Raw genomic sequence first — 57671 nt, 5'->3', positions numbered from 1 at the left:
GTGAGCAACAAATTCTTAAAATCATTCTTAAAGGTGATGTTCAAGGTTCTGTAGAAGCTATTAGAGAGTCTCTAAACAAACTTTCAACAGAGGAAGTTAAGGTTGATATTATCGCTAGTGGTATCGGTGCGATTACATCATCAGATGTTACTTTAGCTGTTGCATCAACAGCTGTTATCGTTGGTTTTAACGTTCGTGCTGATGGTGCGGCTAAGAAACTAGCTGAAAGTGATGGTGTTGAGCTTCGTTACTATAATATTATCTATGATTTAATAGATGATGTTAAAAAAGCGATGACAGGTCTATTATCTCCAGAGATGAAAGAGCAGATTATTGGTATTGCTGAGGTTAGAGAAGTTTATAGATCATCTAAGTTTGGCTCAATTGCTGGTTGTATGGTAGTTGAGGGAACTGTTAAGAGAACTAACCCAATACGTGTACTAAGAGATAACGTTGTTATTTACGAGGGAAGCCTTGAGTCACTGAAAAGATTCAAAGATGATGCTGCAGAAGTCAAAAAAGGTATGGAATGTGGTATCGGTGTGAAAAACTATAATGATGTTCGCGCAGGTGACCAAATAGAAGTATTTGAGGTTATCGAGGTAGCTAAGGAGTTATAGTATTATGGCTGCAGAAGGTAGAGTGCAAAGAGTAGCGAGTGAATTACAGAAAGTAATATCTTTATTGCTACGCACTAAAATAAAGGACCCTAAGCTCGCTACGGCAACTATTACGGAGGTGGATCTTTCTAGAGATTTATCTTATGCAAAAGTTTACTATACATGCATTGTAGCAGAGGATGGGGCATATATTGCAAAGGCTTTTGAGAAATCAAAAGGTTTCTTCAGATCATCAATTGCAAAATCATTAAACTTAAGAATAGTACCAAATCTTAAATTTATCTATGATAAGTCATTAGATTACGGTATGGAAATGGAAGATAAAATACAAAAAGCTTTAGACGCAGATTCTAAAATAATCAAGCAAGATGATAAATCTCTTGAGGATAATTATAAGGATAGCAATAAAGAAGATAAAGCTGAAAAATTGAGGTAGATTTTCTATGAGCAAGATTACTGCCATTAGAGGGTTTAATGATATATTGCCCGAACAAAGCCATAAATGGCAATTTCTAGAGTCCAAAATAAAATCCATTCTTAATCGTTATAACTATGATGAAGTTAGATTGCCAATCTTAGAAAAGAGTGAGCTATTTCATAGAAGTGTTGGCGAGACATCTGATATTGTTTCAAAAGAAACTTATGATTTTAGTGATAGAAATGGTGATAGCTTAACATTACGACCAGAAGGAACAGCTGGTTGTGTGAGAATGGTTATAGAAAATAGCCTAGCTAATAGAGGACAAACTCAGAAGTTATGGTATTGCGGACCAATGTTTCGCTATGAGCGGCCACAAAAAGGGCGTTATCGTCAGTTTTACCAGCTTGGTGTAGAGGCTTATGGATTTGATTCTATTGCTGTTGATTTAGAAATTCTATCTGTAGCATGGAGCTTATTTAAAGAGTTAGGAATTTCAGAGCATGTTACATTAGAGCTAAATAGTTTAGGTTCAAGTGTTAATAGACAAGACTATGTTAAAGCATTGTTAGAATATTTAGAACCTTATCACAGTGAGCTAGATGAAGACTCTATTAAGAGATTAGATAAAAATCCTTTAAGAATACTAGATTCGAAAATAGTAAAAACACAAGAAATTCTTGAAAATGCGCCAAAGCTGATAGATTTTATTGACGACGAATTTAAACAGAGATTACAACAAACTTGTGAATATCTTGATGCTATAGGTGTAAAGTATATTGTTAATAATAATCTGGTAAGAGGCTTAGATTATTATAGTGGTTTAGTTTTTGAATGGACAACTGATAAGCTTGGTACTCAAAGTGCAATTTGTGCTGGTGGTAGATATGATAGTTTGATGGAGAATCTTGGTGGGCAAAAAACAGGATCTATAGGCTTTGGTATCGGTATGGAGCGTTTGCTACTGCTTATGGAAGATCTTGGTAAACTGTCTAACAAAAATTCTGATTGTGATGTTTTCTTTGTTTTAGAAAAAGATCAGCTACATAAGGCTTTCACAATAGTTGAGAGTGTTAGGGTGGCACTTCCTGATTTGAGAGTGGATATGGATCTTAAAGCTGGAGGCTTTAAGTCGCAGTTTAAAAAGGCAGATAAGTCAGGGGCAAAGATTGCTGTAATAATCGGTCATGATGAGCTACAGAATAAAGTTGCAAGCATTAAATATCTTCAGCAAGAACGTGCTCAAGAGCAAGTTTCGTTGAGTGAGTTAGCAAACTTTTTAGAAAGATAAAAATATGAAACTACATAATATAAAAGGCTATGCTTGGATTGTTGTAGGTCTAAGCTCGTTCTTATTAATCGACAAATATATAATGAACGTTTCTCCTAGCCTTATTGCTAATGATCTGATGAGTAGCTTTTCTATAAACGCTACTGAGATGAGTGCAATGGTTTCACTATTTTTATGGTCAGTGGTTTTTTGTCAGTTTTTTGTTGCGGGGCCAGTTGTTGATAGACTAGGTTTTAGGAAAGTTAGCTTTTTTTCTTTGATTTTATCTGCCGTTGGTCTTTTACTGTTTGTTTTGTCAGCCGATCTACATAGTTTTGCTTTAGGATGTGTTTCAAGACTAATGATAGGGATTGGAGCATCTTTTGCAACTGTAGGTTATATAAAAGCAGCTGCAGTATGGTTTAGTCCAAGAAAGTTTGCATTTGTATGTAGTTTTCTTATGACAGCTGCAATGACAGGAGCATTGTTAGGGCAGGTGCCTTTAGCGTACTTAATAGAGCTAACTGGATCATGGCATAGGGCGTTAGTAAGCTATGCTTGTTTTAGTGTTATTATGGCACTACTTTATTTGGCATTAGTTAGAGACTATAATCCTCATGCATCACATGTTAATGAGAAAACTGCTGAGTCAGGAACTCTTGCAGGGATAAAAAAGGTTCTTTTAAATAAAAATAACTGGTATCTTACTATATATACAGGTTTGACCTTTACAACGATAGATGTTTTTGGTGGAATTTGGGGGAATAATTATTTTAGAGAGTTGTATGGAATAACCTCAAAAGATGCATCATTTATTGTATCGATGATGTTTTTAGGTCTTGCAATTGGATCTCCAGTTATAGGAAAGCTTTCTGAGAAGTTTGATAATAGAATTGGGATAATGGTGGTGTTTCACATTATTGCAACTATTTCATTAGCAGCAGTTTTACAGTTTAAGCTAACACCAGCTTTCTCTGGAGCTTTGTTATTTACATTTGGTTTTTGTTTAGGTGTTTATATGCTTGCGTTTGCTATAGGAAATAGAATTAACCCTATAGTTGTCGCAGCAACAGTTGCAGCTTTAATTAATACAGGGGAACCTTTGCTTGGAGCATTGTTTGATCCTCTTATTGGGCATATGCTAGATATGACATGGACAGGTCAGTATATAGATGTTCATAATAACATCACTAATGTTGTATCTGATGGTGCACATAGATACTTTGGTATAAAGGCCTACCATAATGCCTTTCTAATATTGGTTTTAAGTATGATTGTGTCATTCTTCTTATTAATTTTGGTTAAAGATAAAGAAGTTAAGTAAAAAATGAACCTTAAAGAAATATATTTTGAAAAAGTAAAAAAGCTTAATCTAAAAGCAGACTCTTTACAAATAGAGGCTGTAGAAAGTTTACAAAAAATCGTTGATCAGCTTCTTTCGAAAAAGGTTTCAAAAGCGAGATTCTTTTCTAAATCTATCTATCCATCTATAAATGGTTTGTACATGTGGGGTGGTGTTGGTAGAGGTAAAACATTTATTATGGATATCTTTTATAATAATTTGCCTATAGATAAGAAAAGACGTCAACACTTTTCACATTTTATGAAAAATATTCATGCACAGTTAAGAAAATATCAAGGTAAGAAGAATCCTATTTCAAGAGTAGCTTATGATATGGCTAAAGAAATGCAAATAATATGCTTTGATGAATTTTTTGTTGAAGATATTGCTGATGCAATGATTCTAGGAAGTGTTTTTACAGAGTTATTTAAGTTAGGGGTGGTTCTTGTTGCAACATCTAATATAGAGCCAGAAAAGCTATATCGTAATGGCTTACAAAGAGAGCTGTTTTTACCTGCAATTGATGTTTTACTCAAGCATGTTGATGTTTTGAATTTAGATTCAGGTATAGATTATCGTTTTCGTTTACCAACGGACTACATGAATTATTTCTATCCATATAACGAGCAAAATAGAAAGAATTTCTTTGATCGTTTTTTTATAAGAAATCATCACTTTGAGAAAGATATTCAAATAGAGATTTTAGGGAGAGAGATTCCAACTATGCTATTAAGTGATAGTGATGTTTGCTTTGATTTTAAGGTGATTTGTGGAAATGGTAGAAGTTCACAAGATTACATAGAGCTTTGTGAGAGATTTGAGCAGGTTTTTATATATAATCTGGTCGGGTTTGATGAGTATAATGAAGATATGGCAAGGCGTTTTATCGCTATTATAGATGAGCTTTATGATCAAAATAAAAAAGTTGTAATTTTAGCTAACTATGATTTTAAAGAAATGTATAAAGGTGAGCGATTAAAGTTTGAGTTCCAAAGAACAATAAGTCGACTTAACGATATGCAAAATCCAAAATTTGGGGCTTTAGATGAATAAAGTTCAGTTTCTTGAGGTTTCTGATGATGTTGATAATCAACGTATAGATAACTTTTTAATAGGACAATTCTCAAAGCTGCCTAAGTCTTTGATTTATCGCTGGATTCGCAAAGGTGAATTGAGAGTAAATAAAAAGAGAGTGAAGCAAACTTCGCGAGTTTGTGCGGGTGATATTGTGCGTGTGCCTCCTTTTAGTCTTGAAGATGATCAAAAGCAAATTAAAGTATCTCAATCACACCTTGAGTTTCTTGAGCAAAGAATACTCTATGAAAATGATGACTATATCGTTGTAGATAAACCATCAGGAATGGCGGTGCATGGAGGTTCTGGAGTCAACTCAGGGCTAGTAGAGCGATTAAGGCAATTACGTCCAAAAGCTAGGCGTTTAGATCTAGTGCATAGGTTAGATAAAGAAACTTCAGGTTGTGTTCTTTTAGCTAAAAAACATAGTTCGTTAGTGTATTTTTTTGATCTATTTAAGCAGAGAAATGTTAATAAGATATATTATGCTATAGTACATGGCAAATGGGATAAAAATATTAAAGAAATAGATTTACCCTTAAAAAGAACTGAAACTAAAGATGGTCAAAGACTAGTTAAGGTTGACAAGAAAGAAGGTAAAAGAGCTCTTACTAAGATTATATCTGTCAAACATTTAGGTGATTATAGTTTACTTGAGATTAAACTAGAAACGGGTAGAACTCACCAGATTAGGGTACATACAAAAGCAATGGGTAACCCTATAGTTGCAGATAAGAAGTACGGTTTTGCGGATAAGGATGTTAGATTAAGCGCAAAGGGGGTTGATAAATTACTACTTCATGCGGGTAAGTTAGAGTTCTTTGATGAAAAACAACACCAGAAAATATCAATAACAGCTGAATTAGATGATAGATTTAATAAATTCTTATCAGTTTAATCTTTAGTGTCTTTAATCATAAATAATATTATCAATGATGCAATCATACTAACAACAAGTGTTGTGAAGGCAAAGTGATAAGAGCTTAGATCGAAGTATTTGATATCAGCTGAGCTTGTGTGTTGAGATACTATCTCGCCAGCTTTGTTGATATATTTTCCAGTCCAAGATAAATCTAGAAAATATCCTATCAATGGATCAAAAATAGCTCCTAGAATTGGTTCTCCAGTATTAATAAAAGCAGCAACAGTGGCAGTGATTATAATAGGATTAATGCGATTGCCTATGGCAAATGAAAGCATGTATATCCCTAAGCATAAGCCAAAAATAAATAGTAGAATGGCTGATATTGTGGCACTAGTTTTTGCTAATAAAACAAAGCTAATAGCTACAGTGCCTATTATGTGGAAAATTATCATTACACCTTTTCTACTATTAAGAGCTTCAGATAGTTTACCGATAATTGGAGAGCCTATTGCCATCCCTATAAATATCATTGAGATTATACTAGCTGCTTCTTCTCTAGAAACATGATAAGCCTCACGAAAATAGGCGTTACCCCAAAATCCTGCAAATGCATCTACAGCAGTGAAGCTTAACCCAACATAAAATGTCAAAAGCCAGTTATTTTTATTTTTAACAACCTCTTTTAAGGCATCTATAGTTTTTAACTGATTGCTAGGTGAGCTAGCTTCAGGTTGCTTAGGATTAAAATCGCGGACTACAATATAGTAAACAACACCCATTAATAAGCTAGCTACTGAGAAAAGTAGCATGGCCATTTTCCAGTCACCACATAGGCTAATTAAATATGCTAGTGGTGCTTGAGCACAAAGTGCACCAATCATCGCGGCTGTAGCTAGAAAGCTAGCTGCAAAAGCAAATTTGCGTGGTTCAAACCATACTGAGACAGCTTTTAGATACGAAATTGTTGCAAAAGATACGCCAAGACCGGTAATTATTCTAGCTATATATGCCATGCTAAGGCTACCGAAATTCGCAGCTACAACAAATAGGATAACACCTATGGCAGAGATGGTTATTGAAATAGGGCTAATAAGCCTAAAGCCAAATTTATCAATAATTGGTCCAGCTAAAAAAAGCTGACATATAATTATTGACCAAAAGAAAGCAGATCCTAGAGCTCCAGTTTCTGTGGCGTTTGTGCCAAAGCTTGACATCATGTCATCTGTTATTAGACTAGGAAAAACTTGCATAATATACTTATCAAATAATAAAAAAGAGCTAAGTATTATTATTATCCAAGCATATCCACGGATATTATGTATTTTTTGAGTCATGTGTTATTAGTTATTACAAGCTATAATATGAACCTTAATTTTAAGCATGAAAGAATACTAATTCAAGGTAAAAGCTTTTTCTTTGCTAATATAATATTTTTTGTTATGATAAGGCATATTTTTATTAAGAGAAGTGTGTGGTATGTTAGCAAACATAAGAATTGATGCTAAAAAGTTTGTATTAATACAGGTGATTTTGATCTTAATAGGCTATATTGTAACCTTGTTGTCTTTTAACTATATTTATGCAAATTCATTTCTTATGGGAGCTATAGCAATGTTTATAGCTAATTTTGTGTTTTTTGCAAGACTTTTTATCCATAAACAATTTTCTCCAGGTGTCGAAATTGTCATTTTTTACTTAAGTGAGTTACTCAAACTAGGTATCGTAGCAATCATTACAATAATGTTAGCTATTTATGTAAAACCGAAATTATTTTCTTACATTTCTGGATTAGTTTTGTTACAATTAGTGGTATGTTTTGTGCCTATCTTGTTTAAAAAGACCAGATAGGTTTATTTTTATAGTTTGAAATAAAAATATAATAATTTAAAAGTAATATTAAATTTTAATATTGGTGGAAAGTTTAATGGCAAATACAGAGACAGGCTCTCAAGTAGCTACTGAATATGTACAGCATCACTTGCATCATTGGCAAATAAGCCTAGGCAAAGGTGCTTTTTGGCAGCTTAATGTTGACTCGCTTTTGGTAAGTGGTATTTTAGGGATTGCATTTATTCTTGCGATGTTCTTGGTAGCAAGAAGAGTGCATTCTGGCGTTCCTGGCAAGTTTCAGAATATGATTGAGGCAATATGGGAATGGATGGATGGTCTAGTAGCTGAGAACTACCATCATAAGAGAGATTTTGTGACTCCGCTAGCTCTTACAATTTTTGTATGGGTTGTTTTAATGAATTTAATGGATCTTTTACCTGTAGACCTTTTTGGTTGGATTCTTAGCTTTTTTGCTGGTGGACATGAGCCGTATTTTAGGGTTGTTCCAACTGCAGATCCAAACGTAACTTTTGCTATGTCTATAGCGGTATTTTTCTTAGTTATTTTTTATAACCTTAAAGCAAAAGGTTTTGGTTTGACTAAAGAGATTTTAAGTGCTCCTTTTGGAATTTGGCTATTTCCTTTAAATATATTTTTCAGATTAGTTGATGAGGTTGTTAAGCCAGTCTCTTTGTCGCTACGATTATTTGGTAATATTTTTGCCGGTGAACTTATCTTTATTCTAATAGCGTTGTTACCTTGGTGGTTCCAGTGGGTATTAGGAGGAGTATGGGCTATATTCCATATATTGATAGTTTTAATCCAGGCGTTTGTATTCATGATGTTGACTGTTGTCTATTTGAATATGGCACAGGAAGCTCATTAATTTTTAATTAACTTAAAAGATAAATCTATAAAAACAGGAGAAATAAAAAATGAATATGTCTTTACAAGTATTAGGAAATTTAAATGGTTTAACTGCAATCGCAGTTGCTCTACTAATTTCTTTACCTGCATTAGGAACAGCTATTGGTTTTGGTGTTCTTGGTGGTAAGTATCTTGAAGGTGTAGCTCGTCAACCTGAACTTGGTGGAATGCTACTTGGCCGTATGTTTATTGTTGCTGCTTTCGTAGATGCGTTCGCTGCAATCTCAATAGCTATTGGTTTCTTAGTTCTTTATGCAAACCCTCTAGCTATCCCTGGTTTAGCAGAAGCAGCTCAAAAAGTAGTTGGTGCATAAGTAAATATAAAATCATAAATTTCATTATCTAAAGGATAAGTAGATGGATATTAATATAACCCTAATCGGCCAGATGATAACATTTGCAATCTTTGTTGGTTTTACAATGAAGTTTGTATGGCCCCCACTACGCAAAGCTTTAGACGAGCGTAGAGAGAAAATAGCTGAAGGATTAGCTTCTGCTGATAGGGCATCTAGAGAATTAGAAGTTGCTAAGAGAAAATCAGCTGAAGTTTTACGTGAAGCTAAGGCAAAGGCTACTGAAATAGTTGAAAATGCTTATGTTAGAGCACATAAAGTTGATGAGCAGGCAAAAGAAGAAGCTATTGCAGCAGCTGATAAGATCAAGAGTATGGCGATGGCTGAAATTGAGCAAGAGAAGATAAAGGCTAGAGAAGAGCTTAAGCATGAGATTGTTACTTTAGCTATGGCTGGTGCTAGTAAAATTATATCAGCAAAGGTTGATCAAAAGGCTAGTCATAAGATTTTAGAAGACTTTGTAGAAAAGGTATAATTTTAATAAGGTAGGCACATGGTAAATCTAAGTGTGATCGCGAAGCCATATGCAAAAGCTGCATTTGAGTTTGCAAATGAAAATAATCTACTACAAGAATGGTCTAAGTTACTCAAAATATTTGCTGAGTTAGTTAAGGATAAATCTATCTCAGAGATTATATCCAGTCCTGTTTTTTCGCAAATACAAATAGTAAACGAGTTAAAAGATCAACTAGATGAAGGCTTTTTTAATTTTCTTGTTTTGACTGCAGAGAATAAAAAACTATTAGTTTTGCCGGAAATAGCTGAACAGTATGAAGCTTTCAAGAATGCCCATAACAATACTAAAACAGCAAATGTTACTTTAGCATATGCTGCTGATGAAGACTTGTTGGCTAGTCTGAGAAAGAGTCTTGAAAAGAGATTTGGCTGTTCTATAAATATTGAAGTAGATGTTGATCCTGCGATAGTCGGTGGAGCAATAGTTAAGGTCGGCGATACGGTTATTGATAATTCTGTATCTGGTCGTTTAGAGAATTTAAAAAGTATTTTGTTGTCATAAATTATAGGAAGTGAGCTTATGCAATTAAGTCCATCAGAAATAAGTGGTTTAATAAAACAAAGAATTGAAAAGTTCGATAATGCTATCGAGCTTAAGTCAGAAGGAACAATCGTTAGCGTTGCTGATGGTATTGTTACTATATATGGTTTAAATGATGTAACTGCTGGTGAAATGATTAAATTACCAGGAGACGTATTTGGTCTAGCGCTTAACTTAAACACTGACTCAGTTGGTGCGGTTGTTTTAGGTGAGTATGATCATATTAAAGAAGGTGATAAGGCATTCTGTACAGGTAGAATTTTAGAAGTACCTGTGGGTGAAGCTCTGCTTGGAAGAGTTGTAGATGCTTTAGGTAACCCTATCGATGGTAAAGGCGAAATTGAAACTGATCACTCGTCTCCAATCGAGAAAATTGCTCCAGGAGTTATTTGGAGAAAGTCAGTAGATCAAGCTTTACAAACAGGTGTTAAATCTATCGACTCAATGGTTCCAATTGGACGAGGTCAAAGAGAGCTTATCATCGGTGATAGACAGATCGGTAAAACTGCAATTGCTATTGATACAATTATCAACCAGAAAGGAACTGGTGTTAAGTGTATTTATGTTGCTATTGGTCAAAAAGCATCATCAATCGCTAATATAGTTAGACAACTAGAAGAGCATGGTGCTATGGAGCATACTATTATTGTTGCTGCGACAGCTTCAGATTCTGCTGCATTACAATATATTGCACCATATGCAGGTTGTTCTATGGGTGAGTACTTTAGAGATCGTGGTGAAGATGCTCTTATTGTATATGATGACTTAACTAAGCAAGCATGGGCTTATAGACAGATTTCATTACTGTTAAGAAGACCGCCAGGACGTGAAGCGTATCCAGGTGATGTTTTCTATCTTCATTCAAGACTTTTAGAAAGAGCTGCTAGAGTAAATGAAGAGTATGTTGAGAAGTTTACAGAAGGCAAAGTTAAAGGAAAAACTGGTTCTTTAACTGCGTTACCAATTATTGAGACTCAAGCTGGTGATATATCAGCATTTGTACCTACAAACGTAATCTCTATTACTGACGGACAGATATTCTTAGAGACAGACCTGTTTAACTCTGGTTTAAGACCGGCGATAAACCCTGGTAACTCGGTATCTCGTGTAGGTGGTGCAGCACAGACTAAGATCATCAAAAAGTTAGGTGGTGGTATACGTTTAGCTCTAGCTCAGTTTAGAGAATTAGAAGCGTTTTCACAGTTTGCTTCTGATTTAGATGAAGCAACAAGAGCTCAGTTAAGCAGAGGTCAAAGAGTAACTGAACTTCTAAAACAGAAGCAGTTCTCAACGCTATCTATCGCTTTAATGGCATTATCATTATACGCAGTTGATAATGGTTATTTAGATAGTTTAGAAGTTTCAGAAGTTATACCTTTTGAAGCAGCTTTACATGCTTTAGCTGAAGATAAATATGCAGATATAATAGCAGATATTAACCAAACTGGTAAATATGATGCAGAAACTGCAGATAAATTAAAAACTATTGTAGAAGATTGCAAAGCAAATCAAGCTTGGTAGGGGTATAGACTATGTCTAATGCTAGAGAAATAAAATCCAAAGTAGCCAGTGTTAAAAATACTCAAAAAATCACAGGTGCTATGGAGCTAGTAGCTGCAAGTAAGATGAGAGGCGCTATAGTTAAAATGAATAACGTACGTCCTTATGTTGAAAGTGCAAATACTATTATAAAAAATGTCACTGCTGCTAGTATTGATTATCCTAATCCTTATCTATTTGATAGAGAAGCAAAAAGAGTAGGTTATATCATTGCATCAACAGATAGAGGGCTATGTGGTGGCTTGAACATTAATCTTTTTAAACATGTTTTAAAAGATATTAAAAAACATCTTGATAATAGAGTTGAGGTTGATGTTTGCGTTGTTGGTTCAAAAGCAGAGACTTTTTTTGCAAAATTAAAAGATGTAAATGTTGTAGCAACAGCTCACTATAATGATAAAGATCTTGATGGTAGTGTAAGAGCTATAGGCGGTGCTGTTAAGGTAATGCTAGATAAGTTTACAAATGGTGAGATTGATAGGCTATACATGAGTAGCAATGAGTTTGTAAGCACTATTAAGCAGAAGCCAAGATTACAGACATTGCTACCAATTCAAGATATCTTCTCTGAAGAAGAGATAAAAGCAAACAAAGAGCAAGCATCTAAAGGCCACTGGGATTATATCTACGAAAGAGATATAGAAGAGGTTTTAAATGCTCTTTGTATTAGATATATCGAGGCTCAGGTTAGAGGAGCTATATTAGAGAATGCGGCATGTGAGCAAGCTGCTCGTATGATGGCGATGAAAAATGCAACTGACAATGCTAGTGATATTATTGATCAGTTGAAACTAGATTATAATAAAGTAAGACAAGCTATGATTACACAAGAGCTTGCAGAAATTTGTTCAGGTGCGGCAGCAGTTTAGGAGAGGTAAATGAGTACAGGTAAAATTATTCAGGTAATTGGTGCTGTTATCGATGTGGAATTTTCTCGAGATAACACTCCAAAAGTATATGATGCTTTAAATGTAGAAGAGACTGGTCTAGTACTAGAAGTACAACAACAGATTGGTGATGGTGTAGTTCGTACTATTGCTATGGGATCAAGTGATGGTCTTAGACGTGGCATGGAAGTTAAAAATACTAATGCTCCTATTTCTGTTCCAGTTGGACAAGGTACTTTAGGACGTATTATGAATGTTTTAGGTGAGCCAATAGATGAGGCTGGGCCGATCGAATACACTGAAACAAGATCTATACATCAAGCCCCTCCAGCGTATGATGAGCTCGCACTGAGCACAGAAATCTTAGAAACAGGTATCAAGGTAGTTGACCTTATTTGTCCATTCGCTAAGGGTGGTAAAGTAGGTCTATTTGGTGGTGCTGGTGTTGGTAAGACTGTAACAATGATGGAGCTTATTAACAACATTGCTAAAGAACATAGTGGTTATTCAGTATTTGCAGGTGTGGGTGAAAGAACACGTGAAGGTAACGACTTTTACTATGAGATGAAAGATTCTAATGTATTAGATAAAGTATCTCTAGTATATGGTCAGATGAATGAGCCACCAGGAAATAGATTAAGAGTAGCTCTTAGTGGCCTGACAATCGCGGAAGGTTTCCGTGATGAGAAACGTGATGTATTGATGTTCATTGATAACATCTATCGTTATACTTTAGCAGGTACAGAAGTTTCTGCTTTATTAGGTCGTATGCCTTCTGCGGTAGGTTATCAGCCAACTCTAGCTGCTGAAATGGGTGCATTACAGGAGAGAATCACATCTACTAAGACTGGTTCAATTACTTCAGTTCAGGCTGTATATGTACCAGCAGATGACTTGACAGATCCATCTCCAGCGACTACTTTCTCTCACTTAGATGCGACGATTGTATTGTCACGCCAAATCGCTGAGTTGGGTATTTATCCTGCGGTTGACCCTCTAGATTCTACATCTAGACAGCTAGATCCTTTAGTTGTTGGTCAAGAGCATTATGAAACAGCTCGTGCAGTACAAAAAGTACTACAAAGATATAAAGAGCTAAAAGATATTATTGCAATTCTAGGTATGGATGAATTATCTGATGAAGATAAGAAAACTGTAGATAGAGCGCGTAAGATCCAAAGATTCTTATCGCAGCCGTTCCATGTTGCTGAAGTATTTACTGGAAATCCTGGTAAGTTTGTATCATTGAAAGATACTGTTGCTAGCTTTAAGGCTATCGTTAATGGTGAATATGATCATTTACCAGAGCAAGCTTTCTATATGGTTGGTTCTATTCAAGAAGCGATTGAGAAAGCAAAAACTCTATAAGTAGGGTAAAAATATGACAAAAAATTATCTAAAAGTTGATGTTGTAAGTCCTTTAGGCTCAGTATTTAAAGGTGAGGCTGATATTGTAAGCTTGCGTGGTAGTGCTGGTGAAATGGGTATTGCTTATGGACATACTGAGTTACTATCAACTATGCCTGCTGGTGTTGTTAATATCAGAAAAGATGAGCATACAGATGTGTTATATGTGTCTGGTGGAATTCTAGAAGTGACTCCAACACGTGTAACTATTATGGTTGATGATATGGAAAGAGCAGAAAATCTTAACCAAGCAGAAGCAGAAAAAGCTAAATCTAGGGCAGAAAAAGCACTTAAAAATCCAGATGCATCTAAACTAGATATAGAAGATGCAAATAAAAGACTAAAAGAGGCTGATGCTCGTCTAAAAGCTCTTAACTCTTCTAAAGGTCTATATTATTCTAAAGATAATTAATAATTCATTTTTCTATATTTCTCTTATTTAATGGTAAAGTTGTATAAAACTGCTTATAAAGTTATAATGAACTTTTAGGTTTTACAGTTTTTAGTATGCTGCAGTTTAGTATAAAAACCTCTCTAATAACCATATTATTACTGATTTTTTTAAATACTCTTTTTGCTGAAGTAGTCACTAAACCTGTAGTGGCTCAGCAAGCTACTAATAATCAGCAAAGTGATAAATTCTTAAGCTTATCTTTAGTAAAAAATAAAGAATCAGATATGCAGCATGCAACAGATTCACCTTTGACAGATCAAGCCATCAAACTGATATTTCCACAATTAAATAAGTTGATATCTGAGTCAAAATTTGTTGGAGTGTCAGGAGTTTTTGCTGAGAAATTGAATGTTTGTGTTTATAAGAATAAATGTTCTTTAACTCAAAGTGAAATAGAAGGACTTGTAGTTGCAGGGTTTTTACCAATATGGGGTAAGAGTAGTTCTTATAATATTTTCGGTCATCAAGTAACAACAGAGCCGATAGATATATCAATACCAAATACTCAAGATTACTGTGATAAACATCCTGATGTTTGTAAATATAATGTAATAATTGCTGCGTATTTGACTTACAGTAATAGTGGTGGTTTTAAGCTAGCCTTTAGCCAAGGAGATAGAGCATCGGAGAAAGTTTATACTCCAGGGCAGTTAAAAGCTTTTATTGCTTATATGAAATCAAAAAATAAACGTGTATTAGTTTCTTATGGAGGGCTTAGTTCTCATATTGACTGGAATTCTATAAACTTTGATGGGCTCAAATCTTTGATACAGAGTTATGGTTTTGATGGTGTGAACTTTGATTTGATTGGTACAGAGATCCCTAATAGCAATAAGTCAGCAAAGATAGCCGCAAGTAAGATAATAGACTTTGTTATTTCTATGAAACAGCTAAATCCAGACTTTTGGTTAACATTTTCACCACAGTGGGATTATATACTTGCACCAGTAGCAAAAAATGGTAAAGACAATATTTATACCAATGATAATTATATTAACTTATTAAGATATGTAGGGATTGAAAATATAAATTATATCTTATTGAATACCTACTCTGATAAGGCTTCCGATCAGATATTTAGCTTCTACAAGGGTGCTGATGGTAGATACTTAAAAATTATGCCATTAGATGGTTATGATGAGTTTCTAGCTTCGCTTGCATGGGCATTAACTACTCAAGAAGGTAGAGATGCTAATTTAGCAAAATATAGTGAAGATAGTTTAATTAGAATACCAGCTGATAAACTAGTATTTATTATTCCTGCAATGAAAGGAGCTGTCCACAGTGGTATGGTTTATGTACTAAATAAGCAAAATATTGATACAGCTATTTCACTAATGAAGGAGTATCAGGCTTCATTTGCTGGATTTGCACTTTGGAGTATTGATTTTGATTCTATGTCAATTAAAAAAGGAATTCTTGGTAAGAATTATACCCACAAAGCTTGGAGTATGACAAATTCGATATCAAAGATAAAACTTCCAAAGGTTTATAAGGATAAAGCTAAAAGTAAGAAGCTTAGTAATATCGACAAAAATGATAATCCTAAAAATAAACCAAAAATAACTAGTAAGCTTGCTATTAATTATCCTAGTCAAGTAGGCTTTTATACAGCAGATACAATTGTTAGTTATCATAATAAAAAATATAAATGTGCTTCTAGCTTAGACTTGAAATTATGCAATGATAAGAGATATATTCCCGATAGTGCTATGGGTCAATTAGTCTGGCACAAATTAGATACTTTTAGAAATAAGCAAATAGCAAAAAAAGAGCCTAAAGTAGCTATTAAGGAAGATGCTATAGTTTATCCAGCTAAAATTGGCAGTTATAAATCAGGACAAATTGTTTTAGCCGCAGGAAGAAAGTTTAAATGTTTAACTCAGAAAGAGAAGCAATGTAATGATGCTTCATACTCTCCATTTGACAAGAAGGGATATGTGGCTTGGGCTAGTATCCCTGAAAATAGTGCTCTTCCAGAAAGTGATAAACATGAGCACGTATATCCTGAAGGCATTAAGAATTATAAGGGTGGTGAAGTTATAATCGCTGGGGGAGAGTATTACCGATGCAGGATTGGTCCTGAGTCGAGCTTGTGCCAAGAGACTGCATATAGTCCTTTAGGCAAGTATGGTGATGATGCTTGGGTAAGAGTTACAGATGATTAATTATGAATATTTGCAAATTAAAATTATTTGAATGAATCATGAGTAGTAGCTAGAAAATAGCTAAAAGTGTATTGTGAAGATTGTTAAATTGAATCTATTAGCTCTTGAAGTTCACCAGAATCTTTCATTTCCATAATTATATCGCAACCACCAACTAGCTCACCTTTAACCCAAAGTTGAGGAAATGTTGGCCAATCAGCATACTTTGGTAAGATAGCTCTTATATCTGGGTTCTCTAAAATGTTTACAAAAGCAAATGGCTTACCACATGATCTTACAGCTGTTGCTGCGTGAGCTGAGAAGCCACATTGAGGTAAATTAGGAGAGCCTTTCATATATAAAATAATATCATTTTCTTTTATTTGCTTTTCGATTCGATCTACAACTTTTTGCTCTTCTGGTGTATACATTGCAAAGTTTCCTTTTGTTTATTAGCTAAGTAAGTTTAGAAATTTAGTTTAAAAGATGATAGCATATTATATTAAATTGGTATAGTATGAAAACGTTACAAATATTTTAAAAATAAGTAAAAGGAGTATGCAAATGAAATTTGAATTACCAAAATTACCTTATGCTAATAATGCGCTAGAGCCTGTAATTTCACAAGAAACTATAGAGTATCATTATGGTAAGCATCATCAGACATATGTTACTAACTTGAATAACTTGGTAGAAGGTACTGAGCATGCAGGTAAAACTCTAGAAGAGATCATTAAAACATCTTCTGGTGGTTTATTTAATAATGCTGCTCAAGTTTATAATCATACTTTCTATTGGAACTGTTTTTCTCCAAACAAAACAGAGCCGTCGAGCCAGTTAAAAGCAGCTATCGTAGAGACTTTTGGTTCTTTTGATAAGTTTAAAGAAGAGTTTTCTAAGACTGCAGTGACTACTTTTGGCTCTGGTTGGGCTTGGTTAGTAAAAAATTCATCAGGTAAGTTAGAGATTCTAAGTACAAGTAATGCTGGTTGTCCTTTAACTGATAATAAGCGTCCATTATTAACTTTTGATGTTTGGGAGCATGCTTATTATATTGACTATCGTAATGCTAGACCTAAGCATATCGAAGCTTTATGGGATATTGTTAACTGGGAATTTGTATCTGAACAGTTTGCAAAATAGTATCTATGTTCAAAGGTAAATTATCTCTAATCTCTTTTATTGCTGGAGTGTTGCTAATATTCTTAGCAATGTTAGTAGTAATATTTTTTCCAAGTCTTAAAATTACTAAAACTACAATGAATATAGTTTTGTTAGTCCTTCTAATTCCTTGGGCTGTTTTTATTGTATCGATATTCTTTGGTAATAAAAAATAAGAATTGATTTATCTAAGATCAGCCATTAGCTTGATTTTCTCTTTAAATAAATAAATAACTATAGAGATTACAATTCCTACGATAAAGCTAAATACAAATAATCCTTCCCAGCGATAAAGACTTTGTATATATCCAGCAAGAGGTCCTACTAGAACTCTTCCTAGCGAATCAATAGAGCTTAAGATAGCAAATTGGGTAGCAGAGAATTTCACATTAACCAGACTCATTATCATAGCAACTAGTATTGCTGTTCCCATTGCACCACAGAAATATTCTACTGCTACTGAAGAAACCATTAGGTAATAGTTCTTACCAACTATTGCTAGTAAAGCATAAGTTAAGTTGGCACATGCCATAATGATACTAAAATATAGGAAGCTCTTATATATGCCTATTTTTTTAGCTATTAAGCCTCCTATAACTAATCCAGCTATAGAAGGAAGTAGGGCAAAGGCTTTGTATGCAACAGCAATTGTAGTTTTATCAAAACCAAGATCAACAAAAAATAGGGAGTTTAATGAGAAGGCTATAGCATCAGCAAGCTTATATGTAATAAGGATTACAAGAATTATAATAGCTGTATAAAAGCCTTGTCTAGTAAAAAACTCAATAAAAGGTAGCGTAAAGGCTTGTTTGAAGTTTTTTGGAGCTTCTTGGTACTGGCTTTCCTTTAATAAAAGGGTGTAAAGTGGACATATAATGAAAAAAGGTATTATCATCAACCATGCTAGGTTCCAGTTGTTATTTAACTTTTCTACTATAATTAAGATGATTGATCCTGTTACAAGCATACCTATACGATATCCCATTACTGCAACAGCATTACCAAGAGCTCTTTCTGATTCTGTTAGAATCTCTGTTTGATATGCGTTTATAGCTATGTCTTGAGTGGCAGATGTAAAGCATATTAGAAAACCAATAAAAGCTATTATAAAAGGAGAGTTTGCAGGAGAAAATCTGCTCATAGCAGCTATTAACAAGATTAGTATTATTTGTGTTAGAAGTATCCAACCTTTTCGACGTCCAAATTTGGGTATTTTTATCCTATCTAAAAAAGGAGCCCATAGATATTTGAATGTATATGGCACGGCAATAAGAGTTAAAAAACCAATATCTTTAGTTTCTATGCCATTATCTTTGTACCAAAGGAAAAGAGATGATGCAGTAAGCATCAAAGGAAATCCTGAAGCATAGCCTAAAATAAGCATACTAAACATTTTAGATTGCTTAAATGGAGCTATTAGCTTTTGTGATAGAGTTGGTTTATTAGTCATTTAGATTCATACGAGTTTATAGGTAAACTAATAAAAGACTAATTTAAATTAAAGAAAAAGTAAATAGATTGATTGATAATAGAAATTATTAGAGGTCTCTACTAGTTTCACCAGTATAAAGTTGTCTAGGACGGCCAATTTTCTGTGCTGGGTCATTAACCATTTCAATCCATTGAGATATCCATCCAGAAGTTCTAGCAAGAGCGAATATCGCTGTGAACATATCTTCAGGGATGCCCATTGCTTTTAAGATAATACCTGAATAGAAATCTACATTAGGGAAAAGTTTTCTTTCAATAAAGAACTCGTCTTGTAATGCGATTTCTTCAAGTCTTTTAGCAATTGTTAAAAGAGGGTTATCACTATTACCAAGCTTAGCTAATATTTCCTCACAGTTCTTCTTCATAGCTGTAGCTCTTGGGTCTGTGTTTTTATATACTCTATGACCAAAGCCCATTAGTCTAAATGGATCATCTTTATCTTTAGCTTTCGCAATATATGTGTCTATATTGTCAATGCTACCTATTCTAGATAGCATTTTAAGAACTGCTTCATTAGCGCCGCCGTGAGCAGGTCCCCATAGGGCTGTTATACCTGCGATAATAGCAGCATATGGAGATGTTCCTGTTGAACCTGATAATCTCACAGTAGAAGTTGAAGCATTTTGCTCATGATCTGCATGAAGCATAAAGATTGTATCCATTGCTTTTACATGTAGTTCATCTGGCTTGTAGTTTTCATCATCAGCAAACATCATGTAGATGAAGTTCTCTGCATATCCGTATTCTGGTTTAGGATCAAGTAGTTTTTTGCCTTGATTATGTCTATAAGCCATAGCTGCGATTGTAGCAATTTTTGCCACAATGTTTTTAGCAACTTCATCTTGAGCCTCTTTTTTGCCATTTTGGATATATTCTGCCGCTAAAACATTAACACCAGCAATTAATCCAGACATTGGGTGAGTGTGTTTTGGTAAAGCAGATATTGCAGCTTTAACATGCTCACATACTGTCATTTTAGAAATAATTTCTTTTCTGAAGCTTTCTCTTTGCTCATCAGATGGTAGTTTGCCATATATTAGAGCGTAGCAAAGAGTTCTGTAGTTAGATTTTTCTGTCCACTCTTCTATAGGATAGCCTCTATGAAGAAGAACACCTTTGCCTCCATCGATATATGTTATCTTTGATTCACAAGCAGCTGTTGACATAAATCCAGGGTCATAAGTGAAAATTCCGTGTTTTACTAGTGATGAAACATCTATACAATCATTCCCCAGACTAGGAGAGTGCACTGGTAATTCTATTTCGATATTTTTTGCTTCATATTTAAGCGTTGCGTATTTGCTCATTAAAATTGGCCTCCACGTAAAAAAGAGTTAATGAAAAAATCATATAAATGTGGTTTTACAATATAGAAATTGCAATAAAAAGACACCAGTTGTTAAAGTGAATAATACTAATTCGGTATCGCCACAGGGGAATAATAAGCTAAAGATTGCCTATTTGCAAATATCTTTTGCAAATAAAAGCTATTGTTAATAAAATTGTACATCTTTGTTAGTAAAATTACATTCTCTGCTATAACTTTGTATTGAATAGTTTTGCTATTTTTGATAGCAACTGAAAATAAGACTAAAACTTTACTTAAAAGTTTGAATTTGATTCTACAAAAATATATTATTAGAATGTTGTATAATCATTAGTTTGAGTCTAGTTTATTTATATATAAAAATTGCTTCGGAGGGACGTCGAGCGTGAAAAAAATTACCAACATTGACTTAATGTCAATAAAATCGTACAAATTCCCTGTTACTGCGATAAGTTCTATCTTACATCGTATATCAGGGGTGATTCTGCTTATTGCTATACCTTTGGTGGTTGTGGGAATGAATTATTCCCTTGCAGGGCCTACTGGTTACGAGAACACTGTAGCTGTATTAACAAAAAGTTGGGTTAGTATATTTTTTTGGTTGTTCTTATCTGCAATAACTTATCATGTATATGCTGGGATCAGACATATGATTATGGATATGGGCTTTGGTGAGAGTATGACTGTTGCTAAAATCACATCTTTAATTGTAATCGTTTTAGGTGTTTTATCAGCTATTCTTTGGGGGTGCTACTTATGGCTGTAATTTCATTGACTTCTTCTGGTATTAAGGACTTTTTTGTCCAACGAGTTACGGCTGTAATTATTGCTGTTTACTTTGCATATCTCTTAATTGAAGCATTATGTTTATCTCATTCTGGTAGCTTAAACTATGATAGTTGGAGAGGCCTTTTTACTGATGGGATATTCTTTAGAATCGCTACACTTATCGCTTACTTAGCAATGTTTTTCCATGCGTGGGTAGGTATATGGATTATTTGTGGTGACTACATTAAGTGTGCATGGGCCTCTGCTCTTGTAATGCTGAGTTTTGTTTTGGTTTATGTATTCTGCTTTTTTTGGTTATTTACAATTTTATTTTTCTATTAAGAGGTTGTTTTTATGAGTATAGCTACACAAGAATTTGATGCTATTGTTATTGGTGCTGGTGGAGCAGGCCTAAGAGCAGCATTTCAGTTATCCCAGTCTGGGTTTAAAACTGCTGTTGTTTCTAAAGTTTTTCCTACAAGATCGCATACTGTTGCAGCTCAAGGTGGTATTGCAGCGGCTTTAGGGAATATTAAATTTGATGATGATCTTCCTTCTGATGATTGGAAGTGGCATATGTATGATACGGTGAAAGGGTCTGACTATATTGGTGACCAAGATGCTATTGAGTATATGTGTGAACATGCACCACAGTCTATTATTGAATTAGAGCATATGGGGATGCCTTTTTCACGTTTAGAAGATGGTAAGATATATCAACGTGCTTTTGGTGGGATGTCAAGAAACTTTGATCCTGCAAATCAAGCGAAAAGAACGTGTGCTGCTTCTGATAGAACAGGACATGCGTTACTACATACACTTTATCAAGGTAACTTAGCACATAAGACTAACTTTTACACTGAGTGGTTTGCTGTTGACTTAGTCAAAGCGGATGATGGTAGTGTATCAGGAGTTATTGCTTTATGTATCGAAACTGGTGAGACAGTGTTCTTAAAGTCAAAACTAACTATATTGGCAACAGGTGGTGCTGGACGTATATATGAGTCTAGTACAAATGCTTATATCAATACTGGTGATGGTATGGGACTGGCTTTAAGAGCTGGTATTCCTCTTCAAGATATGGAGTTTTGGCAGTTCCATCCTACAGGTATTGCTGGTGCTGGTGTTTTAGTTACAGAAGGTTGCCGTGGTGAAGGTGGTATCCTACGTAACAAAGATGGTGAAAGATTTATGGAGCGTTATGCTCCTAATGCAAAAGATCTTGCTTGTCGTGATGTTGTATCAAGAGCTTCGCAACAAGAGATTATGGAAGGTCGTGGTGATACGTTCAGTGGTTCAAACTGTGTGTGGTTAGATTTGACACATCTTGGTGAAGATGTGATTGATGAAAGATTACCTACAGTTAGAGAGCTTGCTAGGACATTTGCAGGTGTTGACCCTGTTGAGAAACCAATCCCTGTTGTGCCAACGTGTCACTATCAAATGGGTGGTATTCCTACTAATAAACATGGTCAAGTTATCACGCAAGAGAATGGTAAAGATAAAATTATTGGTGGATTGTATGCAGTTGGTGAATGTGCTTCTGTATCTGTTCATGGTGCTAATAGATTAGGTAGTAACTCTTTACTTGATTTGGTTGTGTTTGGTAGAGCTGCTGGTATGCATGCTGAGCAAAGCTTAAAAGAAGGTATGGCTATTAAAGAGGCTTCTCAAGAAAATATCGAAAAAGCAACAGCTAGAATTAAGAAGTGGGATTCTTCTGAAGAAAGAGGTTGTAAAGAAAAAATTTCTGAGCTTAGAAAAGAACTTCAGCAAGTAATGCAACAGTACTTCTCAGTATTTAGACAAGAAAGTACAATGAAAGAAGGGTTAGATAAGCTATATGCCCTAAGAGATAGATTAGAAAATGCTGTTTTAGAAGATAATTCTAGAGTATTTAATATGATGAGAATCGAAGCGCTAGAGCTTGATAACTTAATGTTAACAGCAGTAGCTACAGCAAAACTTGCTCTAGAAAGAACAGAGTCAAGAGGTGCGCACTCAAGAGTAGACTACCCTGATAGAGATGATGAGAATTGGATGAAGCATACGCTATACTTCTTAGATGGTGATAAAACATCTTCACGTGGTGTGAATATGTCTCCAACTAAAGTTAAAGCTTTCCAACCAGCAGAACGTAAGTACTAATTACAAGGATTTAATATAATGGACGTAAGATTTAAAATTTATAGATATAATCCAGAAGTTGACAAAAAACCTTATTATGATGAGTATACTGTTTCAGTAGAAAATGAAGGTGTTAAAGTTTTAACAGCTCTTGAGTTAATCAAAGAGCAGGATCCTACTCTAGCAATGAGAAGATCTTGTCGTGAAGGTGTTTGTGGTTCTGATGGTATGAACATCAACGGTAAAAACCGTTTAGCGTGTATTACTTCTATTGGTGAGTTAAGACAGCCTATCAAAGTAAATCCACTACCTGGTCTACCGGTTGTTAGAGACTTAATAGTTGATATGAAGCAGTTCTATAAGAACTATGAAAAAGTTAAGCCTTATCTAATAAACAATGATGAGCCACCTGTTAAGGAAAGATTACAATCTCCTGAAGATAGAGCTAAGCTAGATGGTTTATATGAGTGTATTTTATGTGCTTGTTGTACTACATCTTGTCCATCTTTCTGGTGGAATCCAGATAAGTTCATAGGGCCATCTGGATTATTACAGGCTTATAGATTTATTGCAGACTCAAGAGATACAGCTACTGAAGAAAGACTTGAAGATTTAAAAGATCCGTTTAGTCTATTTAGATGTAGAACTATTATGAACTGCGTTTCAGTTTGTCCAAAAGGTTTAAACCCAACAGAAGCTATTGGTAAAATAAGATCTGCATTATTAAAAAAGAATGTGTAAAAAATTAAAACCTGTATTTAGGTATTTATATGGAAAAAAAACAATCAGAATTTAGTCAATGGCTAGATACCACACAGTTCTTTGGTGGTAATCTAGAATATCTTGAATCAATATATGATGATTACATTTCGGGCAACCATGAAGGGATAGATCCTAAGTGGTTGTCCTTTTTTGATTCTGTAGCTACAGCAACAGATACTGTTCATAGAGATTTAGTTGATGAGTTTAAAAACTTAGCTAAGCATAAAACAGGCAGTACGATTGTCGTTGGTGAGAATGATATAACTTTAAAAGCAAAATCTTTAATTAAATCATATCGTTCACATGGCTATAAGTCAGCAAATATTGACCCTTTAGGTCTTACAAAGTTTGATAGAGATTCTGGACTTGAATTGTCTGCTCATGGTTTGTCTGATAGTGATTTATCAGAGCAAGTGAATCTAGGAGATTTTACTAATAATAAGTCAATGCCTTTAAAACAGGTGATTGAAAAAGCTAAAGCTATTTATGAGTCAAATGTTGGCTATGAGTATAGATATATTGGTAATAAAGAAGAAAAGCTTTGGTTGCAAGATAAAATAGAAAACTCATCTCCTGCAAATAGTGATGAAAAAAAATGGATCTTACAACAGTTGGTTGCAGCTGAAGGTCTAGAGAAGTATCTTGCTCTTAGATATGTTGGGCAGAAAAGATTTGGTTTAGAAGGTGGTGAATCTCTTATTCCATCACTGCAACATATTATAGAAAAATCAGTTGCTAAACATGAAACACGTTTTGTGCAACTAGGTATGGCGCATAGAGGTCGTTTAAACGTACTTGTAAACATTCTAGGGAAAAATCCTAAAGAATTGTTTGAAGAGTTTGAAGGTAAGCGAAGTGAGAAAAGTTTATCAGGTGATGTGAAGTATCACATGGGCTACTCTAACTATAGAAGTATAGATGGTAAGGAGGCAAAGATTGCTTTAGCGTTTAACCCATCTCATCTTGAGGTTGTTGATCCTGTTGTTGAAGGTGCAGCTAAGGCTATTCAAGATAAACTTGAAGGAAATGTGCATAACAAGGTTTTACCTATATTGATCCATGGCGATTCTGCTTTTTGTGGACAAGGTATTGTAATGGAAACATTTGGTTTTTCATTGACAGAAGCATATGGAACAGGTGGTACTGTACATCTAGTTGTAAATAACCAAATAGGTTTCACAACAAGCAGTAAATTTGGTGTTAATAGAAGTAGTAACTACTCAACAGATATCGCTAAAATGGTAGATGCTCCTATTTTCCATGTTAATGGAGATGATCCAGAGGCTGTTGTTAGAGTTGCCGATATTGCACTAGAATATCGTATGAAGTTCAATAAGGATGTTGTTATTGATCTAGTTTGTTATCGTAGAAACGGTCATAATGAAACAGATGAACCTTCAGGAACTCAGCCAGAAATGTACGAGGTAGTTAAGAAACTTCCTACTACTTTAAAACAATACAGTGAAAAGCTAGTAAAAGAAGGTACTGTAGATAATGACTTTATTTCTAGACTAAATTCAGGATATCGTAGTAAGCTAGATGAAGGTAGAGTTACAGTTGATATTCTTGATAGAAGCACAGTTAAAGATAAGCTAAAGGTTTGTGATTGGGTGCCATACATAGGTAAGCAAGAGACTAAGTATGACTATAAACCAATATCTAAAGAGACTCTTAAAGAGCTTGCATTAAAAATGAGTACAGTTCCAGATGAGATCAAAGCTCAAATGCAAGTTAAAAAAGCTATTACAGATAGAGTTAAGATGGCTAATGAAGAGCTACCTTTGAATTGGGGCTTTGCCGAGAGTTTAGCGTATGCAACAATACTTGATCAGGGATATCCAGTGAGAATCTCTGGTGAGGATAGTGGTAGAGGAACTTTCTCTCATCGTCATGCTGTAGTTAAAAATATGGATACTAAATCACCATTAAGAGAGTATATCCCATTAGAGCATATCAATGAGAAAGCTAGGTTTGATGTTATAGATTCAACTCTTTCAGAATATGGTGTTTTGGGTTTTGAGTATGGTTATAGCTGTTATAGTCCGGATTCTTTAGTAATTTGGGAAGCGCAATTTGGTGACTTTGTAAATACGGCTCAGGTTGTGATAGATCAGTTCCTTGTTGCAGCAGAAGAGAAGTGGGGAATCTTATCGGGATTAACATTATTCTTACCTCATGGCCAAGAGGGTGCTGGGGCGGAGCATTCATCTGCAAGATTAGAGAGATTTTTAAGCTCATGTGCTAATAATAATATGCAGGTTTGTACACCTACTACTCCAGCTCAAATATATCATCTTTTAAGACGTCAAGTAATTAGACCTTTAAGAAAGCCTCTAATAGTGATGACACCGAAGAGTTTACTAAGAAATCCTATGGCAGTTTCATCTCTAGATGAGTTAGCTACAGGAAAGTTTGAGCCAGTAATTGATGATGCAAGTGCTAAGGCAGATAAGGTCAAAAAATTAATACTATGTAATGGAAAAGTGTATTATGATCTTATGAGTAAGAAGCAAGATGCACATGAAGATATTGCTGTAGTAAGATTAGAAGAGCTATATCCTTTCCCTAGAGAGGAAGTGGCTGAGATTTTTGCTAAATATAAAAATGCTGAGAAAATTGTTTGGTTACAAGAAGAGCCACAAAATAAAGGAGCTTGGTATAACATCAGACACTTTATTGAAAGGCTTGTTGGCAAAAATCAAGAATTACTGTGTGTTGCTAGAGAAAGGTCTTCTACTCCAGCAGTTGGTTATCATGCTCTTTACGTTAAACAGCAAGAAGAGATTATAAATAGAGCTTTAGAAATATAAAATAAATTATTACTAGGAGTAAGAAATGATTGAATTAAAAGTACCTATGTTTCCTGAGTCTGTAGCAGATGGCACATTAGCTCAGTGGAATAAAAAGGAAGGTGACTTTGTAGAAGAAGGTGATATTTTAGCAGAAATAGAAACAGACAAAGTCGTATTAGAAGTTCCGGCAACTGCTAGCGGTGTCTTAAAAGATATTAAGAAAAACGAAGGTGATATCGTTCTTTCTGAAGAAGCTTTAGCTAATATCGATACAAATGCTTCTGCATCACAAGAAAGCTCGAAAGAAAGTGCCTCTCAAGCAGAAGCACCGCAACAACAAACTTCAACAGGTGCTGAGATAGATGTTAAAGCTCCTGTTTTCCCTGAATCTGTAGCAGATGGTACAATTTCGGAGTGGCACAAAAACGAAGGTGATGCTGTTTCAGAAGGTGATATCATAGCAGAAATAGAAACAGATAAAGTTGTATTAGAAGTTCCAGCGACATCAAATGGAACATTAGTGAAAATATTAAAGCCAGCGGGTGAAACTGTTCTTTCGGCAGAATTGATCGCTAAGATCGCTGAAGGTACTGTAGCAGCTCCATCTAAAGCAGCTGAATCTAGTGAACAGCAAGCATCAGCTTCAAGTGATAATGATCCACACCTAGTACCTTCTGCACGCAAAGCATTTAATGCTAGTGGTTTAGACTCGGCTGCAAATATACAAGGCACAGGTAAGAAAGGACGTATTACATCTGATGATGTTAAAAAAGCTGCAACAGCTCCAAGTAGTGCTGGACAATCAGCTCCAGTTGCACAGCAAGGTCCTAGATTTGAAAAACGAGTTAAGATGACTCGTCTACGTCAAACTATCGCAAATAGATTAGTACAAGTACAGCATACAAATGCTATCTTAACTACTTTCAATGAAGTAGATATGACAGCAGTTATGGAGCTTAGAAAGAAATATAAAGATATGTTTGTTAAAGAACATGACACTAAGCTTGGCTTTATGTCTTTCTTCATCAAAGCTGCAACAGAAGCTCTTAAGAAGTTCCCTGATGTTAATGCTTCTATTGATGGCGATGAAATTGTTTATCATAACTACTTTGATATTGGTATAGCGGTTGGTACAGATAGAGGCTTAGTAGTTCCTGTTCTAAGAGATACAGATACTAAATCTTTAGCTGAGCTAGAAGCAGATGTACTTGACAAAGCTATCAAAGGTCGTGATGGTAAATTAGGCTTAGAAGATATGCAAGGTGGTACATTTACTATTACAAATGGTGGTACATATGGTTCTATGCTATCTACTCCTATCATAAACTCTCCACAAAGTGCTATCTTAGGTATGCACAATATTGTTGAGCGTCCTATGGTTGTAAATGGCGAAATCAAAATCCGTCCAATCATGTATTTAGCATTATCTTATGATCACAGAATTATTGATGGCGGTACTTCTGTAAGATTCTTGAAAATGATCAAAGAATTATTAGAAGATCCAAATAGAATTCTTCTTCAAGTATAATTTTTCATTTTTTAATTTTTTTTCTAAAAGGTATTTTTCCATGAGTTTAGATTTTATAAGAGATAAGATTGTTGCTGTGCCTGATTTTCCTAAGCCAGGTATTATGTTTAGAGATATTACTCCTCTACTAGCAGACCCTAATGGTTTGAAAGCTACGGCTCAAGCTATGGCTGAAGAGTTGAAAAAAAATGAAATTAAGCCAACAGTGATAGCAGGAACAGAAAGTAGAGGGTTTATCTTTGGAGTAGCATTAGCCGAAGTTTTAGGCTTAGGATTTGTTCCTGTGAGAAAACCTGGTAAGCTTCCTAGAGAAACTTATAAAATAAGTTATGATTTAGAGTATGGCAGTGATAGCCTAGAAGTACATAAAGATGCATTTACAGCAAAAGATAAAGTTCTAGTTGTCGATGATTTATTAGCTACTGGAGGGACTGCAAAAGCAACAACTAAACTTATAGAAAAAACACAAGCTGAGGTCGCATCTCTTATTTTTGTCATGGAACTTGATGGTTTAGGTGGCAGAGAGGCTCTAGAAGGTTATAATGTATCTGCATTATTAAAATTTTAAGAGGTATACTATATGGCAAAGTACTTTGGTACAGATGGAATCAGAGGTGAGGTAGGTAACTCAACTATCACCGCTGAGTTTATGCAGAAACTAGGTAATGCTGTTGGTTCTTTAATTAATGATAAAGGCTACCCTAAGTTTGTAGTTATAGGTCAAGATACTCGTAGCTCCGGTAGACTTCTTAAGTTTGCTTTAGTTTCTGGACTAAATGCTGCTGGAATTGATGTAATAGACTTAGGAGTTGTACCAACTCCAGTTGTAGCGTTTATAACTGTTAAGCATAAAGCTACAGCAGGATTTGTAATTACAGCATCGCATAATAAATTTACTGATAATGGTGTTAAGCTCTTTTCATCTGATGGCTTTAAGCTTGATGATGCTTTAGAAGAAGAAGTTGAGGCTAAAATAGATAGTAGCTTCATCTATCAGCCTGAATATAAGTTTGGTAGTTATAAAGTTCTAGAAAGCTCTATTGATGAGTATATAGCTGAAATGCATGAGCGATTTGGAAGTTTAGTAAATTATAAAGGCAAAGTTGTTGTTGATTGTGCTCATGGCGCAGCATCACATAAGTTTGAAGCATTACTTGATAAGTTTGGTGTTGATTATGTTTCAATCGCATCTAATCCAGATGGTGTAAATATTAACGTTGAATGTGGCGCTACGTGTATGAGTAATATTAAATCAGCTGTAAAAGAACATAATGCTGATTTAGGTATTTCTCTAGATGGAGACGCAGATAGAATAATCATAGTGGATGAAAATGCACAAGAGATTGATGGTGATGGCATTTTGAACATCCTTGCACAACATAGTGATATCTGTGGGGGAACAGCTGGAATAGTTGGTACACAGATGACAAATATGAGCTATGAAAATCATTATAAAGCTAACAATATCCCATTTATACGTTCTAAAGTCGGTGATAGATATGTCCTTGAGGATCTAAAAAAGTATGGCTACAAGATTGGTGGCGAATCATCAGGTCATGTAATTAATTTAAACTTTGGAACAACAGGTGATGGCCTATTTACAGCTATACAACTGTTAGCAATTTTCTCACAAGCAGATAAGCCTGTTTCTAAGTTTAAGTTACAAGGTGAGCTTATGCAACAAACCTTAATTAATGTGCCTTTAACAAGAAAAGTTTCGGCCCAAGACCTAGAGAAAATGGCTAATGATGTTGCAGAAGTAGAGCAAAGATTAGCTGATAGAGGTAGAGTCTTATTGAGACCTTCTGGAACTGAACCTGTATTAAGAGTTATGGTTGAAGCTGACGATAAAACTCTAGCTTTAAAAGAAGCAGAATATTTAGTAGAACAAGTAAAACAGAAATTGGTGTAGATATGCAAAAATTAATTATGGGAAACTGGAAAATGAATGGTAACTCTGCAAGTATAAAAGAGCTTTGTAGTGGTATCTCTCAAGTAAGTTATGATAGCTCAAAAGTTAATGTAGCTGTTTTTCCATCAAGTGTATATGTTAAGGAAGTAATTTCTCAACTACCTGAAGATGTAGGTGTAGGTTTACAGAATATTACTTTTTATGATGATGGTGCTTACACAGGTGAGCTTTCAGCAGATATGTTACATGATGTTGGATGTGGCTATTTGCTAATAGGACATTCTGAGAGAAGATCTTTATTTGGTGAGACAGATCAGGATGTTTTCAAAAAGCTAGAGAAAGTTATAGATACAGCTATCGTGCCTGTGGTGTGTATTGGTGAGTCATTAGAAGATAGAGAAGGTGGTAAGCTAGAGCAAGTCTTAGCAACTCAGTTAGAACTAGTTTTAAGTAGGCTTTCTATTGAACAATTAGCAAAAGTTGTTATCGCTTATGAACCTGTTTGGGCAATAGGAACAGGTGTTGTAGCATCTTTAGAACAGGTACAAGAAACTCATCAGTTTATCCGTTCATTAGTAGCTAAAGTAGATGAAAATCTTGCTAAAAATATGAAAATAGTGTATGGTGGTAGCCTAAAAGCTGGAAATGCTAAAGATATATTAAGTCTGCCTGATGTTGATGGTGGTTTAATTGGTGGAGCATCTCTAAAAGCTTCTGAGTTTAACGAAATAATAAATCAAGCAAATAAAATATGTACGGAATAATTTTAACTATAGATATTATCGCAGCTATTGCAATTGTTGTATTAGTTTTATTACAACAAGGTAAAGGTGCAAATATGGGAGTATCTTTTGGTGCTGGCGCTTCAAATACAGTTTTTGGAAGTAAAGGTGCAGCATCTTTCTTATTTAAGATGACAGTATTTTTCACAGCGTTGTTTTTTGTATGTTGTCTTAGCTTAGGATACTTAGGAAAAAGCTCTAATTCACCTGTTGTTGCTAGTTCTACTAGTTCTGAAAAGTCTATCGCTAGTCAATATGATCAGTATCAACAAGAAGTCTCTAAGGCTTCAGGTGTTAAAAACGGAACTACTCCAAAGAAATAAATAATAATCTTTTTATTTGATTTTTTGCACTGGTGGTGGAATTGGTAGACACGCCATCTTGAGGGGGTGGTGTCCATAGGACGTGTGGGTTCAAGTCCCACTCAGTGCACCAAAAAAAATATTCTTTAGAAAAATATATTATTCTTTTAATTTTATAATTAATATATAACTATGCTTTATTATAAAGTTGAAAATTTAATATGAAAGATGTCGTCAAGGAAGTTGTTGATAGAAATATTATTGAAGGTACTCGATATTTTATATCTTTAGTTGAGCTTGGCTCATATACAGCAGTCAAAAATTTTTATTCTGTCGAAATAAATACAGTTCGAAGTAAGCTTGAAATATTAGAATCCTTTTTAGGAATTAAATTAACACAAGCAAATAGTAACAAAATAGACATAACAAAAGATGGGATGAAGTATTATTCATCATGTCATCGGCTTTATACGGATTTAGAAAGTAGTATTTTAAGTGCTAAACATAGAGGCATAGATAAATTAAGTTACATACGAGTTTATGGCACTAGAGTCTTTGTAAATTATCTATTACAAAATTTGCATGAAATGGATGTAAGTAAGAAACATACTTTTACTTTTGATAGTTATTTACTATATCAGTCAAACACTTACTTTTATCACTTAAATAATTATGATATTGCAATTATAACTTCTAAAGATTTAGATAAAATAGATCAAGATCGATGGATAATATGTGCAAATATTGATTCAGCTAGTTTACCCTCAAGGGTCTATGCGGGAGAAGAGTTAATTAAGCAATATGACCTAGATAACAAACCTAAAAACATATTAAAGGTACCTTTTGTCTTTAGAAGAGATTCTATCAATGACCAAAGCTTAAACTTTAAGTTTGATGATGATACTAACTTTTTGATAAAGAATATCGGATATGTAGTAGAGGATGATAGTCAAAAAATAAAATTAATACAAAATAATTTAGCAGCGGGCGTTTTAGTTGAAAATTATAATGAGATTTCAGAATCATTATCTATGAGATCAATTAAAGGAATTTCTGTTAAAACTTTTCATGATAGGCAAACAGTAATTGTTTCAAAATATCTCAAAGATAGGGCAAAAATAGTTAGATTTTTAAAAGATCAAATTGATAAGTACATAAATATGGTTTTAAAGAGTGGTGCGTAATAGAACTGGTGATTATATTTTTAATCTAAGAAATTGATTTTTAAAATTGTAAATGTTAGGCTCGAATAGATATTTAAGATGAAATAAAAGGGTTATTCATGAAGAAAATAATATTAAAAATATCAGGAATTGTTTTATCAATGACTATATTAGCTACAACTGCATTTGCTGATGATATTCCTCCTTCAGGTACTATGCCTATTAGTAAGATTGTTGCTAATATATATGCTCAGGGATATGGTGGGATTAATGAAGTAAAATATGATGATGGTGTTTATAAAGCTAAGGTCATTAATAAAGATGGTCAAGAACAGAATTTATATATAGATCCGACCACAGGCACTGTTCCAGCCCAGAAATCTAAAGTAAAACAGATAAATATGATCCAAGCAATAAAAAATGTGCCTAAAGATAGATGTAAAACTATTACAAAAATTGAAAATTCTAACGGGGCTTTTAAGGTAGAATGTTTAGATTCTAATAATCAAGAAGTTAATGTAGTTATTGATGCGATAAGTGGCAAAGTTTCTCAAGTTAGATATGATGACTAAATAAAAAGATTAATACAATCATTTAAAAATAAGTATCCTTTTTGTGTCGGTCTAACCTGATTATCTATAATTTCAAATAAGCCTTTATTTAAACCAACTTTTAGTTTCTCTTGAATAGTCTCTCTAGATAAAAATGTTTGCTTTTCAAATGTTTCTAAAGAGAAGCCATTTTTTAGTCTGAGTGTATTTAGCATAAATTCATAAATTAAATCATGCTTTGCAACAATAGTAGAATCTTTTACAAAGTTTTTTGCCTGTGTGTATATCTTAGGATGTTTATGTTTCCAAGACCTTTTTATTTCTTGTGTTTTAAGATTTGTAATTTTACTGTGGGCTCCAGCTCCGATACCAATATAGTCACCAAACATCCAGTAGGTGGAGTTATGCTTTGACTGTAGGTTATTTTTTGCATATGCAGAAATTTCATATTGCTTATATCCAGAATCATCAAGAAGCTTTTTACCTGTTATTTCAATATTTTCTAAAGTTTCTTCATCTGGTAGTTTTGGAGGTCTTGCTGCAAAGAGAGTGTTTGGCTCTATAGTTAGTTGATACCATGAAACATGTGTTGGTTGCATTGCTATAGCTTCTGAAATATCAAATATTCCATCATCAAAGCTTTGATTTGGTAGACCATGCATAATATCTATATTAAAGTTTGAAATTTTCGATTTTTTTATTTCTTCGATAGTATTATAAACATTCTCAGTATTATGGATTCTACCTAAAATCTTGAGCTTTTCATCTTGGAAGCTTTGGACGCCTAAAGATATTCTATTTATGCCAATATTCTGATAGCTTGAGATAGAACCTCTTTCTACTGTTCCGGGATTCATTTCTAAAGTTATTTCACAGCTATTACTAAGGCGAGCATTTTTGTTGATATGCTCTAAGACTTTTCCAAGATATTCGGGTTTAAATAAAGATGGCGTCCCACCACCCACAAAGATACTAATTACTTTTCTACCTTGTAGGTCATCAATATGACTATCAAAATCTGCAATAAGTTGTTTATAGTATTGCTCTGATAGGTACAAATCATCCTTTATGGCATGTGAGTTAAAGTCACAATATGGGCATTTACGCACGCACCAAGGAAAGTGAATATATATGGCTATTTGTTTATCTATTTCAAACATTATTATGCCTTAAAGATTAAGAATTTACTTACTACAAATGTATAGACAGCAACTAGTCCCATAGTTATAAATAAAGCTAATAAATATTGTATTTTTAGTAGGTGAAGAAGCACATAATAGATGAACTCATTTAGGCATAAGCCTATCATGACATTTATAAAAAACTGGGAAGCTGCTTTTTTGTGCGATTGTGTAGTGGTTGAGAATGTCAGAAATCTATGACCAAAATAACTAACATTAAAGGCGATTAAAAAAGCAAAGAAGTTCGCTACCAAAGGTCTGAAAATATCTAATTCGACAAGGATCCATACTATTACGAAGTTTGTTATTGAGGCTAAAATGCCAACAAGAAGAAAGAAGGAAAGTTGTTTTTTTATCATTGCTTATGGAGTTTTATGTTTATTGTTTATATTATAACTATTAGTAATGATTTTATAAGAGAAAGTTGGGATGCAAATAATAAAATATCAATTAGGGGTGGTAGAAAATTTACCTTCATCAGCTAAATATATGATGTTTAATCTTAAAAAGGATGTGGATATAAACTTTGGTCTAAAAGTCTTGCAAAGGTTTGTTGATGGTAAACGTGTTGTGGCAGGATTTGGTAATGATCTTTTGAAAATGTTTGATATACCTAAAGATGAAGATTATCAAAGAGCTAGGTTTAATAGTGAAAGAATGTCAGATGATGATGGATATGATTTAGTATTGTGGTTACGAAATGATGATAGAGGAGAGTTATTTCATAATGCTATAGGTATTAGAAAAGCTCTTGGTGATTATTTTGATTTTGAGAAAGTTATTTCAAGCTATACATATCATGGTAAATATGATCTTTCAGGTTTTGAGGATGGCATAGAGAATCCTAAAGGTGAAGAAGAAGTTCCAGCTGCTATAGCTGTGGATGGGGATTTAGAAGGATCAAGCTTTTGGGTACTTCAACAATGGTTACATGATTTTGATTGGTTAAATAGTGTAAGTCAAACACAGAAAGAGGAGTGTATAGGTAGGTCATTAGATGACTCACATCAGTTTAAAGATTTAAAAGATTTTGCCCATGTAAAAAGATCTGCAAAAGAGAATTTTGAACCAGAAGCATTACTTTTAAGAAAATCGATGCCCTGGTCGGATAATGATTTAAATGGAGGGTTTATGTTTTCAGCATTTGCTCCCTCATTTAGATCTTTTAACTTACAGATGGGAAATATGCTTGGTGGTAGTGATGGTATCGTTGATGGAGTATTTCAGTTTTCTAAAATCGTTGAAACTAGCTATCTGTGGTGTCCACCTTTTAAAAAAGGCAGGTTAGATCTATCAATGTTTAGAGGTTAGTTAGGGGAAAGATATGCAAAACAAAGTATTAAAATGCTTGTTAGTAATCCTGGTAACAATTGGTTTAGTGGCTTGTGGCGTAAGTAAGAAAGAAGCAAACCAAAGTGTTACTTATGCAGGCGATTATGAAAAGTCAGGATTTAAGCTAGGAGAGTATGGATCGGACCAAGGATCTTTGAGCTTATCTGCTACTCAAGTAAAAATAACATGTCCAAAAGGATACGTTATACCTACTGCTATTAGTACTCCAAGTTTTGGTGCTAAACTACCTCAAGCGACATGTGATAAAAAAGAAGGTTGTCAGGCAGTGATGGTATTACTTGTAAATCCTAAAACATTCTCAGTTAAAAAAATATCTGTTTCTGCTGATAAGCTTACAGATATGCAAGCAAATAATAATATAGCTTTAGGCGCTATTTGTGTCAAAAAAGATCAAGAGAAGAACTGGATTTAAATCTAATAAATTAATTAACATTAAAAAAGTTGACTTGTTGCAACTTTATTTTGAATGCTAATGTTTTTCGCATTGTGTGATACTAGTTCTTCAGCATTTATATCAAAAGTGGTTCATAGATTATTTTTTAGAGGATTAAAAGAGCAATTTCGTATAATTTAAACTCTAGCTCTGAGGTTTTTTGAGAGAAGAGTTTATTGGAAATGTTAGAGTAATTGATAGGTGTCTATAAAGTATTTATCAATATTAATCTATAGAGTTAGGTTTTTAAGTGGATAATAATCTTCATTTTTGATTAGTAATTCAATAATTATATGAGTCTTAAATCAAAAGCGGAGCTGTAGCAGGCGTTATTTTATATACAAATAGGCTTTAAAAGGTTAAAATATACCCGTATGCGAAAAAAATATGGTATCTACGGAGGTTAATAGCATGTCTGATATTAAAAATATCACTAAGCTTAATATAGAAGATAAAGGAAATAAATATTCTCTATATAGCTTAAAAAAACTTTCTCAAGAACTTGGTAAAGATGTAAATCGTCTACCATATTCAATAAGAGTGTTACTTGAAAACCAATTAAGAAACATCGATGGTTACAAAGTAAAAGAAGAAGATATGAATAAGGTGCTAGACTGGGATGCGAAAGCTAGCTCTAGACCAGAAATTCCACATATGCCTGCTAGAGTTGTAATGCAAGACTTTACAGGTGTTCCAGCAGTAGTTGATTTAGCAGCGATGAGAAAAGCTATAAAAGATGCTGGCGGAGATGCTGATAAAATTAACCCTCTTGTAGATACAGCTATGGTTATCGACCATTCTGTACAAGTAGATTACTATGGTACAAAAACAGCATTAGCACAAAACGTAGCTAAAGAATTTGAAAGAAATGGTGAAAGATATAGTTTACTTAAGTGGGCACAAAAAGCATTTGATGACTTTACAGTTGTACCACCTGGAATGGGTATTATCCACCAAGTAAACTTAGAGTATCTTGCGAAAGGTGCATTAGTTAAAAATATTAATGGTGAAAATGTAATTTATCCAGATACTTTAGTTGGTACAGATTCTCATACTACTATGATCAACGGTGTTGGTGTAGTAGGCTGGGGTGTTGGTGGTATCGAGGCTGAAGCTGTAATGCTTGGTCAACCATACTATATGGTACTTCCAGATGTTGTAGGTGTGAAACTTACTGGTAAATTAAAAACTGGTGTAACGGCAACTGATTTAGTTCTAAAAATCACCGAAGCACTTAGAAAGCATGGTGTGGTAGGTAAATTTGTAGAGTATTATGGCGAAGGTCTAGAAAGCTTATCTTTACCGGATAGAGCTACAATTGCTAACATGGCTCCAGAATATGGTGCTACTATTGGTTTCTTCCCAGTTGATGAAGTGACTTTAGACTTCTTTAACAATACTAACCGTAGTGAGCTTGTTGATGCTGCGCGTGAAATGTATAAAGAGCAGTTGCTATTTAGAGAAAACCCAGCTGAAGAGCCAGAGTATTCTAGTATTGTAGAAATCGATCTATCTGAAGTTGAGTCTAACCTAGCAGGTCCTAAGCGTCCTCAAGATAGAGTAGCGTTCCATGATATGAAAAAAGCTTTTGCAGAGGCGCTAGTTCATGAACAAGGCTTACATGGCTTTGGCTTAACACAAGAGCAGTTGCAAAAATCTGCAGAAGTAGAGGGGCTTGGTGAATCTATTACTCATGGTTCACTTGCTATTGCTGCAATTACATCATGTACAAATACATCAAACCCATCACTACTATTAGGTGCTGGTTTACTTGCTAAAAAAGCAAATGAGAAAGGTCTAAAGGTTAAACCTTTTGTTAAGACTTCTTTAGCACCGGGATCACAAGTTGTAACTCAATACCTTGAGAAGGCAAACTTACTTCCAGAACTTGAGAATTTAGGATTTAACCTTGTAGGATATGGTTGTACTACATGTATTGGTAACTCTGGACCTCTTGATGAGCCTGTTGTTAATGCAATTAATGAAGCAGATTTAGTTGTAGCTTCTGTAAGTTCAGGTAACCGTAACTTTGAAGGTCGTATTAACCCTCATGTTAAAGCAAACTATTTAGCTTCACCTATCCATGTAGTAGCTTATGCTTTAGCTGGTACAGTTGATTTTGATCCTATTGAAGATGCTATCGGTGTAGATGCTGAAGGTAATAACGTATATCTTGCTGATGTATGGCCAACTACTGAAGAAATCGCAGCTATTCAATCTGATGTAATTAATTCAGAAATGTTCAAAAAAGCTTATGCAACAGTACTTGATGGTACAGAAGATTGGCAAAAACTTGACGCTCCTGAAGGTAAACTATATGAGTTTGATAAGTCATCAACTTACATTCAGTGCCCGAACTTCTTTGAGAAGTTTGCTGAAGGTAATGATAATTTAGATATTAAAGGGGCGAGAACTCTTTTAATGTTAGGTGATTCTGTAACTACTGACCATATATCTCCAGCTGGTGCGATACCTGAAGACTATCCTGCAGGACAATACCTAAAATCACATGGTGTTGAGAAAAAAGACTTTAACTCATATGGTTCTCGTCGTGGTAACCATGAAGTTATGATGAGAGGTACTTTTGCAAATATTCGTATCCGTAACTTACTTTTAGATAATGTTGAAGGTGGCTTTACTAAATATCATCTTGATGGTTCTCAACAGTATGTATTTGATGCTGCGATGAAGTATAAAGAAAAAGATATTCCATTAGTTATCTTAGCTGGTAAAGAGTATGGTACTGGTTCATCGCGTGACTGGGCTGCTAAAGGTACATTCTTATTAGGTGTTAAGGCTGTTATAGCTGAGAGCTATGAAAGAATTCATAGATCAAACTTGGTAGGTATGGGCGTGTTACCTCTTGAGTATGTTGATGGTCAAAATGCTAAAACTCTTGGGTTAGATGGTTCTGAGATGTTTAACATTAAAAACCTAAACAATATTCAACCTCGTCAAAGAGTTGTTGTAGAAGCTGTACATCCGAAGACTGCTCATACTACAACATTTGAAGCATTAGCACGTTTAGATGCTGATGTTGATGTTGATTATCTAAAAAATGGTGGTATTTTACAAACTGTTTTAAAAGATATGATGGCTCAGAAAAAAGACTCTAGCTCAGTAGAGCATAAAGCTAGTTCTAAAGAATCTAAAGATTCACAAGATTCTATAGAAACATCAGAATCTTCTGATTCTTCTTGCCCATTCTCAAAAATGGCTAATTTCTTTAAAAAGTTATTCAAATAATTAATCTATAAATTTTCTTCAAGTCTCTATTTTTTATTCTTTATTAGTGATAAAGTTTTATTATTACAGGTAATTTAGACTCTATTTTACATATATGATAAGAAAGCTACTAACTATTTGTGTACAGAAAAAGGCATCAGATTTGCATCTTTCTTCTGGCTGTAAAGCTAAATATAGAATAGATGGAGATTTGATTGATATAGAATCATCTCCAATATTAAACGATAAAATGATTTCTCAAATGCTCTTAGAGATAATGACTGATGATCAAAAAGAAGAACTAGTTGATACTTATGAGTGTGATTTTTCTATTGATGATAAAGAAAATGATGCTAGATTTAGGGTTAATGCGTTTTTCCATAATAGGGGATATGGGGCTGTTTTTCGTCGTTTAGAGAATAAAATTCCTACATTAGACCAGTTTGGGGCTCCAAGTATTCTTAAAGATGTACAAGCTAAAAAAGGTGGATTAATCCTCGTAACCGGGCCTACAGGGTCTGGTAAAAGTAGTACGTTAGCAGCATTAGTTAACGAGATAAACCAAAAAGAAGACTCACATATCTTAACTATTGAGGACCCTGTTGAATTTGTTCATGTTAGTCAAAGAGCATTGGTGAATCAACGTGAAGTAAAAAGAGATACTAAAAGCTTTAATGCAGCGTTAAAATCAGCTCTTAGGGAGGATCCAGATTGTATCCTTGTCGGTGAGATGAGGGACTTAGAAACTATTCGCCTAGCATTAGAGGCTGCTGAGACTGGGCATTTGGTTTTAGGAACTTTACATACCATGTCTGCTATTAAAACTGTTGATAGGGTTATTTCGGTGTTTCCTCCCGCTGAGCAAGAGCTAGTGCGAAATATGTTAGCTGAATCTCTACAGATAGTCATTTCTCAAAGACTACTTAAACGTAAAGGTGGTGGCCGAGTAGCTAGTTATGAAGTACTTATTTCTAACTCTGGTATTCGAAATATGATAAAAGAGAATAAACTTTCTCAGATTTATACAGCATTGCAGACTGGGACTTCAAAAGGAATGTCAACAATGGAACATAGTATAGAAAATCTACTTAAGGCTGGAACAATTACAGCTGAAGAAGCCGCTAAGTATATTGTGGTAAGGTAGTAAGTGAAATTAAGATTAAGAAATAATAGTTTTTATCTGATTAGCTAGTTTAGAACCACTTGTAAAAGCCGATTCTACTCGGCCCTTAATACACCAGTCTCCACAAGCTGCTATATTTTGAAGCCCATCTATAAAATATCCTTGGGTATTTTGCTTTTGTATATTTGCATAGCGCCAAGCATGTAGAGTTTTATAGTCAGGGTTTGAAAGATCAATGTTTAAGATATTTTTGACTCTATCAAAAACTATATCAAGAATCTGCTCTCGCTGATCATCAATATGCTGATCAGCCCATTGGTTTGATGAATGGATTAGTAGACAGCTAGGAGTATTTCGATCAGGCTTTGAGCTGTTTAGAGATATCCAGCTAACTATTTCATCATGAACTAGAGCTGTATCAAAACCTAAGTTGATTTTACGACTGTAACCAAGCATTAATGAAAAGCAACCACTCATTTTTATAGATGTTATCTGATTAAAAAAGCTGGTCTTTATTGGAAGGACCTCTCTTAACTGGTCGGATGGTATGGCTAAGACAACCCAGTCATACTCACCTAAGTGCCTACCGTTATCATCATAAAGAAACCATTGCTGATTTGATTTTGTTATTTTTGAAACTCTAGTGTTTAACAGAATATTTAAGTCTTTGGCTAAATATTGAGCTACTGTATTCATTCTTGGGCAGCCAATATAGTGGTTATACTCATCATTCCAAGTTTTTTTATTTACTATTCTGCTCTCTTTTATTTCAACAAAATCAGCTTGCCAATTCTTTATGATTCCTTTATTAAGTAAAGGTTGAATAAAGGCTTTAAACTCAGGAGATTTTGCTGTGAAATATTGAGCTCCATGGTCAAAGTAGTAAGGGTCAGCATATCTTGTAGACATCCTACCACTTACACCTCGAGCTTTCTCATAGATTGTTATGTCAGCTAAGCCTTTTAAGGTATTCGCGACAGTTAATCCTGCTAAACCAGCACCAATGATAGCAACTTTTTTCATATTACACTCCATGATATTCCAAGTAATATCACTACAATGGTTGTTATAGGTAGTCTAATGCAGAAGAAGTACCTATATTCAGTAAGTTTTGCCTTATAAATATAGTAGTCGATTTTGAGTAATACTAGAAACTCTATGGCTAGTACAAAGACAAAGGTTTTTGCATCTAAACTAAGATATGCTAGCCATATTGCTATGACATTTATGTTGCTACTGATTGTTAGTATTAGTTTTTTACTAGGATCAGCTAGGTTCATTTGTCGCCCCCAGTGTGTGCTAGCAAGAAAACTAGCGATCACTAGGCCGTAACTACAAATAGCTTTAGAGTTATTGCCAAATATAGAGAAATCATAGTTATAAGTTAGACAAACTGTTAAAAAAATGAAAGGGATTAGTCCTAAGTATCCTAAGTAAAGATCAATGTTTTTGAGAGTTTTCAAATTAGTTCTCCTAATAGCTTAACTTCTCTTTTGTTTTCCCTCTAAAAATATAGTACGCATAACTTGTATAAAGTAGTAATAGAGGTATCATAATAATCGCAGGTATTAGTGTAAACAATAAAGTTGTATCACTAGCTTTGGCTTGTAAGTAAGTTATTTCGTAAGGAATTATATAAGGAAAAATGAGTGTTAACATACTTATATAAGTAAATATAAAAATACCAACCGCAAGCCAATAAGCTAAAGCATGATTTTTTGCATCAACAGCTTTTATTAAGACAAATGCACATACTATTGTAAGCGCAAATAACTCCCCTAGAATTATCATTTTATATAAATTATCAAAAGGAAGTTTAACGTATAATGGTGTAATTATACCAATCACAATCATTAGAATAACCAAAACTTTAGAACATTTCTTAGCAAACTGTTTAGCTTTGATAAATAGGTCATCTTCTGTTTTTAGTATTAAGCGAGTAGCTCCTAATAGAGCATAACCAAAGACTAGAGTTAAGCCTGTAACAGAAGAAAATCCTATATCATATAGAGCACCATGAGGGAATCCAACGATTAATTCTCCAACTATATAGCCTTGTAAGAAAGTCGCTGCAAAAGATGATATAAAAAATAAGCGGTCCCAATTTTCAATACCTTTTTGCGAGGATTTTAGTCTAAATTCGAAGCATATACCCCTTAATAATATCATTACTACAAGTAAAATAGCTGATAGATATATTTTAGGGAAAATGTATGCAAAGGCAATGGGGAACATACCGTAAAAGCATGCTAGAGCAAAAACTAGCCATGTCTGGTTGCCATCCCATGTTGGTAATAAGATACTCGTTGCAATATCTCTTTGATGATTATCTAAGAAGGGAAATAATATTCCCATACCTAGAGCAAAACCATCTAAAATCACATATAACAGTAGGGCGAATGCAATTATCATTAACCAAATTAGTGCTAAATCCATATCTTATTCCTCCTCGCTTACATTTTTTTCAACAGATTGAAAATATGAGTAAGGCATTCTTTCTTCTCCTGGAGCATTTGGTCCACCCTTTATAATCCTTATTAGATACTTGAAGTAAAAGTAACCAAATATGATAAAGTAAACGATGATTATCGAAGCTAGTGATGCAAAAACTTGCCAAAAGCTAATATCACTCACAGAGTATTGTGTTCTAAGAATGTTATAAACAACCCATGGCTGTCTACCAAACTCTGCGGTAAACCATCCTGTAATAATAGCAACAAAGCCTAGAGGAGTTGTTAGTGTACAAATTCTAAGGAACCATTTTGCAGAATGTACTTTTTTCCTTGCTAGTAGAGTTGTACCAATAAGGCCAATTAAAATCATCAGAGTTCCGATACCAACCATTATTCTAAAGCTATAAAATACTACAGCAACAACAGGTCTGTCTTTTTCAGGAACTGATTTTAGACCAATTAACTCACCATCAAGCTCATGGGTATTTATTAAAGATGCAAGTTTAGGGATTTCTATAGCGAATAGATTCTTCTCTTGAGACTCACTTGGGTATGCAAAAACTACAAAAGGAGCTCCTTTTTGAGTGTTCCAGACTCCTTCTATAGCAGCAGTTTTTAGTGGTTGATTCTCATGAACCTCTCTACCAACATCATCGCCAACCATAAGTTGAGTCAAGCTTAGTACCAATATAGATATGACTGAAAACTTAATACAAGTTTTGGCAAATGAGTGGTGCTTGTCTTTTAACATGTAATATGCACTGACACCTAAAATAACCATTAAAGTACTTAGATAAGCTGCTAAAAGCATATGTATGTATCTAGGTATTACAGATGGGTTAAATATCACGTGATACCAGCTATAAACTTCAAACCTACCGTTTATATAGTGAACTCCATCTGGAGTTTGCATCCAAGAGTTTGCTGATAATATCCAAAAAGCTGATAATGTAACACCAACAAAGATAGTGAAATTTGCTAAGAAATGGACATATTTATTAATTCTTCCCCAACCAAATATCATTATTCCAAGAGCACCAGCTTCAATAAAGAATGCTGTTAGAACTTCATAGGTAAATAAAGAACCAAGTACAGGGCCTACTTTCTCTGCAAAGCCTGCCCAGTTAGCACCAAATTGAAACTCCATAACGATACCTGAAACGACACCCATACCAAATGTCAGAGCAAATATTTTTGTCCAAAATTTGACTATAGATAAGTATTTGTCATTTTTTGTTATTAACCATAGAGCCTCAAAGATCATCAAAAATGTTGATAATCCAATACTAAAGGCGGGGAAAAGTATATGGAAACTTACTGTGAAAGCAAATTGTATTCTTGAAAGAATCTCGACCCAGTACATAGGAAAACCTCTTGTTTGTTTAGTTATTAAAATCTAGCCTCATGGGCTAGTGGTTTTCAGCTGGGAGGGCTAAATTTCTACCTATAGATTCTCATATCAAAACTATATTCTCAAGTTGATTTCTATAAGATTAATAAATTGTAATGTTCATTAGTATGATTTTATCAATATAATTGTAAGTGAGGCTAAGAAAATATTATGGAGTATGTATGAAGATACTAATAGCAGGAGGCTCAGGGTTTGTTGGTAGAGAGCTATCTAAATATCTAGGTCAAAAGTATAAACTAACTTTGCTGACTAGATCAGAGAAGAAAGATTTAGGTAACTATAATGATTTAATTACATGGGCTAATCTAACACAAGACAATATTGCTAACTATGATATTGTAATAAATTTATGTGGTTACAATATTGGAGAGAAACGTTGGAGTAAGAGTGTCAAAAAGAAAATATTATCAAGTCGTATAGAGCCTACAAATAAACTAGTTGAACTTATTGGAGATAAAGATATTTGGCTAATGAATGCTAGTGCGATTGGATACTACAATTTTTCTAAACTAATCCAAGACGAAGATAACCATAATAGAGACTATGATAAGCTAACTTTTGGTCAAGAGGTTGTTGATAAGTGGGAGAAATGTTTGGTTGCCTCTAAACTTCAAAGATATACGATTTTTCGTTTTGGTGTGGTTATCGGCAATGGAGGAGCTTTGGAAAAGATGTCTATGTCAGCTAAGTTTGGTTTCGTTACGATGCTTGGTGATGGACATAACTATATGAGCTGGGTCAGTATACATGATTTGTGCAGAGCCTTTGAGTTTGTGATAGATAATAAACTTGATAATAAAGAGATATTTAATCTTACATCACCAAATGTCTGTCAGCATCAAGTACTAGTAAAACTATTAAGGAAATATTTAGTCAAAAAGCACATATTAAAGATGCCTACTTTTATGGTTAAATTATTATTTGGTCAGATGGGGGAAGAGTTGTTGCTTTCAAGTCAAAATATTAGACCTACAAGATTAATGTCAAAAGGATTTGTCTTTGAAGATCTCAAGATGCAAAAAGCCTTAGAGAGATATTTTTAAATATATAAAACTCTTTTTTAATAAACTCCTATTAAGCTTCGGAATGATAATTCGTTGGTATTTTAACAGTTACAGTAAGCCCTGTTTGATCAGTATTATTTTGGGCATAAATTTGACCATGATGTAGTCTTACAATTTCTGTAACAATTGCTAAACCTAATCCACTACCTTCTTCACCAGTTCCTGTTTCACGATAAAATCTATCAAAAATTCTATCGATATTTTCAGGTGGAACACCAATACCATTATCTTTTATTTCAACGATAATATTACTATTTTCTTTATAGGAGTGTATTTCAATACTTCCACCATTAGGGGTGTATTTGATCGCATTAGAAATTAGATTTTTAAACATTATCCCAAGTAAATAATCATTACTATAACAATAGATTTGTTTTTCACAAGGGAAAAATGAAACCTCTATATTTTTCTCGATAGCTTTTATGGCATTTTCAGCGATAAGGGTTTCAAGAGTTTTATTAATCATGAGTTTTTTACCAAACGTAATTTGCTCATTTGGTTGGATTCTACTTAGTGTTAATAATTGATCAATAATATGTGAATACCTATTAGTTGAGTTTTCAATTTTCTCCAGCTTTTGCTTGATTTCTTCGATGTCATCAGACGCAAGAGCTATTTGAACTAATGTTTTAACTCCTGCTATCGGTGTTTTTAACTCATGTGCAGCATCACCAGAGAAGCGTTTTTCTCTTTCTAATGTCTCATGGAACTTTTCTATTAAAGAGTTTATTTGCTCAACTAATGATTTAATCTCATAAGGGATAATATCTTCATCTAGCTTCTCATTTTTGCGTGGATTGATCTTTGCAACACGTCTATTTATGCGTTCAAGTGGGTGAAGAGCTGTTTTTAGGATGTAGTATATAAATGCAATAAGAATTATGTATGTTGAGGCTAACAGTATTGCAAACTTAAATATTATTTGTCGAGAAACTTTATCCTTTACATCATTGTTGGCAAATATTGTAATAACCTTGTCGTTGTCTGTTTTTAATGTGTAGGTATACCAGTGTCTTTGTTTACCTGAAGCATAGCTATAAAACCAATCAAACCCTGTTCTAGAAATAAGCTTTTGATAATCTTTGTTAAAAATGGGTAGGTTTGATGTTTTTAGGAATAATTTTTTATGTTTAAGATCATAAACAATAAATCCAACACTTTCATTATGATTTTTAATATCTAAAAAAGATGAGGATATTTTATTTACTATCATATTTGTAGCATTTTTATCTCGCTCTAGAGGATATATTTTTAGCACAGTTTCAATAACCTGAGCGGCAGATTTTAGCTGATAATCAAAAAGAGCATCATTTTGATGCTTGACTTGGTAAAAACTAAATATGGATATGACAAGCATAAATACCGCAAAAAAACTGGCAAAAGAAACGACTAAGAAACTTAGTATTGAACCTTCTTTTTTATCTCTCATAAAAAATATACAACTTGAATGTTTATTCATCTTATTGCTTACATTATAAAGAATTTTGAAATTTATTATTAGTTTTATAGTTGTTATAATGATTTATAATATTTAAAGAATTACATAAGAGTGTATAGTTTTACTAAATTTATATGAGCAAAATAGCTAAGCCTTTCTACACAAAGTATTATGAGTCGGCGACTTTATACTTCTATACAGATGAAGATCTTCGTTTTGATCTTGTTTTAACTTGTCCTCATGCAGAGATTGGGAGTAACTTCATTGAGTTTGATTATCCTGCTATAAAACAGTTAATAAAATTAGAAAAACAAGCTTTTGATGATTTTCTAGCAATTGAATATGATTTTGGTACATATTCTCTTAGCCATGCTATTGCTCAGAAGTTATACTGTGAATATGGTCTGTATACTTTGATCATGGAACCAACGTTTCCACGTTCAGTATTAGATGCAGGCAGATTATATCCAAACTGCATAAGAAATATTATCGACTATGATCAGCACCTTGAACTAAAAGATTCATTAATTAAACTTTATGATGAATACATGGAGAAACTTTGTCATGTCGTAGCTGTTGCTAAAAGTTATAATGCAGTATCTATAGACTTACATACAATGTCTAGCTATTCGCCAAATGTTATCCAAGAAAGATACTCTGAGGCAATAATAGAAACCCCAGATACATTAGAGCAATATATTGATTTATATAAAAAAGCACATATAGAAGGTGAAAAGAGAATAACAGAGCTTTTTACGGGAGATGCTCGTAATGGAATTTTTGCTTCTAAAATGTTGCTAGAGTCATTATCACGAGAGCTAGAAGCTATAGGCATAGATATACAATATGATAAACCATATATTTTAGCTGAGCATTTAGTAGCACATTATCTTGTTTGTGAATTAGAGACGGTTTGTATTGATATACCTAAAGATCTTATATCTAAAGTAACAACAGATGATGAAGAGTATGATATAGCTAATTTAGAAGTTGATAAAAATAAATTACTAACAATGGCTGAAGCTTTTGCTAAAGCTGTTGCTGATACGCGTAAACAACAACAATTAAAAGGTGCATAATTTATGGCAGTAAAAACAACAAACTCTATTTCTGAGAAAATTTGGGGCAAAAAAGCTATTCATATACCAAATACTACAGATATATATGGGGCAGACTTAGTTAGCTCTTTTGTAGATAAATATGTTACGCGTACACTGTGCTTACTTGCTAAAGATCATAAGATAATCTTGCCTAAGAAAAGCCAAGATGAAGTTGAAAAGATTGTTGCTTATTTTAATAAGATTGGCTTTGAGTATATAAGTATGGACAACTTTATCTTTTTGCATAATGAGCATTATAGGTTTTCAACAATTGTTATGAATTATGCAGATCAGATTTCAGAATTTAGTAATCCTGAGTATACTAGTCTTGTACCTTTTACTTCAGCTACCGCAGTTGAGTTGCTTGGCATTAAATATAAGAAAAACTATGGCCTATCAGAGGCGTTATCGCAGTTTTTAAATGATAAATCTTTCTTAAGACAGATGTTACATGATAAAGGAATACTTGTTCCTAGTGTAAATATAATCTCAACAGTTTCTGATGATGACTATGTTAAAAAAGCCCTAAAAATATATCGTAAATATGAAAACAAAGGTATATATGAGTGTGCTGTAATTATGCCTAGAGCATGTTCAGGTTATGGTATTCATAGATTCCAAAGTGAAAAAGAGTTAAGAGAGATTTTAAAACTTATGCGAAGAGTGGAAATATTTATGATTGATCCTTGGCTGGATAATCTTGGATCACCTGCGTTTCAAGTAAGTATTGGAGATAAGAAAGAGGACGATATTTGTTTAGGACTTAGTGATCAGATGTTAGATGGTCAAACTCATTTAGGAAACAAGTATAAATCAGAATTTAGTGATGAACCTGCTGTTATTGAAATGTGTGATGAAGTAACAGAGATTCTACGTGATATGGGAGTTCGTGGGATTGTTGGGGTTGATCTTTTGATACGTAAGATAGATGGTAAAATAGTTCCATATGTCTTAGAGGTTAATGCAAGACAGACTGGTGCAATATACGCAGGATTTTTGGCTTATGAGTTGCGTAATGGTCAAGATAAACCTTGGGTTGGGCATAACAATGTAATTGTACCGAAAGATTCAACAATAGATGATTATCATAGATATTTGAAATCTAAAGGTGTTGATTATAAATATGGCGATAGTGAAGGGGTTATTATTACATGTATAGGAAATCTTGAGCTTAATCATAAAGTTATGATTTTAGTTATTGCTGATACTGATAAGCGACTAAATGAGATTCTAGATATAGCGACATCATTTGAATAGATAAATTTAATGATATTTTATTGCTTGAAGAACTCCCGTTATTATCATTTGTGTACTGATAATCGTTAGTATCATCCCCATAAGTCTCTCAATTGCTCGCATACCTCTTCTTCCTAATATACGCTTTAGAAATGGTGCGATTAGAAGAATTAATAAAGTAGCAAGGCAAGCTAAGATTATCGATAGCCAGCTAAGCCACATGCCTATACTATTATGCTGAGCGATAATCATAACCATAGCAATACTTGATGGGCCAGCCATTAAGGGAATTGCGAGAGGAACAATAAAAGGATCAGTATCATCCTCTGGTCTCATATTTTCATTGCTAGGGTATATCATTTTTAGTGCCATAACGAATAAAATTACACCTCCAGATACTTGTACTGCGGCAACAGAGATGTTCATTAATCCTAAGATTGCCTTACCACAAAAGAAAAATAGGCTAAGTATCAAAAAGGCTATGATCATCTCTCTTATTATTATTCTTCTTTGATCACTAGGGTTATATTTTCTAAGAATACTTAAGAAAATTGGGATATTACCGATACCATCCATTAGTAGAAATATCGTCACAAAAATTGTATAAAAGTTCATAGTCTATTCTCAACGAATTAAAAGAGTTTGCGTGTAAGGCTAAACTCATATGGTTTATTTAAAATCTATTCAAGCTTGGGTGTTTAAAGGTACAGTTTTTCTTCCATATCTAGGTGAAGAATGTCACTGCCTAATTTGAATGTGTGTAATCTATCATACCATACGGATTGATGCCAACTTTCTTCAGCACATATTATTAATTTTGTCTAAAAAGGGTTAATTTAACTTTTTTCTTAGATTTATATATAACGTATGTAAATGAATCGTCTTGCTTTAGTTTGAGGACAGTGTCAAAATTAAAAACATTAGTATAACTATTATTTGGTAGCAGATGAGTAAAATATCTATAGGTGTGAGTAGTTGCTTAGTTGGAAATAATGTTCGCTACAATGGAGGTAATTGCCATAAGTCATATATAACTGGAGTCTATGCAGATTATTTTGACTATAAAGTGGTGTGTCCTGAAGTTGCTGCAGGTTTAGGAGTACCAAGACCAACACTATTTTTAGTAGAAGATATTCAAAAGAATTTATTGGCAGTTAAAACAAATAAAACTCATGTTGATGTTACAGATAAGCTTAAGCAAGCTGTTGATAAGTTAGTAGCAAATTTAGGTACTGTTTATGGATTTATTTTAAAAGCTAAATCTCCTAGTTGTGGAGTTGCAACAGCTAGAGTGTTTGATGAAAATCATGGTTATACAGGTATTAAGGCTGACGGATTATTTGTTAGAGCTCTTAGGGAGTATGATCCATTATTACCAATAGAAGATGATGGAAAGCTTACAGATAAAACTTTAAAGGATCATTTTTTGCGTAAAGTCTTTTGTTATTATGATTTGAAAAGTGTTTTCATGAATTGCTCTAGTATTACTGAGATGATGGAGTATCATTCAAGACATAAAATACTACTGAGAATGCATAATAATAAGATCAAGAAAGTTTTAGGTAATATGCTCTCTGAGGCTGGCGGTAAGGCAGACCTTGATGAGATTAAACAAAAATATGTAGAGTTATTTATGCAGGCAATAGCATCTCCAGCAAAAAGAGGGGCTCACTATATGGCCTTACAAAATGTTTTACGTGAGATAAATAAGAAAATCTCTAAATCTCAACGCCAGTATCTTCAAGAGATATTAAATAAATATAAAGATTGCAAGATCTCATGGGATGTACCAGTAAGTATTATAAAGATGTATCTTTTAGAGCTTGAGTTACCTTACTTAGCTAAACAAAGCTATCTAAACCCATATCCTGAAGAGCTTATTTGACCTAAGCATTAATCTCTTTTGGAAGTAAGAATGCAAAAGGTACACAAATTAGTAATAATCCTGATAAGATTGCTATGATTATATCAAATGATTGATTATATGATAGCGTATGGGCAACTCCTTGTGAAAGAGATAGTATATACCCAATGCCTGGTAGAAGTATAACAGGCAATATATTATTTATCATATTTACACCTGCCGTACTTGATGCAGAAGTCCCAGGCGGAGATATAATTTTTGCGATAGCAAACGTTATTGCCTGAGGTCCAGCCATAATACCAAGTGCTAAATATAAAACGATAAATAAATCTTGGGTCATAGGTATATATGCGATAGCTATTATTAGCAATCCTGATGATACTAAGCTTAAAATTAATAAGAATCTAAAACGATTAGTATAAGCACTAATAACTCCAAAAACTGCAAATCCAATAGCAGCTCCAGCGAATAGGAAACTATTTAAATGAGATGCTACAGCTTGATTAACATTTAGTTTAGCTTCTATTAGTCCAACACCCCAAAGAGAACCAAGAACATTGATTGGCATAAAGATACTAGCACCGATTAAACTAGCAACCCAAAACTTAGGATTCATAATAATTTGGAATAACTTTATGAGAGTTTCTGAGAAGCTAGATTGACTGAAGTGTGTGAATTTTTCTACATGCTTTTTATTATCTTTAATGAAAATGACTATGAGTAAAAAAAGAGCTACTCCAAAGTAAGTAAAAATAGCATTACCTTGTTTCCAGCCAAGGTTGGTGACTAAGTTTGAAAGAAAGACATCAGTGAATAATCCACCAAGAATACCAATAACTGTTGTAAAGCCTATAAATGTTGAGAAAAATCTTTGTGGTAACCACATGCCAGCCATTTTCGCAGCACCAATAAAACCAAATGCTGAGCCAACTCCCATAAGTATTCTACCTAAAAAGGCAACTTCATAATAGTTAGTAGCAGAGAATAGGTAGTTTCCTAAGACACAAAGAGCTGTTGCAATACTAATTACTGTCTTACGATTGTATTTATCTAATATTACTCCTGCGGGAATTTGCATTATAGTGTAAGAGATAAAGTATGCTGAAGAAAGCCAGCCAATTTTAGCATCACCTATATTAAAAGCATTTTTAAGATCTTCAGCCATCACTCCTGGAGCAGCTCGAATAAAGAAATCATAACTATAATTTAAAGTTGCAATTAGACATATTACCCAAGCAATAGCAATTAAATGATTTGATTTAGGTAAGTGTGATTCATTCATAAAAATATTAATTAGATGTTTCAAAGTTATTAGCATACCAAAGAAACAAAAATTATTCAAAATAGAAATTTTTATAATTTCTATAAAATCAAGGTTTTTACACTAAGTAATTAAGAACTTGTTATTGATGCTTACTTATATTGAGAATTAAATTTAAGAGGGAATTAGTGTGTTGAATCATTCTTTCCAAGTTCATCGACTATTTTTTGTTGCTCGATTTCTAGTTTGACAGATTTTGATTTATCACTAGCAATATACATGTATACAACAGGTAAAACAAATAAAGAGAAAAGAGCACCAATAACAAGTCCACTTGATATAACAACACCAATACAGTTTCTACTGACAGCACCAGCACCAGAGGATGTAACAAGAGGTATCACACCAACAACCATTGCAGATACAGTCATTAAGATTGGTCTTAGACGCTGAGATGATGATGTAACAATAGCGTCATACTTGTTTAGGCCTTCATGTTTTTGTAAGTGGTTAGCAAACTCAACCACCATAATTCCTTGTTTTGATATTAGACCTATTAGGGTTACTAAACCAAGCTGGGTGTAGATATTTAGCGAGGCCCAGTTTGCACCAATATATTGACCAAAATATAGTGGAATCAAAGCTCCTGAGATAGCCATAGGAATTGTTACGAGAATAACTAAGGAATCTCTAAAGCTCTCAAACTGAGCTGATAATGCTAAGAAGATTAGTACGATTGCAAAAGCAAAGGCCACCATCATAGTGTTACCATTTTCAACAAATTGGCGAGCTGATCCTGAGAAGTTATATGAGAATCCAGCTGGTAGTTGGCTTCTAATTACACTCTTAACATAGTCGATAGCTTGTCCTTGTGTTACGCCAGGCGACATCACCGCAGAAATAGTCGCAGAGTTTAGCTGCTGGAAAGTGTTCTGAGTTAGAGGTTGTCCTTTTGTTTTAAATGTCATTAGTGCTGATAGAGGAACCTCTGAGTTAAATAAGTCAGAAGCATCATCTGAGCGAATAAAGATATTTCCTAGCTGTTCTTGAGTAAGCATCTCATTTCTAGCTAATTGAGGGATTACTTGGAAGCTATAGCCTCTAAGGAAGAAGTAGTTTATATAGCCACCAGCATATGAAGAGCCAAGTGTTTTAGCTATATCTGCCATTGTGATGCCTAAGATCCCGGCTTTTTCACGATCAATATTTATATCAACAACAGGGTTGTCAAATTTAAGATCACTTTGTGCGAAAACAAACAGCCCACTTTTCATCATTTTATTAATTACTTTATTAGTGATGTCGTTTATAGCCTCATAATCGTTAACACTTTGGATAACTATAGAGATAGGAGCTCCTCGAGGTATACCTGGTAAAGATGGAACTTGTTGTACATATGTTTGTATACCTGGTAATTCAGTAACCTTAGATTGAATAATATTAGCAGCCTGCTGTTGGGAGGTTTTTCTATCATCCCAAGATTTCATGATAAATCCACCAAATATTACGTTAGAACCCATTACACCATTTAGAATAAATGTGGCTTTCTTGCCAGGAACACTATCTAGTGTTTGATTTAGCTTCTTACTAAATGCTTCTAGGTAGTTTATGTTAGCAGAAGATGGAGCTTGTCCCATTACAGCGATAAACCCTTGGTCTTCAATAGGCGCAAGTTCTGATTTGATACCTGTGCCCATTATAAAACAGCTAATAAGTACAATTATTCCCATTATAGCAATAGCTGGTTTTATCTCTAGGACAAATATTAGTAAAGCTTTGTATTTTGCTGTTAGCTTACTAAAGAGTGAATCAACAAACTTTACTAGTTTGGTGCTCATCATTTGGCGATTAAGCACTTTTGAACACATCATGGGAGATAGTGTATAGGCAACTATACCAGATATTAGTACAGCTCCAGCAAGCGAGTAAGCAAACTCGGTAAATAGTTGGCCAGTAAAGCCTCCCATCATTCCAATAGGGGCATAAACTACTAATAAGGTTAAAGTCATGAGTATCACTGGGTTAGCAATTTCTCTAGCACCTTTAATAGCCGCAGGGAAAGGCTCCATTCCTTCCTCTATATGACGATAAATGTTCTCTAGTACAACAATTGCGTCATCAACCACTAGCCCTATGGCAAGAATCATGGCTAGAAGTGTTAAAAGATTTATAGAGAATCCCATCATACTCATTAAAAAGAATGAACCTATAATAGATAAGGGGATTGCTATCACTGGTACAATAATTGCTCTTAGTGATCCTAAGAATAAGAACATTACAACAGATACGATAATAACTGCTTCAGCAAGAGTGTGCAGAACTTCATCAATGGAGCTTTCAATGTATAGTGTACTATTGTATGCAATGTTAACATCTAAGCCATTAGGTAATGAAGCTTTGATGTTTGGTAGTTCTTTGACTAAATTTGCAATTACTGAAAGAGGATTATCTTCAGGTGATACTACGGCACCAGCAAGAACTGCATTTTTACCATCAAAATATACTGATGAATTATAGTCTTGAGCACCTAGCTCTACTTTTGCAACATCCTTTAGTCTGACTACTTGATTATCGCTTTTTTTGATAATAAGATTCTCATAGTCTTGAGCTTTGGACATACTAGTCTCGGGATTTAGAGTATAGTTTAGATATGGGCCCTGTATTTGACCACCTGCTGAAACTAAGCTATTAGCTCCAATTGCTTGAGATAACTCATCAGGGGTTATACCATACTCTGCCATGCGTGATTTATTAGGATATATACGCATTGCATAAGGTTTGTTACCCCAGACATCTATTTCTGATAGACCACCCTGAGCAAGTAATTTTGGTGTTAACTCAGAGTTTATATACGCTGATATCTCTGAGGTACTCATTGTTTTACTTGTAAAGGCAAGAATTAATGATGGGAAGTTATCAGCTGGGTTTAGTTTAATAGCTGGAGAGTAAGCATCTTTTGGTAGTTGGTTTAATACTGAGTTTACATTTTGTACCACCTCAGATAGAACATCATTAGAATTGTATCCAAGTTTTACATATACAGTAATTGTACTAGTCCCGATGGCAGACTCAGATGTCATATAGTCAATACCCTTTGATGTACCTACTGCTGATTCTATAGGTCTAGTTACAAACGCTTGAATAGTAGCAGGGTTTGCACCAGGGTATGATGTTGTAATTGTTATAGTAGCACTATCTATGTAAGGATATTGTCTAATTTGTAGGTTAAAAAATGAACCAACTCCAACAACAATAATCATGAAGCTTATTGAAAGAGATAAAACTGGTCTTCTTATGAAAATATCAATAAGACGCATTACTACATTCCTTGCTTATATATGTTATTATCTAACTTCACGCTATTGTTTAGCATCGCGTTACCGCCTTTTTGAACTTTATTTTGCCCTGAAGTAACTATTGTCGTTCCAGGTTTTATGCCCTCAACTAGAGCTAGGTTATTTCTAGTCTCTAAAACCTTAACATTATCTTGACCAACTTTATATAACGTTTTATCTAGAGTGATTGTTTTCATCCCACCACCAGCTGTAGAGGTATATGATACTTTCTCAGGCTTACCGTCTTTATCTAATACAGGCTTTAATGTATACACCGACTCACCATATAAGCTATATGATATTGCATTTCTTGGGATGACAATAGAGTCTTTCTTTATTGGTAGATTCACATGTACAGTTAAAAACATTCCTGGAACTATTTGATGTTCGGGATTCTTATATGTAGCTTGGACAATGATTGATCTATTTGAGTCATTAATAAATGAGTTAATAGCTGTTATCTTTGCAGTGAATTTCTTACCAGGATATGAGTCTGAAAAGAAGCTAATATCTTGACCAACTTTTATCAAGCTAACTCTATTTTGAGGTACTGAAAATGTAATGAAAATAGGGTCTATCTTTGTAAGGGTCGCAGCATTATCACCATTGTTAAAGTACTGACCTAAACTTATATTTCTAATACCTATCTTACCATCAAAAGGAGCTTTAACTTCTTTAAAGCCAATTTGTGATTCGATATTCTGTACTTGGGCTAAAGCCGCTAAGTAGTCTGCGTTGGCTTTATCTGCAGTTTCTTTTGATGTTGCTCTTTGCTCAACAAGTTTGTTATAACGATCTGTAGTAATCTTAGCAAGTTTTAGTTTTGAAAGAGCTTCCTCTAAGTTTGCTTTTAATTGGCTAGTATCTAATTTGAAAAGCAGATCTCCTTTTTTAACTTCTTGACCACTTTTGAAATTGATTTCGCTAACAATTCCGCCTGACTGTGATGAAATTTGAGTTGATTGGATTGCTTGAGCTTCACCAATTGTATTAATGATTTGTTGCCAGTCTGATTTTTTTACAACTGTTGATGTAACAGCTACAGGTTGTGGTACATACGAAGCCATGCCTTTTTTAATCATACTTTGCACAAACTCTGCAAAACCAAAAATACTTCCGAAAATTAGTAAAGTAGCAATAACCACTACAACAGAAGCTACATTTTTATTCTTTAGTTTAGCAAGCAGTGATCTTACTTTATTTATTTGAAATATAAAGTATGCTATTGCTAAAGCTAATCCTAATTTACCTAAAATTAGCCAGGCAATTATGACTGTTATTACGCAAAAAATAGCATAATTTTTTTTGTTAGCGTTTATCTTTTGTTTAAAATTTTCAAATGTTTTCTTGAAGTCCACAGTTTTATCTCACTATTTTTTAAATATTTTTATAAAAAAACCAATACAATTGACCATTAGTAAGCAGATGAAAAATATCAGGCTATAAACAGCCAGGCTATACCCTGATATCTGCTCCGAGATTTCTGAGCAGCTTTCAACTGAACCTGTAACTGATTTAGTTACGTCAAGTAAAAATGGATTATCTATACCGCCGCATGAGCCAATGTTTGTCGTTGTTGGCGCATTCGTAAAGTATTGCAGATGCACCTGATCAGCAGCTATATATAATCCCATTATTATTATTGCTATTATTATTATTCTAATAATTAATGAAAAGGTTCTTGGAGATTTTTTTATCCAACCAAGGATGCTAAGAATAAATATGCATAACACTGAAAACTGTTGCAAAAGACACATAGGGCATGGCTTCCATCCAAGAATTGTCATTGTAAGCACAATTGCACACAGAGTTAAAGCACACACTATTGTATTGATAGGAAAAATATAACTATCTAATTTTTTCATTCTGCTAACTTATATACATATCAAAAAAAGGGTTTTCGTAATTGTATCATAATTTTAAATCGTTTTTTATAGTATCAATATATAGATTAAGTATGGTTGTTTTTAAATCTTTTTTAGGTGTGGTAGAGGTTATCTTTTGTATATCTAGATTATTGATGGTATTAATAGTATTTTCTAGTAGTTTATAACTTCTTAATGTTTTAGTTTTAGTAATATTTTTATACTTTAAATATGTATCAATACTATTTTTGAATAGCACCTTGTCTCTTAGTAAGTTTGCACTTTTAATTAGCATGAATACTTCTTGAGCATCTAATTGCTCTTCAAGTATTTGCTTTATATTTATTGTTGCTGTTAGCATTTTAAATTGCTTATTTGTTAGAAGTAACTCTTCTTTTAGGAGGTTTAGGTATTCTTTAGGAGTTGCTAAAAAGCATAGAGTGATTTTTTGA

Annotated in this window: 55 protein-coding genes and 1 tRNA gene (2 of these 56 cut by a window edge); 39 read left to right on the top strand and 17 right to left on the bottom strand. The window is 33.9% G+C overall.

All coding sequences use genetic code 11. The annotated features are described in order from the left end of the window. The 6 genes in view from infB to FIP56_RS09440 are tightly spaced (at most 7 nt apart) and all read left to right on the top strand, a layout consistent with a single transcriptional unit that may run on beyond the window. Window positions 1-620: the final stretch of a translation initiation factor IF-2 gene (infB, locus tag FIP56_RS09465; RefSeq protein ID WP_192578660.1), read on the top strand. It extends 1927 nt beyond the left edge of the window; the window shows 620 of its 2547 coding nt (coding positions 1928-2547); the start codon falls outside the window, past its left edge; it ends in the stop codon at window positions 618-620. A gap of 4 nt (window positions 621-624) precedes the next feature. Next, on the top strand, window positions 625-1056 hold the full coding sequence (rbfA, locus tag FIP56_RS09460; RefSeq protein WP_192578659.1) for a 30S ribosome-binding factor RbfA: 432 nt from the start codon (window positions 625-627) through the stop codon (window positions 1054-1056). A gap of 7 nt (window positions 1057-1063) precedes the next feature. Then, a complete protein-coding gene (hisS, locus tag FIP56_RS09455; protein WP_192578658.1) occupies window positions 1064-2329 on the top strand; it encodes a histidine--tRNA ligase in 1266 nt (421 codons plus the stop codon). Between the two features lie 4 nt (window positions 2330-2333). Further along, window positions 2334-3632 (top strand): MFS transporter, encoded by a 1299-nt coding sequence (locus FIP56_RS09450; protein ID WP_192578657.1) that lies wholly within the window; start codon window positions 2334-2336, stop codon window positions 3630-3632. A gap of 3 nt (window positions 3633-3635) precedes the next feature. Further along, window positions 3636-4703: a cell division protein ZapE gene (zapE, locus tag FIP56_RS09445; protein WP_192578656.1), complete on the top strand. Its 1068-nt coding sequence runs from the start codon at window positions 3636-3638 to the stop codon at window positions 4701-4703. Further along, window positions 4696-5622: an RluA family pseudouridine synthase gene (locus tag FIP56_RS09440; RefSeq protein ID WP_192578655.1), complete on the top strand. Its 927-nt coding sequence runs from the start codon at window positions 4696-4698 to the stop codon at window positions 5620-5622. Before zapE ends, FIP56_RS09440 begins: the two co-directional genes overlap by 8 nt. On the opposite strand, the gene FIP56_RS09435 is transcribed toward FIP56_RS09440, so the two are convergent. Then, window positions 5619-6923, bottom strand: a complete 1305-nt coding sequence (locus FIP56_RS09435) for an MFS transporter (protein ID WP_192578654.1) — start codon at window positions 6921-6923, stop codon at window positions 5619-5621. The genes FIP56_RS09440 and FIP56_RS09435 overlap by 4 nt on opposite strands. Before the next feature lie 142 nt (window positions 6924-7065). Here FIP56_RS09435 and FIP56_RS09430 point away from each other — a divergent pair, with 142 nt between their 5' ends. The 10 genes from FIP56_RS09430 (at window position 7066) to FIP56_RS09385 (ending at window position 16232) form a co-directional block, all read left to right on the top strand. Continuing rightward, entirely contained in the window at window positions 7066-7437 is a 372-nt protein-coding gene (locus tag FIP56_RS09430; protein ID WP_192578653.1) for an ATP synthase subunit I, read from the top strand. 76 nt (window positions 7438-7513) lie between these two features. After that, on the top strand, window positions 7514-8305 hold the full coding sequence (gene atpB, locus FIP56_RS09425; protein WP_192578652.1) for a F0F1 ATP synthase subunit A: 792 nt from the start codon (window positions 7514-7516) through the stop codon (window positions 8303-8305). Between the two features lie 49 nt (window positions 8306-8354). Continuing rightward, complete coding sequence (locus FIP56_RS09420; protein ID WP_192578651.1) at window positions 8355-8660, top strand: F0F1 ATP synthase subunit B; 306 nt, start codon at window positions 8355-8357, stop codon at window positions 8658-8660. 43 nt (window positions 8661-8703) lie between these two features. After that, window positions 8704-9174: a F0F1 ATP synthase subunit B gene (locus tag FIP56_RS09415; RefSeq protein WP_192578650.1), complete on the top strand. Its 471-nt coding sequence runs from the start codon at window positions 8704-8706 to the stop codon at window positions 9172-9174. An 18-nt stretch (window positions 9175-9192) separates the two neighbouring features. Further along, window positions 9193-9717, top strand: coding sequence for a F0F1 ATP synthase subunit delta (locus FIP56_RS09410; RefSeq protein ID WP_192578649.1), 525 nt, complete (start codon window positions 9193-9195; stop codon window positions 9715-9717). An 18-nt stretch (window positions 9718-9735) separates the two neighbouring features. Then, the gene (gene atpA, locus FIP56_RS09405) at window positions 9736-11277 is read left to right on the top strand and encodes a F0F1 ATP synthase subunit alpha (RefSeq protein WP_192578648.1); all 1542 of its coding nucleotides are present in this window, start codon (window positions 9736-9738) and stop codon (window positions 11275-11277) included. A gap of 11 nt (window positions 11278-11288) precedes the next feature. Continuing rightward, window positions 11289-12185, top strand: coding sequence for a F0F1 ATP synthase subunit gamma (locus FIP56_RS09400; RefSeq protein WP_192578647.1), 897 nt, complete (start codon window positions 11289-11291; stop codon window positions 12183-12185). A 9-nt stretch (window positions 12186-12194) separates the two neighbouring features. Continuing rightward, window positions 12195-13571 (top strand): F0F1 ATP synthase subunit beta, encoded by a 1377-nt coding sequence (gene atpD, locus FIP56_RS09395; protein WP_072713340.1) that lies wholly within the window; start codon window positions 12195-12197, stop codon window positions 13569-13571. Window positions 13572-13584: 13 nt separating this feature from the next. Continuing rightward, on the top strand, window positions 13585-14022 hold the full coding sequence (locus FIP56_RS09390) for a F0F1 ATP synthase subunit epsilon (protein ID WP_192578646.1): 438 nt from the start codon (window positions 13585-13587) through the stop codon (window positions 14020-14022). 95 nt (window positions 14023-14117) lie between these two features. Continuing rightward, a complete protein-coding gene (locus FIP56_RS09385; RefSeq protein WP_192578645.1) occupies window positions 14118-16232 on the top strand; it encodes a chitinase in 2115 nt (704 codons plus the stop codon). 83 nt (window positions 16233-16315) lie between these two features. Here FIP56_RS09385 and grxD read toward each other — a convergent pair whose 3' ends face one another. Beyond that, window positions 16316-16642 carry a Grx4 family monothiol glutaredoxin gene (gene grxD / locus FIP56_RS09380; RefSeq protein WP_150467515.1) on the bottom strand — a complete coding sequence of 109 codons (327 nt, stop codon included), beginning with the start codon at window positions 16640-16642 and terminating at the stop codon, window positions 16316-16318. A 133-nt stretch (window positions 16643-16775) separates the two neighbouring features. Between grxD and FIP56_RS09375 the strand changes: the two genes are divergently transcribed. Together FIP56_RS09375 and FIP56_RS09370 are read left to right on the top strand one after the other, a co-directional pair. After that, window positions 16776-17354: a Fe-Mn family superoxide dismutase gene (locus FIP56_RS09375; protein ID WP_192578644.1), complete on the top strand. Its 579-nt coding sequence runs from the start codon at window positions 16776-16778 to the stop codon at window positions 17352-17354. A 5-nt stretch (window positions 17355-17359) separates the two neighbouring features. Further along, on the top strand, window positions 17360-17548 hold the full coding sequence (locus tag FIP56_RS09370) for a hypothetical protein (RefSeq protein WP_192578643.1): 189 nt from the start codon (window positions 17360-17362) through the stop codon (window positions 17546-17548). Window positions 17549-17556: 8 nt separating this feature from the next. Here the strand turns inward: FIP56_RS09370 and FIP56_RS09365 are convergent, their stop codons facing one another. Together FIP56_RS09365 and FIP56_RS09360 are read right to left on the bottom strand one after the other, a co-directional pair. Then, window positions 17557-18822, bottom strand: coding sequence for an MFS transporter (locus FIP56_RS09365; protein ID WP_192578642.1), 1266 nt, complete (start codon window positions 18820-18822; stop codon window positions 17557-17559). A gap of 88 nt (window positions 18823-18910) precedes the next feature. Continuing rightward, window positions 18911-20170, bottom strand: a complete 1260-nt coding sequence (locus tag FIP56_RS09360) for a citrate synthase (protein WP_192578641.1) — start codon at window positions 20168-20170, stop codon at window positions 18911-18913. A 432-nt stretch (window positions 20171-20602) separates the two neighbouring features. Between FIP56_RS09360 and sdhC the strand changes: the two genes are divergently transcribed. The 13 genes from sdhC (at window position 20603) to FIP56_RS09295 (ending at window position 32898) form a co-directional block, all read left to right on the top strand. Beyond that, window positions 20603-20956 carry a succinate dehydrogenase, cytochrome b556 subunit gene (gene sdhC / locus FIP56_RS09355; RefSeq protein WP_209451879.1) on the top strand — a complete coding sequence of 118 codons (354 nt, stop codon included), beginning with the start codon at window positions 20603-20605 and terminating at the stop codon, window positions 20954-20956. After that, complete coding sequence (sdhD, locus tag FIP56_RS09350) at window positions 20932-21300, top strand: succinate dehydrogenase, hydrophobic membrane anchor protein (protein ID WP_209451841.1); 369 nt, start codon at window positions 20932-20934, stop codon at window positions 21298-21300. Before sdhC ends, sdhD begins: the two co-directional genes overlap by 25 nt. 12 nt (window positions 21301-21312) lie before the next feature. Further along, window positions 21313-23106, top strand: a complete 1794-nt coding sequence (sdhA, locus tag FIP56_RS09345) for a succinate dehydrogenase flavoprotein subunit (protein WP_192578638.1) — start codon at window positions 21313-21315, stop codon at window positions 23104-23106. A gap of 18 nt (window positions 23107-23124) precedes the next feature. Next, window positions 23125-23826: a succinate dehydrogenase iron-sulfur subunit gene (locus FIP56_RS09340; RefSeq protein ID WP_192578637.1), complete on the top strand. Its 702-nt coding sequence runs from the start codon at window positions 23125-23127 to the stop codon at window positions 23824-23826. 29 nt (window positions 23827-23855) lie between these two features. Further along, a complete protein-coding gene (locus FIP56_RS09335) occupies window positions 23856-26657 on the top strand; it encodes a 2-oxoglutarate dehydrogenase E1 component (RefSeq protein ID WP_192578636.1) in 2802 nt (933 codons plus the stop codon). 25 nt (window positions 26658-26682) lie between these two features. Next, window positions 26683-28167 carry a 2-oxoglutarate dehydrogenase complex dihydrolipoyllysine-residue succinyltransferase gene (odhB, locus tag FIP56_RS09330; RefSeq protein ID WP_192578635.1) on the top strand — a complete coding sequence of 495 codons (1485 nt, stop codon included), beginning with the start codon at window positions 26683-26685 and terminating at the stop codon, window positions 28165-28167. 40 nt (window positions 28168-28207) lie between these two features. Then, window positions 28208-28735 carry an adenine phosphoribosyltransferase gene (locus tag FIP56_RS09325; protein ID WP_192578634.1) on the top strand — a complete coding sequence of 176 codons (528 nt, stop codon included), beginning with the start codon at window positions 28208-28210 and terminating at the stop codon, window positions 28733-28735. 12 nt (window positions 28736-28747) lie between these two features. Beyond that, the gene (gene glmM, locus FIP56_RS09320) at window positions 28748-30079 is read left to right on the top strand and encodes a phosphoglucosamine mutase (RefSeq protein ID WP_192578633.1); all 1332 of its coding nucleotides are present in this window, start codon (window positions 28748-28750) and stop codon (window positions 30077-30079) included. 2 nt (window positions 30080-30081) lie between these two features. After that, window positions 30082-30843 carry a triose-phosphate isomerase gene (gene tpiA / locus FIP56_RS09315; RefSeq protein ID WP_192578632.1) on the top strand — a complete coding sequence of 254 codons (762 nt, stop codon included), beginning with the start codon at window positions 30082-30084 and terminating at the stop codon, window positions 30841-30843. Further along, window positions 30831-31184, top strand: a complete 354-nt coding sequence (secG, locus tag FIP56_RS09310) for a preprotein translocase subunit SecG (RefSeq protein ID WP_192578631.1) — start codon at window positions 30831-30833, stop codon at window positions 31182-31184. The genes tpiA and secG overlap by 13 nt, the downstream gene beginning before the upstream one ends. A gap of 26 nt (window positions 31185-31210) precedes the next feature. After that, window positions 31211-31296 (top strand) — tRNA-Leu (locus tag FIP56_RS09305). A gap of 88 nt (window positions 31297-31384) precedes the next feature. Next, a complete protein-coding gene (locus tag FIP56_RS09300) occupies window positions 31385-32347 on the top strand; it encodes a LysR family transcriptional regulator (RefSeq protein ID WP_192578630.1) in 963 nt (320 codons plus the stop codon). Between the two features lie 98 nt (window positions 32348-32445). Next, window positions 32446-32898 (top strand): PepSY domain-containing protein, encoded by a 453-nt coding sequence (locus FIP56_RS09295; RefSeq protein WP_192578629.1) that lies wholly within the window; start codon window positions 32446-32448, stop codon window positions 32896-32898. Here FIP56_RS09295 and hemW read toward each other — a convergent pair. Together hemW and FIP56_RS09285 are read right to left on the bottom strand one after the other, a co-directional pair. Then, on the bottom strand, window positions 32895-34037 hold the full coding sequence (gene hemW, locus FIP56_RS09290) for a radical SAM family heme chaperone HemW (RefSeq protein WP_192578628.1): 1143 nt from the start codon (window positions 34035-34037) through the stop codon (window positions 32895-32897). The genes FIP56_RS09295 and hemW overlap by 4 nt on opposite strands. A 2-nt stretch (window positions 34038-34039) precedes the next feature. Continuing rightward, window positions 34040-34417, bottom strand: coding sequence for a GtrA family protein (locus FIP56_RS09285; RefSeq protein ID WP_192578627.1), 378 nt, complete (start codon window positions 34415-34417; stop codon window positions 34040-34042). Window positions 34418-34487: 70 nt separating this feature from the next. Here FIP56_RS09285 and FIP56_RS09280 point away from each other — a divergent pair, with 70 nt between their 5' ends. The 4 genes from FIP56_RS09280 (at window position 34488) to FIP56_RS09265 (ending at window position 40213) form a co-directional block, all read left to right on the top strand. After that, the gene (locus tag FIP56_RS09280; RefSeq protein WP_192578626.1) at window positions 34488-35369 is read left to right on the top strand and encodes a Dyp-type peroxidase; all 882 of its coding nucleotides are present in this window, start codon (window positions 34488-34490) and stop codon (window positions 35367-35369) included. A gap of 13 nt (window positions 35370-35382) precedes the next feature. Then, the gene (locus FIP56_RS09275) at window positions 35383-35823 is read left to right on the top strand and encodes a hypothetical protein (RefSeq protein ID WP_192578625.1); all 441 of its coding nucleotides are present in this window, start codon (window positions 35383-35385) and stop codon (window positions 35821-35823) included. A gap of 432 nt (window positions 35824-36255) precedes the next feature. Further along, on the top strand, window positions 36256-39090 hold the full coding sequence (gene acnA / locus FIP56_RS09270) for an aconitate hydratase AcnA (protein WP_192578624.1): 2835 nt from the start codon (window positions 36256-36258) through the stop codon (window positions 39088-39090). Between the two features lie 94 nt (window positions 39091-39184). Next, entirely contained in the window at window positions 39185-40213 is a 1029-nt protein-coding gene (locus tag FIP56_RS09265) for a type IV pilus twitching motility protein PilT (RefSeq protein ID WP_192578623.1), read from the top strand. A 15-nt stretch (window positions 40214-40228) separates the two neighbouring features. On the opposite strand, the gene FIP56_RS09260 is transcribed toward FIP56_RS09265, so the two are convergent. The 4 genes from FIP56_RS09260 to FIP56_RS09245 are packed head-to-tail and all read right to left on the bottom strand — an operon-like array spanning window position 40229 to window position 44008. Then, window positions 40229-41215 carry an FAD-dependent oxidoreductase gene (locus FIP56_RS09260; protein ID WP_192578622.1) on the bottom strand — a complete coding sequence of 329 codons (987 nt, stop codon included), beginning with the start codon at window positions 41213-41215 and terminating at the stop codon, window positions 40229-40231. Then, complete coding sequence (locus tag FIP56_RS09255; RefSeq protein ID WP_192578621.1) at window positions 41212-41655, bottom strand: DUF3429 domain-containing protein; 444 nt, start codon at window positions 41653-41655, stop codon at window positions 41212-41214. Before FIP56_RS09255 ends, FIP56_RS09260 begins: the two co-directional genes overlap by 4 nt. Before the next feature lie 10 nt (window positions 41656-41665). Further along, the gene (locus FIP56_RS09250) at window positions 41666-42628 is read right to left on the bottom strand and encodes a cytochrome d ubiquinol oxidase subunit II (protein ID WP_192578620.1); all 963 of its coding nucleotides are present in this window, start codon (window positions 42626-42628) and stop codon (window positions 41666-41668) included. A 3-nt stretch (window positions 42629-42631) separates the two neighbouring features. Continuing rightward, entirely contained in the window at window positions 42632-44008 is a 1377-nt protein-coding gene (locus FIP56_RS09245) for a cytochrome ubiquinol oxidase subunit I (protein WP_192578619.1), read from the bottom strand. Between the two features lie 209 nt (window positions 44009-44217). Here FIP56_RS09245 and FIP56_RS09240 point away from each other — a divergent pair, with 209 nt between their 5' ends. Then, window positions 44218-45099 carry a TIGR01777 family oxidoreductase gene (locus FIP56_RS09240; RefSeq protein ID WP_192578618.1) on the top strand — a complete coding sequence of 294 codons (882 nt, stop codon included), beginning with the start codon at window positions 44218-44220 and terminating at the stop codon, window positions 45097-45099. 31 nt (window positions 45100-45130) lie between these two features. Here FIP56_RS09240 and FIP56_RS09235 read toward each other — a convergent pair whose 3' ends face one another. Beyond that, window positions 45131-46579, bottom strand: a complete 1449-nt coding sequence (locus FIP56_RS09235; RefSeq protein ID WP_209451840.1) for a HAMP domain-containing sensor histidine kinase — start codon at window positions 46577-46579, stop codon at window positions 45131-45133. 113 nt (window positions 46580-46692) lie between these two features. On the opposite strand from FIP56_RS09235, the gene FIP56_RS09230 reads away from it, so the two are divergent. Both FIP56_RS09230 and FIP56_RS09225 read left to right on the top strand, forming a co-directional pair. Beyond that, window positions 46693-47637: a hypothetical protein gene (locus tag FIP56_RS09230; RefSeq protein ID WP_192578616.1), complete on the top strand. Its 945-nt coding sequence runs from the start codon at window positions 46693-46695 to the stop codon at window positions 47635-47637. A gap of 3 nt (window positions 47638-47640) precedes the next feature. Beyond that, window positions 47641-48915, top strand: coding sequence for an ATP-grasp domain-containing protein (locus tag FIP56_RS09225; protein WP_192578615.1), 1275 nt, complete (start codon window positions 47641-47643; stop codon window positions 48913-48915). A gap of 6 nt (window positions 48916-48921) precedes the next feature. On the opposite strand, the gene FIP56_RS09220 is transcribed toward FIP56_RS09225, so the two are convergent. Continuing rightward, window positions 48922-49509: a MarC family protein gene (locus FIP56_RS09220; protein ID WP_192578614.1), complete on the bottom strand. Its 588-nt coding sequence runs from the start codon at window positions 49507-49509 to the stop codon at window positions 48922-48924. Between the two features lie 331 nt (window positions 49510-49840). Between FIP56_RS09220 and FIP56_RS09215 the strand changes: the two genes are divergently transcribed. Continuing rightward, window positions 49841-50779 carry a DUF523 and DUF1722 domain-containing protein gene (locus FIP56_RS09215; protein WP_192578613.1) on the top strand — a complete coding sequence of 313 codons (939 nt, stop codon included), beginning with the start codon at window positions 49841-49843 and terminating at the stop codon, window positions 50777-50779. A gap of 1 nt (window position 50780) precedes the next feature. Here FIP56_RS09215 and FIP56_RS09210 read toward each other — a convergent pair whose 3' ends face one another. The 5 genes from FIP56_RS09210 to FIP56_RS09190 form a co-directional block, all read right to left on the bottom strand. Further along, window positions 50781-52040 carry an MFS transporter gene (locus FIP56_RS09210; protein ID WP_192578612.1) on the bottom strand — a complete coding sequence of 420 codons (1260 nt, stop codon included), beginning with the start codon at window positions 52038-52040 and terminating at the stop codon, window positions 50781-50783. A gap of 164 nt (window positions 52041-52204) precedes the next feature. After that, window positions 52205-55336 carry an efflux RND transporter permease subunit gene (locus tag FIP56_RS09205; RefSeq protein ID WP_192578611.1) on the bottom strand — a complete coding sequence of 1044 codons (3132 nt, stop codon included), beginning with the start codon at window positions 55334-55336 and terminating at the stop codon, window positions 52205-52207. Window positions 55337-55338: 2 nt separating this feature from the next. Then, window positions 55339-56712: an efflux RND transporter periplasmic adaptor subunit gene (locus FIP56_RS09200; RefSeq protein ID WP_192578610.1), complete on the bottom strand. Its 1374-nt coding sequence runs from the start codon at window positions 56710-56712 to the stop codon at window positions 55339-55341. Between the two features lie 12 nt (window positions 56713-56724). Further along, complete coding sequence (locus FIP56_RS09195; protein WP_192578609.1) at window positions 56725-57219, bottom strand: disulfide bond formation protein B; 495 nt, start codon at window positions 57217-57219, stop codon at window positions 56725-56727. Window positions 57220-57265: 46 nt separating this feature from the next. Next, window positions 57266-57671 carry the 3' end of a CCA tRNA nucleotidyltransferase gene (locus FIP56_RS09190; RefSeq protein ID WP_192578883.1) on the bottom strand. The gene runs 695 nt beyond the window's last position, so 406 of the gene's 1101 nt are visible here — the last part of the coding sequence; its start codon lies off the right edge, out of view; it ends in the stop codon at window positions 57266-57268.

This window comes from Francisella sp. LA112445 (genome assembly GCF_012224145.1).
GTDB lineage: Bacteria > Pseudomonadota > Gammaproteobacteria > Francisellales > Francisellaceae > Francisella.
Note: the sequence above shows the minus strand (reverse complement) of the source record. Positions and strands in the feature narration are given on the sequence as shown.

Coding starts and splice junctions, on each gene's coding strand:
- rbfA (WP_192578659.1), top strand. CDS start 625: ATGGCTGCAGAAGGTAGAGTGCAAAGAGTAGCGAGTGAATTACAGAAA.
- hisS (WP_192578658.1), top strand. CDS start 1,064: ATGAGCAAGATTACTGCCATTAGAGGGTTTAATGATATATTGCCCGAA.
- FIP56_RS09450 (WP_192578657.1), top strand. CDS start 2,334: ATGAAACTACATAATATAAAAGGCTATGCTTGGATTGTTGTAGGTCTA.
- zapE (WP_192578656.1), top strand. CDS start 3,636: ATGAACCTTAAAGAAATATATTTTGAAAAAGTAAAAAAGCTTAATCTA.
- FIP56_RS09440 (WP_192578655.1), top strand. CDS start 4,696: ATGAATAAAGTTCAGTTTCTTGAGGTTTCTGATGATGTTGATAATCAA.
- FIP56_RS09435 (WP_192578654.1), bottom strand. CDS start 6,923: ATGACTCAAAAAATACATAATATCCGTGGATATGCTTGGATAATAATA.
- FIP56_RS09430 (WP_192578653.1), top strand. CDS start 7,066: ATGTTAGCAAACATAAGAATTGATGCTAAAAAGTTTGTATTAATACAG.
- atpB (WP_192578652.1), top strand. CDS start 7,514: ATGGCAAATACAGAGACAGGCTCTCAAGTAGCTACTGAATATGTACAG.
- FIP56_RS09420 (WP_192578651.1), top strand. CDS start 8,355: ATGAATATGTCTTTACAAGTATTAGGAAATTTAAATGGTTTAACTGCA.
- FIP56_RS09415 (WP_192578650.1), top strand. CDS start 8,704: ATGGATATTAATATAACCCTAATCGGCCAGATGATAACATTTGCAATC.
- FIP56_RS09410 (WP_192578649.1), top strand. CDS start 9,193: ATGGTAAATCTAAGTGTGATCGCGAAGCCATATGCAAAAGCTGCATTT.
- atpA (WP_192578648.1), top strand. CDS start 9,736: ATGCAATTAAGTCCATCAGAAATAAGTGGTTTAATAAAACAAAGAATT.
- FIP56_RS09400 (WP_192578647.1), top strand. CDS start 11,289: ATGTCTAATGCTAGAGAAATAAAATCCAAAGTAGCCAGTGTTAAAAAT.
- atpD (WP_072713340.1), top strand. CDS start 12,195: ATGAGTACAGGTAAAATTATTCAGGTAATTGGTGCTGTTATCGATGTG.
- FIP56_RS09390 (WP_192578646.1), top strand. CDS start 13,585: ATGACAAAAAATTATCTAAAAGTTGATGTTGTAAGTCCTTTAGGCTCA.
- FIP56_RS09385 (WP_192578645.1), top strand. CDS start 14,118: ATGCTGCAGTTTAGTATAAAAACCTCTCTAATAACCATATTATTACTG.
- grxD (WP_150467515.1), bottom strand. CDS start 16,642: ATGTATACACCAGAAGAGCAAAAAGTTGTAGATCGAATCGAAAAGCAA.
- FIP56_RS09375 (WP_192578644.1), top strand. CDS start 16,776: ATGAAATTTGAATTACCAAAATTACCTTATGCTAATAATGCGCTAGAG.
- FIP56_RS09370 (WP_192578643.1), top strand. CDS start 17,360: ATGTTCAAAGGTAAATTATCTCTAATCTCTTTTATTGCTGGAGTGTTG.
- FIP56_RS09365 (WP_192578642.1), bottom strand. CDS start 18,822: ATGACTAATAAACCAACTCTATCACAAAAGCTAATAGCTCCATTTAAG.
- FIP56_RS09360 (WP_192578641.1), bottom strand. CDS start 20,170: ATGAGCAAATACGCAACGCTTAAATATGAAGCAAAAAATATCGAAATA.
- sdhC (WP_209451879.1), top strand. CDS start 20,603: ATGTCAATAAAATCGTACAAATTCCCTGTTACTGCGATAAGTTCTATC.
- sdhA (WP_192578638.1), top strand. CDS start 21,313: ATGAGTATAGCTACACAAGAATTTGATGCTATTGTTATTGGTGCTGGT.
- FIP56_RS09340 (WP_192578637.1), top strand. CDS start 23,125: ATGGACGTAAGATTTAAAATTTATAGATATAATCCAGAAGTTGACAAA.
- FIP56_RS09335 (WP_192578636.1), top strand. CDS start 23,856: ATGGAAAAAAAACAATCAGAATTTAGTCAATGGCTAGATACCACACAG.
- odhB (WP_192578635.1), top strand. CDS start 26,683: ATGATTGAATTAAAAGTACCTATGTTTCCTGAGTCTGTAGCAGATGGC.
- FIP56_RS09325 (WP_192578634.1), top strand. CDS start 28,208: ATGAGTTTAGATTTTATAAGAGATAAGATTGTTGCTGTGCCTGATTTT.
- glmM (WP_192578633.1), top strand. CDS start 28,748: ATGGCAAAGTACTTTGGTACAGATGGAATCAGAGGTGAGGTAGGTAAC.
- tpiA (WP_192578632.1), top strand. CDS start 30,082: ATGCAAAAATTAATTATGGGAAACTGGAAAATGAATGGTAACTCTGCA.
- secG (WP_192578631.1), top strand. CDS start 30,831: ATGTACGGAATAATTTTAACTATAGATATTATCGCAGCTATTGCAATT.
- FIP56_RS09300 (WP_192578630.1), top strand. CDS start 31,385: ATGAAAGATGTCGTCAAGGAAGTTGTTGATAGAAATATTATTGAAGGT.
- FIP56_RS09295 (WP_192578629.1), top strand. CDS start 32,446: ATGAAGAAAATAATATTAAAAATATCAGGAATTGTTTTATCAATGACT.
- hemW (WP_192578628.1), bottom strand. CDS start 34,037: ATGTTTGAAATAGATAAACAAATAGCCATATATATTCACTTTCCTTGG.
- FIP56_RS09285 (WP_192578627.1), bottom strand. CDS start 34,417: ATGATAAAAAAACAACTTTCCTTCTTTCTTCTTGTTGGCATTTTAGCC.
- FIP56_RS09280 (WP_192578626.1), top strand. CDS start 34,488: ATGCAAATAATAAAATATCAATTAGGGGTGGTAGAAAATTTACCTTCA.
- FIP56_RS09275 (WP_192578625.1), top strand. CDS start 35,383: ATGCAAAACAAAGTATTAAAATGCTTGTTAGTAATCCTGGTAACAATT.
- acnA (WP_192578624.1), top strand. CDS start 36,256: ATGTCTGATATTAAAAATATCACTAAGCTTAATATAGAAGATAAAGGA.
- FIP56_RS09265 (WP_192578623.1), top strand. CDS start 39,185: ATGATAAGAAAGCTACTAACTATTTGTGTACAGAAAAAGGCATCAGAT.
- FIP56_RS09260 (WP_192578622.1), bottom strand. CDS start 41,215: ATGAAAAAAGTTGCTATCATTGGTGCTGGTTTAGCAGGATTAACTGTC.
- FIP56_RS09250 (WP_192578620.1), bottom strand. CDS start 42,628: ATGGATTTAGCACTAATTTGGTTAATGATAATTGCATTCGCCCTACTG.
- FIP56_RS09245 (WP_192578619.1), bottom strand. CDS start 44,008: ATGTACTGGGTCGAGATTCTTTCAAGAATACAATTTGCTTTCACAGTA.
- FIP56_RS09240 (WP_192578618.1), top strand. CDS start 44,218: ATGAAGATACTAATAGCAGGAGGCTCAGGGTTTGTTGGTAGAGAGCTA.
- FIP56_RS09235 (WP_209451840.1), bottom strand. CDS start 46,579: ATGAATAAACATTCAAGTTGTATATTTTTTATGAGAGATAAAAAAGAA.
- FIP56_RS09230 (WP_192578616.1), top strand. CDS start 46,693: ATGAGCAAAATAGCTAAGCCTTTCTACACAAAGTATTATGAGTCGGCG.
- FIP56_RS09225 (WP_192578615.1), top strand. CDS start 47,641: ATGGCAGTAAAAACAACAAACTCTATTTCTGAGAAAATTTGGGGCAAA.
- FIP56_RS09220 (WP_192578614.1), bottom strand. CDS start 49,509: ATGAACTTTTATACAATTTTTGTGACGATATTTCTACTAATGGATGGT.
- FIP56_RS09215 (WP_192578613.1), top strand. CDS start 49,841: ATGAGTAAAATATCTATAGGTGTGAGTAGTTGCTTAGTTGGAAATAAT.
- FIP56_RS09210 (WP_192578612.1), bottom strand. CDS start 52,040: ATGAATGAATCACACTTACCTAAATCAAATCATTTAATTGCTATTGCT.
- FIP56_RS09205 (WP_192578611.1), bottom strand. CDS start 55,336: ATGCGTCTTATTGATATTTTCATAAGAAGACCAGTTTTATCTCTTTCA.
- FIP56_RS09195 (WP_192578609.1), bottom strand. CDS start 57,219: ATGAAAAAATTAGATAGTTATATTTTTCCTATCAATACAATAGTGTGT.